The following is a 57410-nucleotide window of genomic DNA, read 5'->3' on the forward strand; positions in this document are numbered from 1 at the left end:
GCGGCCGGCCCGGAGCCGGCCGCGCGCCCCCGGGAGATCGTCAACGCAGGTCGAAAGCCCGGAGGGTGGTCTGCTTGACGGTGTTGCCCGCCTCGTCCCACGCCTCGACCTTGAGGGTCACGGCGCCCTTGGTGGCGCCGAGTTCCGGATAGCGGGTCCGCGCAGTGTAAGTGCCGTCCTTGCCGCGCTGCACGGCGACCGGCGTGTACGTGGCGCCGTCGTCGGTGCTGGCCCACAACTTCAGACCGGCGATGCCGGCCATCTTCGACGCGGACGGCGAGTGGTAGGCGGACACCGTGAAGGAGTGCGTACGCCCGGCGCGCACGCTGTTGGCGGCGTCCAGCGTGTCGCCCAGGTCGTAGCCGACGAACACGACCGGAGCCGGCCGGCAGGGCTGGGCCGTCCCGTACAGCGCTTCCAGCGAGCAGAACGAGCCGGGCAGGCGCTCGGTCCCGACCGGGACGGTGAAGGTCCACTCGGTGTCGTGCCGGTCGTTCCTGGCGGTCACCCGGTAGCTGCCCGACTGCTTCGGCAGGGTGAAGACCGGCAGGATGGTCGAGCCGCCGGCCTCGGCGCGCGGGATCTCCCGGCCGTCTCTGTAGAGACGGACGTCGAAGCCCGGTTTGGTCAGGTCGTTGACCGGCCAGTAGCCGCCGCTGTACTGCCTGGTGCCCGGGGAGCCGTAGCTGGGCTCGAACTCCGCCCACAGCTTGTCGCCCTGGACGCACATCATGCACCGGAAGAACGCACCCAGATTGGCGCCCGGCCGGGCCAGCCCGTAAACCTTGGCCGAGCCGGTCGCGGCGCCGGGAGTGAGCGGCGTGGCCATCCAGGTCCGCCGGACGCGTACCGGCTGGTCGAACACCTCCAGCGCCCACTGCGGGACGCGGAAGTCCGCCGGTGCGCCGCGCATCTCCTCCATGCCGTGCGACCAGAGGAGTCCGCCGTCAAGTGGCCCGACCCAGTCGCGGCGTTCCTGCCGGGTGAGCCTGGGGCCACCCCACCCGGCGAGGCTCGCCGACAGCGGCAGGACGTCGTCGGGCCTGGCCGCGTACCGCCAGTCGTCGTAGCGGTGCGGGGACACGACGTGGGCGTCCAGATCGACCCTGGCCAGGTCGCGCTCCTTGAACGTGTAGTGCAGTGAGCGCGACACCCGGCCCTCCTCGTAGGGGGCGAAGGTGTAGGTGTAGGGCGACTCCTCGGTGCCGGTCACCCGTACGGTCACCTGCCTGCCGCGGGTGAGCCGGTCGCGCAGGGCGAGCCCTTCCCTGGAGGGCAGGGACACCGTCGGCACGCCGATGGGTCTGGCCTCCCCGGTGAACGGGATCTGCGTGAAGCCCAGCGGGATCGCGCAGCCGGTCCCGGCCTTCGGGAAGTGCGCGACCGCCGCCGCGCCGGCGTCACGGATCGGGCCGATGCGCTCGATCTGGACGCCGCAGGCGTCGCCGAACACGCCGCTCGACATCGGCGCCTCCAGCAGGACGAGCTTGCCGCGCAGGTCACGGCCCGCGAGGTCCTCGGGCATGCCCTCGCCGACGTCGGCGACCTCCAGGTCCCGCGTCCCGGTGAACGGCCGGAAGTCGGGGAATCCGTCACTCTGCTCGTGCACCCCGGACGTGTTGAAACCGTGCAGCGCGGGGACCGGGTGCAGAGTGAGCTTGTCGCGCCCGCGCCCGCGCACGCTCATGGCGACCTCGGCCTGTCCGAGGGTGAAGCGGGTGTGGAAGCGGAAGGCGCCCTTGGTGACCTTCTCGGTGGGCAGCGCCCACAGCCGGGCGAACCCTCCATAGGGCGCGCGCGGCCAGGTGAACCCCATGTAGGAGCCTCCGTTGACCACGGTCCGCTGATACGCCAGGTTGGGGAAGTTGCTCAGCGGCTCGGCGGGCTCCGGGGTGTCGAACCGCACCTCGCTCAGCTTCCGGCCGTCGAGCGTGATCTCGGTGTCCCCCGTGACGTTGAGCTCCGGCACGGAGAGCATCGCCAGGTTGAACCGGTCGTCGTCGCCGACCCACTCGACGAACTGCGCCACGCTGATGACGCCCTGCGGGACGCGGACGACCGTGGTGCCCTCGGCGGTCACGGAGACGCCGCCGATGACGCCCTTGTCGCCGGAGACGTCGATGGTGTCCTGGGCCCAGGGGGTCAGCGGCTTGCCGTCGCGGCCCAGGGTGTGGATGGTGAGCGTGGCCTTGGGCACCTCGCGGACGACGCCCACGGGGGTGCGCAGCCGGACGCCGTCGGCGGTCGCGGTGACGGCGCCGGTGTAGTTGTCCAGGCCGGTCAGGGTCTTGGGGTCGACGGTGACGGCGGCGGTGGCGGTGCCTCCGGCGGGCACGGTGAGCGTCGTCCCGCCGAGGCGCAGCCCGCCCTCGACCGCGCCGCCCGCCGACCCGCGCAGGTCCGCGGCGAGCGTCAGCGTGACGGGCGCGCCGCCCAGGTTGGTGTAGGTCACCTCCCGGGTGGTGGGCTCGGCGCCGCTCTCGACGGCGCCGAAGTCGATCCCGCCGGTGGTGGCGAAGACCTGCTGCGTGTACGCCCTGGCCAGGTCGACCCGGCCGGCGCCCTGCTTGTACACGCTGAGCGCGTCGTCCTTGGCGGTCGACATGAGCGCGGCCTTGAGCTGCGGTCCCGTCCACCCGGGGTGGCGCTGCGCCATGATCGCGGCGGCTCCGGCGACGTGCGGGGTGGCCATCGAGGTGCCGTTCGCGGTGGTGTAGTGCTCGTCGAGCGGGCTGCCCAGGCTCGTGCCGGCGGCGCGCGCCGCGGTGATGGCCACGCCGGGAGCGGCGATGTCCGGCTTCAGTCCGCCGCCGACACGCGGTCCCTGGCTGGAGAAGGGGGCCCACGCGTCGTTCTTGTCCACGGCGGCCACGGTGAGCGCGGCGTCGGCGGTGCCGGGGGTGGCGACGGTCCCGGCCCCTCCCCCGCCCTCGTTGCCCGCGGCGATCACGAACAGTGCCCCGGCCGACGCGCTGAGAGCGTCGACCGCCTGGCTCATCGGGTCGCTCCCGTCACTGGGACCTCCGCCCAGGCTCATGCTGATCACCTTGGCTCCGGAGGCGGCGGCCCACTCCATGCCCTCGATGATCTGGGAGTCCTGGCCCTGTCCCTCGTCGGACAGCACCTTGCCGACGACCAGCCGGGCGCCGGGCGCGACGCCCTTGTGCCTGCCGCCTCCGCCCGCGCCGGAACCGGCGATGGTGGAGGCGACGTGGGTGCCGTGGCCGTGGCCGTCCCGCACCTCCTCGCCGGGGATGAAGGACTTGCTGTCGGCGATCCGGTCGGCCAGGTCGGGGTGCGTGGCGTCGATCCCGGTGTCGAGGACCGCGACCTTCACGCCGGTGCCGTCATGGCCGCCGGCCCACGCTTGCGGCGCGCCGATCATCGGGACGCTCTCGGCGAGGTCGGCCTCGACCTTGCCGTCCAGCCACACCTTGGCGATCCCGCCGCGCAGCGCCGACCGCCCGGCGAGCCCGTTCCCGTCGGGTACGGCCCGCACCGCGGTCCAGAAGGCGCCCGCCTCGGCCTTGGTGACCTGGAGCGCCGAGGCGTTGAGGCTTTCCAGCGTGAGCACGGGCTCGCTGGCGGGGATGGCCTCGGCCGCCGAGGCGACGGCCCTGTCGGTGTACTGCCCGGGATACTGCACGATGACGGGCAACTGCTTGGTCTGGTCGTCGGTGTAGCCGTTCTCGGCCAGGTAGGTGACGTTGAACAGCTCCGGGTCCAGGCGGCCCGCGTTGATGGCGGGCACGGCGTCGCTCGGGGTGACGTACACCCCCTTCGGGGTGGCGAGCGTGGAGAGCTGGGCGGTGGTGCCATCGGGGCGCCCGCTCGACTCGGGCCGGACGGAGTACGTGCCGCCACCCGCGTCGCTGAGGCGCACCCGGTCGCCGGTGATCAGGGTGACCGTGCGGTCGCCCCTGCCGAGCCCGGTCAGCGCGATCGGGCCGGTGACCTGGCCGGTCGCCGGGGCGGCGGGCCCGGGTTCCTGGGCGGCCAGGGCGGGGACGCCGGGGACGGCGAGCGTGCCGAGGACGAGGGCCGAGGCCGCGAGGAGCGCGCCGGCGCGGCGGGGCCTGAGGGAGGGGGGATCATGCGGTGATCTGCGTGGGGACATGCGGAACTGCCCTTTCGGCTGCTGGGGGGTGATTCAGACGGGCTCGAACCCTTCGGGGGCGTCCTCAAGGGGTTCGACGGCCGGCTTCTCCGGCGGGGCCGCCGGTCCTTCCGGCGCTGGGTCGGCGCCGGCCGGTTCGCCATCGGGGGAATCGGTTTCGGACATGCCACAAGCCTCGTTCGCGTCCCCCGGCGGGGACTATGGGTAGGCCACCCCATTCGCGGTGCCCGTACCGGGTGGGTCACTACGGGGGTCCCCGAGACGCGCGCCGAGCGCGGTACGGGAGCGCAGGCCGAGCTTGCGCAGCGCGGCGCCGAGGTGCTTCTCCACCGTCCTGGGCGAGACGAACAGCCGTCGGCCGATCTCCCGGTTGGTCAGCCCGGCGGCGGCCATTTCGGCTATCTCCCGCTCCCGAGGCGACAGGTCGTCGCCGTAGCCCTGCGGACCGCCGGGGTAGCGGCCCTTGACCGTCACGCCGTGCCTGCGGGCGAGCTGCGCGGCGCGGTCGAGGTCCCATCGGGCGGCCAGGTCGCGGAACGCCGCCATCGCCTCCACCAGCAGCTCCTCCGCCTCGGCGGCCCCGGCCGCGAACAGCCGTCCGGCCGCCAGCTCGCGGGCCTGGGCCGCCTCGTACGGCGCCCCCAGCAGGTCGTAGCCGGTCGCCGCCGCGCGGAACTCCGCCGCGGCCTCCGTGTCGTCCCCGATGAGATGGCCGCGCGCGTGCCCCAGCGCCGCCGGAGCCATCGGCGCGTCGAGGCCGCCGAGCTTCACCGACAGGCGTTCCACCAGCGCGACCGCGTCGTCCCGCCGTCCTGCCGCCGCCATCGCCTCGGCCAGTGCGGGCAGCGCGCGCACCGCCAGCGGCCAGAGGCCCTTGGTCTCCCACACCTCGACGGCCGCCTCGGTCGCCGCGAGTGCGGTCCCGGCCTCGCCGCTCGCCGTGGACAGCCGCAGGAACGCCGCCGCCGACAGCGTGAGCAACTCGTAGGCGCCATGGGCCAGAGCGTTCCCGGTGACCTCGGGCAGCTCGCGCCTGGCGGTGTCGACCTCGCCGCGCGCCAGCGCCAGGCAGGCCGCGACGATCTCGGCGCCCAGGCGGTCGTACGGCCGCCCGCCGTACTCGTCGAGCAGCAGCGCGGTCTCCTCCTCCAGGCCGTCCCAGCGGCCACGGCAGCAGGCCAGCAGCAGGGCGATCAGCCGGCAGCGCGACAGCGGCTCGCGTGACGACTCCTCGCCCGCGGCGCCCCGCATCGCCGCGTCCAGCAGCTCGGCGGCGACCTCGTAGCCGCCCGCGAGGCAGGCGTTCTCCGCGATGGACCGGTAGGCGCCCACCTCCTGCCGATGCCGTGGGCGGCCGCCGGTCCTGCGGCGCACCTCCTCGGTCAGCGCCAGCCAGCGCGGGTCGCCGTACCCGCTGAAGGAGGTCGCGACCTTGCCGAGGACGAACACCTCCTCGACCGGGTCGCCGATGCGCGGCGCGGTCTCCAGGGCCCGTTCCAGCCACACGACGTGCTCGGCCAGCGGCACGCCCGGGTCCATCGGCCTGCCGAGCGTCGCCATCGCCCACGCTGCGAGGTCGGGCCGGTCGGCGAGGTCGCCGACGGCGGCGGCGATCGTGCGGCGCTGCACGTCCGGGTCCACCCCGAGCCTCTCCTGAAGGGTGCCGACGAGGAAGTTCAGCTCTCCGCGCAGCGGGCCCGGCTGCTCCGTCTCCAGCGCCTGCGACAGCAGGTCGATGATCTGCGGAGGGCGCAGCACCTGGGCGGCGGCCCAGCCCAGGCGGGCGGCCAGGCGGCCCCTGCGGTCCGGGGCGTGCGGCGCGTGGCGCAGCACGTCCTCCAGTATCCGCACCGCCTCGGCGTCGTCGCCGAGCCGGGAGGCCAGCTCGGCCGCCCGCTCGGCGGCCCCGACCCAGTCGGCCAGCCGCCCGGCCTGGCGCAGATGGTGGGCCTCCTGGCCGAGCGGCACCGGGCTCAGCATCCGTACGGCCGCCGCCGCCCGCGCGTGCAGCTCCTGCCGCCGTCCGAGCGGGATCGCGCCGTAGATCGCCTGCGCGGCCAGGACGTGCCGGAACGCCACCGCGCCCGCCTGCTCGGCCAGCAGCCCGGACATCAGCAGCTCGTCCACCCCGGCCACGGTCTCGGCCCTGGGCAGCCCGGACACCCGGGCCAGGTCCGCCGGACGCGCCGGCGCCTGTAACACCGCCGCCGCCTCCGCCACGGCACGCGCCGCCTCCGGCAGCCGCGCGACCCGCTCGCGCACCGAGTCCCGCACGCCCGGCGGCACGTCCAGCTCCGCCACCGCTTTGCGCGCCCACCGTCCGCTGCGCAGCCTGATCAGTGCGCCCCGCGCGCGCAGCAGCGCCATCAGCTCCTGCACGGCCAGCGGCAACCCCGACGACAGCTCGTGCAGATGCGCGCCGAAGTCGTCGGTGACGCCCGGCTCCCCGAGGATCGCCGCCGCCAGGTCGCCGGTCTGCGCGACGTCCAGCGCCTTCAGCAGGATGTGATCGTGGAACACCGCGTCGGCGGGCCGCCCGGTCACCTCCCTGACCTCCGTGCCGGCCTCCTCACCCCGGTAGGTGAGCACGACCGACAACCCCGGAGGCGGCGCCGCCAGCGCGTAGGCGAGGAACTCGACGGTCTGCTCGTCGGCCCAGTGCAGGTCCTCCACGACCAGCACCACCGGGCCGAGCGCCCGCAGCACGTCGGCGAGCCCGCGGAACAGCCGGTGCCGTTCGGCGGCGCGATCGTCCAGCGGCTCCAGCGCGGGCGGTAGCACCGGCGCCAGCTCGGGCAGCAGGCCGCGCAGCGCGCCCGCCACCGGCGACAGCTCGGCCCGCGCCAGCGGCTCCTCGGCCCCGCGCAGCGCCTCCACCAGCGGGCCCAGGGGGAACGGCTCCCGGATACGCCGGGCGCCCCCGCACAGCAGCAGCCGATCGGCCGTCCCGGGCCGCGTCGCCAGCTCCGCCAGCAGCCTGCTCTTGCCGATCCCGGCCTCGCCTTCGAGGACCACCACGGCGGGCGGCCGGCTCACCGCCGCGGCCAGGCGGCGAAGCTCCTCCTCGCGGCCGACCAGGACCGGGGAGATCACCCGTCCCTCGACCGTGTCGCCGTTGGCCATCGAGATCGCCTCCGCTCACCTGCCCCTTGCTGCGATCATTCATACAGCAACCGGCCCGGCGGACATCCTGGCGGGCCGCGCCTTCCGCACGAGGCCGCGGGGCAAGGCGTGAAAGGAATCTCGCGATCGGCTGAGAAGTACTGATCCACTTCTCGTCGATCAGGAGCATCCATGCGTTTGAGAAAGAGAGCCGGTGCGGCTGGGGCGTTACTGCTCAGCGCCGCTCTGCTCGCCCCCGGCCCGGCCGTCGCCGTGTCCCCGCCTGCCGGAACGCAGCCACCCGCCCCGGCCCCACGGACCGTCACGCTGATCAGCGGTGACCGTGTCACAGTCACCGGGCCGCGCGGCGCGGTGATCGAGGCCGGTGAGGGGAGGAAGGGGGTCACCTTCATCACCGACGAGAGCGGCGGGCGGTTGCGCGTCGTGCCGAGTGACGCGAGGCCGCTGCTGAACGCGGGGCGGCTGGACGCGCGGCTGTTCGATGTGACCACCCTGCTGGAGTACGGCTACGACGATCGGCGAAGGGATCTCCCACTCGTCGTCACCGGGGCCGCTCAGCCCCGGACGCCGGCCGGAGCCTCGAACGGAACGGCGCTGGCCGCGGTCGGCGGGTTCGCGGTGAGGGAGGAGCGGGCGCACGCCTCCCGTTTCTGGAAGGACCTCACCGGAGGGCAGGAGAAGGCCGGGGCAGCGGGGCTCCTGTGGGACGCCGGCGGGAAGGCCAAGGTATGGCTCGACGGGCTACGAGAGGTGTCGCTGGACACCAGCGTCCTGCAGATCGGGGCGCCCGCGGCCTGGGCGAAGGGCTTCACCGGGGAAGGGGTCAAGGTCGCGGTACTGGACACCGGGATCGACGCCACCCATCCTGACCTGGCGGGCAAGGTGAGCGGCCGGCAGGACTTCACGGATGAGCCCGACGAGCGTGACCTTGTCGGGCACGGCACTCACGTGGCCTCCACCATCGCCGGGAGCGGTGCGGCGTCCGGTGGGCGCTACCGTGGCGTCGCCGCGGGCGTCACGCTGCTGGACGGCAGGGTGTGCGCGTCGCGCTTCTGCACCGACTCGGCGATCCTGGCCGGCATGCAGTGGGCGGCGGAGCAGGGCGCCCGGGTGGTGAACATGAGCCTCGGCATGCCGGGCACACCCGAGCAGGACCCCCTGGAGCAGGCGGTCGAAGCCCTCAGCGACCAGTACGGCACCCTCTTCGTGATCGCCGCGGGCAACGATGGGCTGGAGCGCGGGGTCAGCACCCCGGCCACGGCGGACGCCGCACTGGCCGTCGGCGCGGTCGACAGGTCCGACAGGCTTGCCGCTTTCTCCAACACGGGGCCCAGGCCGGGCGACGGCGGGCTCAAACCGGATGTCACCGCTCCCGGGGTGGACATCACGGCCGCGCGCGGGAAGGACAGCCCCGGGACCGGCTCCTACGTCGCCAAATCCGGTACCTCGATGGCGACGCCGCACGTGACGGGAGCGGCCGCTCTGCTGGCGGGGCAGCACCCCGATTGGAGGGGCGACCGGCTGAAGGCCGCGCTGATGGCCTCGGCCGAGCCGCGACCGGAGATCGGCGTCTTCGCACAGGGAGCGGGCCGGGTGAACGCGGACCGTGCCACGGCGCAGACGGTGACGGTGCGGCCGCCCGGGCTGGGGTTCGGCGTGCAGGCGTGGCCGCACGACGACGACCGGCCGGTCGTCAAGAAGCTGGCCTACCACAACGATTCCACGACACCGGTCACGCTCACCTTGCGGGCGAGGGGCAGTGCGGTCTTCACCGTGAGCCCGAGCACGCTCACCGTGCCTGCCGGCGGCCAGGCCGCGGCGACGGTCACCGCCGACACCCGCGCCGACGTGGCCGACGGGCTGGTGAGTGGATACGTCCTGGCCACAGGGCCTGGCGGTGTGAGCGTGAGCACGCCGGTCGGTGTGGAGAAGGAGGTCGAAAGTTACGACCTGACGGTGCGCCACACCAGCCGGGCCGGAGCCGCCACCGGTGACTTCGAGATGTCGATCAGGCGGCTGGACGTCTCGCAGCCGCCGATCGTGGTGTTCGGCGGGCAGAGCAGCTTCACCACGCGCCTGCCGAAGGGCACGTGGCAAGTGGACACCGTCGTCCTGGACGAGGCGGGCCTCACCCTGCTCGTCCAGCCCGAGCTGGTCCTGGACCGGGCGCGGACGGTCGAGGCCGACGCCCGGCTCGGCAGACCGCTCGCCGTGAAGCCGCCGAGCACCGACGCGATGCCGGCGTCGGCCCAGGTCGTCTATCAATGGCAGGCAGCCGGTGGCCCGTCGGCCAGGGGGTGGGTCGGCTACGGGTTCGACCGGCGTTTCACCGCCCAGCTCGGGCCCGCGCGCGACTACGACGGCCTGCTGACCGAGGTGGCCGGAGAATGGACGGCAGGCACGGACACCTACCGGGCGGCCTGGTTTCAGCCAGGGCGGATGGTGACCGGCTTCGAACGGTCGGTGGACCTGAAGAGCTTGGCGACCGTACGCATGGATTACGCCAGTCACCTGCCCGACGCGGAGGTCAGGGCGGCCGGCCGGGCCTGGCCGCGCAACGCCGCCATCCCCTCCTACGTGGTCCCGACCTCGTTCACCACTCCCTCGGTGCGGACGGTACACCTCAACACTGACGGAGGCGTCCGCTGGCAGAACCTGCTGCGGGAACACGGCCCCGACGGGCGGGTCAATCAGTTCGAGTCCGGGTTCACGCGCTACCAGGCCGGTCAGGTCACCACCGAGCGGTGGAACCGGGGTGTGTTCGGCCCTTCCCTGCCGTCCGGGGACCAGGTCGGTGACAGTGTCAGCCGCACCGGCGACGTCGTCTCGGCTGATCTGTGGATGTTCGGCGACGGGCGGGGTTCGCTCGGCTACTCCTCCAGGGCCGGCGAACACATCGCTCTCTACCGCGACGGCGTGCTCGTCGGCGAGGCGCCGTCCCTGATCGCGGGCTTCTCCGTGCCCGCCGGGCGGGCGGCGTACCGGCTGGTCGCCGAGGCGGAGCGGGGAGCTCCGGCGACGCTGTCCACGCGCGTTTCCGCGTCTTGGACGTTCCGGTCCGACACCACAGACGCCCTCACCCGGTTGCCCGTGTCCGTGGTGCGCTTCGCTCCCGAGCTCGACGCGCGGAACACCGCACCGGCCGGTCGTGCCTTCACCGTCCCGGTCAGCGTGCATGCGTTGCCCGGCAGCGCGGCGGGCCGCGCACGGGACCTGTCCGTGGAGGTCTCCTACGATGACGGGGCCACCTGGGCGAAGGCGCAGGTCCGGCACTCGGAGGTGGTGCTGCGCCACCCGGATGGTGACGGGTTCGTGTCGTTGCGAGCCAAGTCGATCGACGTGTCCGGCAACGTCGTCGAGCAGACCGTGATCCGCGCGTACCGGATCGCCTCGGCGACCAGCTGACGGCTCGCCTGGCCGGCTCCCTCATGTTCTGGACGGCGGCGTCCGAGCTCAGCCGGCCGCCGCCGTCCACGGTGCCGGTCAGGACCCGGGCAGCTCTGGGGCGGTCGTGGTGTTGTGGCGCTGGTAGTGGCGTGCGGCTCGGGCGCGGTTGCCGCATGACGGCTTGCACCACTCCTGCCGCCCGTGGCTCTTGACGAAGTAGCGTACGCAGCGCGGCGCGTTGCAGGCCCGCAACTGCTCACGCTGCGGACCGCTCAGGAAATCGATGGCGGCCCGCGCCAGGGCCGCGATCAGCTGGACGCTCGCATCGCGCTCGGTCGACAACACCGCCGTACGGGGTGTTCCGCTCGCGGGCCAGTCGAGTTGCGGGACGATCGCCTCACGGGCGGCAGCCGCGTTGAGGTGCGCCAGCGCCTGCTCGACCGGCATCAGCCGGTGGGCATCGGCCCGGCTCGGGGGCGCCGGGCTGACCGCTTGCGCGAACAGCGCCCGCACGGCCCGGCGGAGCCCGACGATCTCGCCCCTGAGCTCCTCCCCCGCCGTGAGCTCCGCGACGTCGACGCGGCCGGCCAGCAACTCGGCCTGCTGATGGATCCAGCGGGTCGTGCTCTGCGCCGTCGCCAGGTCGTCGGCGACACCGCCGTTGCCGTCGTGGCGGATCGTGCTCGCCAGTTCCAGTGCCGGCCAGCGCTCCACTCGAACCTCCCGGTTGCTCACGGCCTCTTTCGTACTCTATGGTCCCTAACGCTAAATCCCATTTAACCATTAGAAAGCTTGGGGATCGCACGATGACGTTGCTCCTGGCTCAGATCAGCGACCTGCACCTGGACGGCACCGACAGGGCGACCCGGCGCGCCACCCAGGTCATGGACCACCTGAGGGCGCTGCCCCGCCCGGTCGACGCCCTGCTGGTCACCGGTGACATCGCCGACCACGGCGAGGAGGCCGAGTACGAGCAGGCCGCCCAGATCCTGGCCGCCCCCTTCCCGGTGCTCACCTGCCCCGGCAACCACGACGTCCGCCCGGCCTACCGCAAGGCGCTGCTGCGACAGCCGTCCGCGCCCGGCCCCGTCAACCGGGTGCACCACGTCGCCGGCACCGCCATCCTGATGTGCGACTCCACCATTCCCGGGCGCGACGAGGGCCGGCTCGACGCCGAAACGCTCGCCTGGATGCACGCCACCCTCGACGGACTCGCCCCGGGCACGCCCGCGCTGATCGCCTTCCATCAGCCGCCCGTCGTACTCCACCACCCGCTGCCCGACTCAGGGCGGCTGGAGGCGCCCGGCGACCTGGCCGCGCTGCTCGACGCCCATCCGCAGGTCGTCGCCGTGCTCACCGGCCACGCTCACACCGCGGCCGCCTCCACCTTCGCCGGTCGTCCTTTGATCGTCGCACCGGCCGTCACCTGGACCCTGCGCCTGCCGTGGGAGGGCGACCAGCCCGCCGACCGCGACCAGCCGCCCGGCCTCGCCTTCCACATCCTGGACGACGACCACCGCCTCACCACCCACTTCCGCGTCGTGCTCCAGGCATGACCCACACGTACGCGGTCACTGCGTTCCTCCTGGCGATCCTGCCCGTCATCGCCACGCCGGGCGCCAGCCTGACTCTGCTCATCCAGCACGTCACGGCCGGTGGTCACCGGCAGGCCCTCCCGATCATCCTCGGTACGGTCAGCGGCCTGTACACCCACGCGACCCTGGCCATCGCCGGACTGTCGGCCCTGGTCATGCACTCCAGCCAGGCCTTCACCATCGTCAAACTCCTCGGGGCCGCCTACCTCGTCGGCCTCGGCCTGTGGACCTGGCGCTCCACCACCCGGCCCCCGCCTCCCCCGCTGACGGAACGGCCGAGGCGTACCGGCTCCGTCTACACCCAGGCCCTGCTCGCGAACGTGCTCAACCCCAAGGCGGCCTCCATCTACCTGACCCTGGTCCCGCAGTTCATCGTGCCCGATCGTCCCCTCAACGGGCAGATCTTCACCCTGGCCACCGCCCATGCCCTGCTGATGGCGGTGTGGCTGCTGACCTGGACGGCCCTGGTTCGCCAAGGGGCGTCCATGCTGCACAAGGCCCGCTTCAGGCGTGCGGTCGGCAAGGTGACGGCGGTGGTGCTGGTCGTCCTCGGTGTCCGGGCCGCCACGACGTAGGCGATGTCGCGGTTGGCGGCGCCTTCCTGCTGCGCCGCCGGGGCTCTCTCACCTGGGAGGACGCTTGCTGATCCGCGGCGCTCGGCTGTAGGAAGGCGATATGTCCGTCGAAGGCGAGCGCCCGGCCGCCGGCCACAGGGTGGAGGACGCCCTGTGGGCGGCCCGCAAGTACTACCTGCACGGTGTCACCATGGACACGATCGCCCGGGAGCTCGGCGCCTCCCGGTCGACGGTGTCCCGGCTGCTCGCGTACGCGCGGGACGTGGGCCTGGTCGAGATCCGCGTGATGCCGCCGCGCTCGCGCTCCACGCGCAGCGAGGCGGATCTCGCCGGCCGCTACGGCGTGCACGCGCACGTGGTGCCGGTGCCCGCCACGGCCTCGACGGTCGAGCGGCTGGAACGTCGTGCCGTCTACACGGCACGGCTGCTCACGTCGGTGTTCGACTCCGACATGATCATCGGCCTGTCGTGGGGCACGATGGTCAACGCGATCAGCCGCTGCCTGGTCCCCAAGCAGACCGCCAACTGCCAGATCGTGCAGCTCAACGGCCTCGGCAACGCCCGCACGACGGGCATGCACTACGCGGGCGCCGTGCTGACCGCGTTCGGGGCGGCGTTCGGCGCGTACGTCCAGCAGTTCCCGCTGCCGCTGTTCTTCGACTCAGCCCGTACCAAGGAGCTGCTGCTGGCGGAGCGGAGCGTGCGGCGGGTCGTCGAGCTGCAGCAGAGCGCCGACGCCGTGCTGTTCAGCGTCGGCACCGTGACGGACGGCGTGCCCAGCAGCCCCTACCTGAGCGGCTACTTCCTCGACGAGGCCGACTTCGCCTCACTCAGGCGGGACGGCGCCGTGGGCGACATCGCCACCTCGTTCTACCGCCTGGACGGATCGCACGAGGGCGTCGGCTTCAACGCCCGGACGAGTGGACCCGACCTCGACCAGCTCCGGCAGGTGAAGCACCGGATCTGCGCGGTGTCGGGCGACCACAAGGTCGACGCCCTGCACGCGGCCCTCACCGGCGGTTACGTCACCGACCTCGTCATCGACGAGATCACCGCGCACGTTCTGCTGGAGCGCCATCCGTGAGCGCGGACGACGCCTCGCCGCCCTCGGCGTCCCCGCCGCCGAGGGGGACGTCGCGGCCGTCCTTGACGCCCAGCGCGCCGACGATCGCGATGGCGCACATCACCACCATCAGCGACGAGATCGCCCAGGTGCCCTGAGTGCGCGCGGTCAGGAAGGCCGCGATGAACGGCAGCGTGCCGCCCGCCGCCGCCGCGGCCAGTTCCCGGCTGGCCGCCACGCCCGTGAAGCGCATCCTGGTCGGGAACTGCTCCGGCAACATGGACGCCTGCGCCCCCAGCATCAGGTCGTTCGCGAACGTCAGCACGAGGACCATGGCCAGCCACACCAGCATCGGGTTCCCGGTGTCGAGCAGCCAGAAGAACGGGAACGCCGCGGCGGCGCACAGCGTGGCCCCGGCGACGAACACCGGTCTGCGGCCGAACCGGTCGGACAACGCGCCGGACAGGGGCAGCGTGACGAGCTTGACGGTGTTGGCCACGAGCAGGCCGCCGGTGGCGACCGCCGCCGCCAGCCCGACGTTCCCGGTCACGTAGGAGAGGGCGTAGACGCTCGGGATGTACGTCGCGACGTTCGGCCCGACGCTGACCAGGAAACCCTTCAGCAGCGACCCCGGAGCCTCCCGCAGGACCGCGACGACGGGCGCCGCGCTGCGCTCACCCGCCTCGACCGACTCGGTGAACGCCGGCGTCTCGTCGACCCGCGACCTGATGTAGAGGCCGATCGGCAGGATCAGGATGCTGAGCAGGAACGGCACCCGCCACCCCCAGCTCAGGAACGCGTCCTGCGCCAGCCAGGTGAACGGGGTGAACACCAGGGTGGCGAGGATGACGCCGAGCGCGTTGCCCGTGGGCGGGATGGCGGCGAACAGCCCGCGACGGCCCGGAGGGGCGTGCTCGGCGGCCATCAGCGCGCCGCCCGCGTACTCGGCGCCGGCCCCGAGCCCCTGGGCCACGCGGAGCACGACCAGCAGCACCGGGGCGGCGACGCCGATCGACTGGTAACTGGGGATCAGGCCGATCGCCGTCGAGGAGATCGCCATCACGGTCAGCGTCACGACCAGCACGAACCTGCGGCCGTACCGGTCGCCGAGGTGGCCGAACAGCAGGCCGCCGACCGGGCGGGCGAAAAAGCCGACCGCGAACGTGCCGAGCGAGGCCAGCGTCGCCGCGAGCGGGTCGCCCTTGGGGAAGAACACGCCGCCGAAGACGAGCGCGGCCGCGGTGCCGTACAACATGAAGTCGTACCATTCCAGCGCGGTCCCGATCGTGCTCGCGGAGACCACGCGGCGGATCATCGGGCCGCTCCTGACCGGTCGCCCGCGACGGCGAGCCGCTCGGCCTGCGGGCCGAGGTAGGCGCCCTGCTCCAGCAGCCGCCGCTGGAGGTCGGGCACGTCCACGAGCCGCGGCGCGGTGCCGGCGGCGACGGCCATCGCCGCGCCGAGCCCGGCGGCCTCGCCCATCGCGAACGACGGCGGCATCACCCGTACGGCGGCCAGCGCCTCGTGCGTCGCCGAGACGCAGCGCCCGGCCACGAGCACGCCGTCGAGCTCCGCCGGGACCAGGCTGCGGAACGGGATCTCGTAGATGTTGGCGGTGGGCGGGATGCCGTCCTCGAACGGCCCGTCGCCGCCGACCGGGCTGTGGATGTCGACGGGGTAGCCGGCCACCGCGATGACGTCCTCGAAGTGTCTGCCGTCGATGAGATCCTCCAAGGTCAGGACGTACTCGCCGACGATACGCCGGCTCTCGCGCACCCCGACGGTGGCGGCGGTGTCGAGCAGCTTGGCCTCCTCAAGGCCCGGCAGGTTCTCGTGGAAGAAGGTCATGAGCCGGCTCACCTGCCGCCGGCCGAGCACCTCGGCGCGGGTCAGGTCGCCGGCGTCGGTGCCGTTCATGCCGAGCACGCGCGTCGTGTTGATCCGCCAGACTCCGGGCTCCAGCGTCCTGAACAGCTGGACGCCGCGGCGCGGGATCGGGAACCGGCCCTCCTGCCGGGCCCGCTCGACGATGCCCTGGTAGGGGAACAGCTCGTCGGGGTGGGCGTCCTGGTAGGCCCGTACCTTGGCGTCGTCGACGTTCGAGACCCGGAAGAACACCGTCATCGGCTGCACCTCGCCGTCGGCCGCGCGGCCGTACTCGAAGGCGGCGCCGCCGCGGGCGGCCACGTCTCCGTCGCCCGAGCAGTCGACGGTGACGGTGGCGGGCAGGAGCGCGAGGCCGCTCTTGTTCGCGACGACGACGCCGGTGACCCGGCCGTCGGCCACGACGGTGTCGGCGACGAAGCTGTGCAGCAGCAGCTCGACCCCCGCCTCCAGGCACATCTCCATCGCGGCCTGCTTGGCCGCCTCGGGATCGAACGGCGTGACCGCCTCGTGCCCGAACACCATGAACCCGGAGTACTCGCTCCCGGACTTCGTCCGCGAGGGGTGGACCGCGCCGCCGGCGTCCTCCATCCTGCGGACGAACTCGTCGAAGATCCCGCGGACCAGTTGCGTGCCGCCGTCCAGGGAGAACGACGTCATGCACGGGCCGACGAGCCCTGCTGTCAGGTTGCCGCCGAGGAAGCCGAACCGCTCGACGAGCCGTACGGAGGCGCCGGCGCGCGCGGCGGCGACGGCCGCGGCGATCCCGGCGGGGCCGCCGCCCACGACGAGCACGTCGGTGGCATCACTGATCGGGATGTCGCGCGTAAAGCGGAGGGTAGTCACAGGCACTCCTTCAGTCAGTGCTGGGGTGTCGCGCCACTGTGACGTGCCTGTGAACGGATGGTCAACAGACCTGCACGAACGTGCACGATGCACGTTTCGCACCTTTTGTCGGGGCCGAGTCGCCGGTCCAGATTCCGCGTGGCGACCACCGACATCGCGGGCGTGCGTGACGTGAGCGGGCGTGCGTGACGTGAGCGGGCGTGCGTGACGCCGAGGCTGTCGGAGTCGTCGCCGGCGAAGGTGCTTCATCTCGTGATCGGCGTCGACGGCTGTCCGCCGGGTTCTCGGATCCGATCCTCTGCCCGCGGACCTCCTGTCGGCCACGTCGACGCCGATGGCGCGCCCGTCGGGTTCTCGCCCGTGAAGGGCGTCGATGACGACCTCGGCCCGAACGGGCGGCATCACCCCAGGTCACGGCGTGTCCGTCAGGGGACGCCGACCTCGACTTCCAGGGTGTTCGCGCGCACATCTCCGTGGCCTCGACCTGGTTCGAGCCGCTCTGAGCTGAACCAGTGCACGTCCGGGGCGCCGTTCCCGCTTCGCAGGTCGAAGGTGAATGGTGATTCGCGCGTAGCGGCGGCGTGCGAGCCTGTGCCCGCTACTGCGCGAGCTCCCTTCGGTCGAATCTCGCCGACGACCGGCCGGCCGGCCGATCGTCGGACAACGTGTCGGCTATGTCAATCGGTCGTGCCGGCGTGCACGGCGATGATTCGCCAGCCGTGCGTGTCGTCGTACAGCCAAGTACGGGTGTAGCGCATCCTGGCCGCGAACGGCGCCCCGGAAACGGTGCCTTCGATGGTGCCGAGAAACCACGTCACCCCGGTGCGCCCATCGACGAGCACGGTCAACTCCTCCTCGGCCACCCTCGTCACCACCTGCGTCCGAGTGCGGTGCAGCTCCAGATCGTCCGCCTTGGTGGCAACGTTCGCACCGAAGGTGAAGATCAGCCGATCATCCAGCAGCCGATCCAGCGCCTCGACATCTCCAGCGAGCTGCGCGGCCTGGAGCCGGCGCTCGGCGTCCCTCAAGTCCTCCATCATGAGGCCCACCCTCCCAGCCGGCGCCGCATCCGCGCCAGGACGTTCACGCTCGGCTGATCTTCGCAGCAGTCCGCTCCGGGGACTCCGATCGCCGACGAGGGGGTGTCAGTTCAGAAGGCTTCCCGACAGCGCATTCACGCTCGGCCAGGACACCGCCTGGCCCAGGGCGGCGAGGACCGCGGCCAGTCGGCCATCCAGCGACCCGCTGAGCTCCAGCACCGGGATGGACTCCCAGGCGCTCAGCGGGTCGTCATAGACCAGGTCCAGCAGCGCGTCATTCACCCGCGAGCGGAGCACGTGCATCTCCGCAGCCGGCAACACCCGCTCCGTCTCCGCTGTGACCGGCGTGACGATCAGCAGGTCAAGGCCCGCAAAGGCGGCCCGGAGCCCTGCGGTTCCGGCCTCGCCCGAGGGGTCGGCGCCGATCGCGGCCAGGTACGCGAGAAAGTCCAGTGGTGTCCGGTCAAAGACGACCCCGGCCGCCGACAGCGGCGAGGTCATGCTCTGCACCGAGCGCGCGAGCATGGCCCGGTAGTCCTCCAAGGACGGCGGGAACCCGAACTCGTACCCCTCCTCCTCAAGCAGGTAGTACGGCTCGTCGACCACCACGTGGCCCGGCAGGTGCTCACACAGCGCCTCGGCCAGCGTCGTCTTCCCGGTCCCGTGCGCGCCGGAGATTCCGACTCTCATCCGCGGCTCCCCGCTTCCCGTGAAGGCTGCCGCGGCGATTCTACGGCCACCGAAGATCCGGCTTGGTTCAACGTACGAGCGCTCGGGTCGAGTTCGCGCAGCAAGGTCACGCAGTAGATCTCGCCGAGGGAGTTGCCTCGGTCGCCGTACGGCGACAGCTGCCACCGGAACGGCGTCAGCCCTTCGATCGTCATGTCGCGATCTTGGCAGGCCCGGCCGACATGGTCAGGCCCACTTCACCCTTCCGCGCCCCTGGTGGCGGCTCTGCCCGTGTGACGGGACGATCACATGTCGGAACATGGCCCGATCCAATCGGATTTACAGCGCAAACGGCTATTTATGGAGCTGACAAAAAGGTGGATTTTATCGCCGGAGGTTTGTAAGGCGCGGCTAAGGTGATCCACATTCACCCCAGGGAACCCCCCCGACTGGAGGCCCTTTGTCAACCTATCGACGGGCGGTGCCCGCCGTCCTCGTCGCCGTGGCCTGCGCGCTGAGCGCGGGCGCGGCGGACGCGTCGGCTTCGGCGGCGCCGGTGAGCGTCGTGGTGCCCTCGACCAACGACGTGTTCATCAGTCAGGCCGCGCCGGAAACCGTTTACGGCAGCGCCGAGTGGATGTCGGTCTGCGTCAAGACCTGCAACGACGCCACCAACGCCGAGCGCCGAGCTCTCATGCAGTTCAAGGTCTCCGGCGTCCCGGCCGACGCCCGGAACGTCAAGCTGACGCTCCAGGTGCGTTCGACCCGCACCACGGACACCACCGTCAGCGCGCACAAGGTCACCGGCACGTGGTCGCAGACCACCACGTCCTGGACCAGCAGACCGACGTTCGGCACGGCGCTGACCAGCCACACCGGCTTCACCGCCGACACGTCGGCGGAACTGGACGTCAGCGAGGCCTACGCCGGCAACGGCAGCTACTCCTTCGGGCTGACCGCGTCCAAGGGCCCGGTGGCGGTGCTGTACTCCTCGCGCACGACCGGCAAGGGACCGAACCTCAAGGTCACCTACACGCCTGCCGCCACCCCGACGGCTACCCCGACCACCGGCCCCACCCCCACGGCGTCCCCGACCACATCTCCGACCACATCTCCGACGGCCTCCCCCACGGCCTCCCCGACGGCGACGGGCAGCGTGCCCTGCCTGCCGTTCGACAAGCCGGCCGCCTCGACGCTGCGCTCCTACGACAAGAAGGTGTTCGCCTTCTACTTCCCGCCCTATCCGCTGTCCATCGACAACAAGGACCCGGCCAAGGACCAGTACGCCTCCTGGCTGGACCCCGCCGGCTCCAACGGCATGTACGCCGGGCAGGGCGGCCACTCCCGCGACCGGCCGCTTACCCGTCCGGTGCGCTCCGGCGACTGGCGGCAGGCGGACTTCGAGGTCGAGGTGCGTCAGGCCATCGCCATGGGCCTGGACGGCTTCGTCTACGAGCACCACACCTCGACCAGCGACCAGCGCTTCAACCAGTTCCCCAAGATGCTGGCGGCCGCCAAGGCGGTGGACCCCGGCTTCCGGATCATGCTCAGCCCGGACTTCCCGACCACCAAGGGCGCCGCGCCCGACAAGGTGATCTCCGACGTCCTGATGGCCAAGGGGCACCCGTCGCTGTACAAGCTGCCCGACGGGACGATCCCGCTGGCGCCGTTCTACCCCGAGCGTCAGAGCCCGGCCTGGTGGGACACCGTGCGCGAGAAGCTGGCCGCCCAGGGCATGAAGACGGTGCTGGTGCCGATCTTCCTGGACTGGAGCGGCTCGGGCAAGACCGAGTGGAACGACTCCGTCGCCGGCTACTCCTCCTGGGGCGTCCGCTGGCAGAGCTCCACGGACGGCTACCGCAAGTCCGGCATCGAGGCGGCCAAGCGCGGCAAGTTCTACATGGCCCCGGCCGCCCTGGAGGACGTCCGCCCGCGTGACAAGCGCTACTGGGAACCGTCCAACAGCGGCACCCTGCGGCAGTCGTTCGTCAAGGCCATGGAGGGCGACGCCGACATCGTCAACCTGCTCACCTGGAACGACTACGCCGAGTCGTGGCTGGCGCCGTCGGTCGAGCGTGGCTACGCGCCCGCCGACGTCGTCGCCTACTACACGACCTGGTTCAAGACCGGCAAGGAGCCCAGCGTCAAGCGCGACGCCCTGTACTACTTCCACCGCAGCCACCGCACCGACGCGCCGTTCGACGCCTCCAGGCAGACCATCGGCGCCATCTCCATCCCCTACGGTGACGCGGCCACCAACAACGTCGAACTGCTCGCCTTCGTCAAGGAGGCCGGCACCCTGACCATCAAGCAGGGCACGGACGTCCAGACCAAGGAGGTGACCGGGCCGGGCATGGTGTCCTTCAAGGCGCCGATGGTGCCCGGGACGACCCCCGTCTTCGAGCTGAAGCGCAACGGCAAGGTCGTCCAGACGGTCAAGAGTGACACCCCGATCGTCAAGAGCGTCGTCTACCAGGATCTGATCAACCACGCAGGCGGCGGCGTCCCCTGCTCGCGCCCGCTGTAGCGCGCCGCCTCCCGGCCCGTCCCGGGGCCGGGAGGCGGCATGTCGCCGCTCCGGGGAGCGGATTCACGGCGAGCGGCGACCCGCAGCCGCGGGAAATGGCGGAGGTGGCGCCTCGCAGACCGCGTCCTTGAGGCGCCCAAGTGGACCCTCGCCACCGACGGCGATCGAGAACTCGTTCGACACGGTCGGTCATCCGGCCCCGGCGACGGCCCGCGCGATCACCTCTCCATGCCTGGACAAGCGGATCGATCGCCCCACCGACAGGAGATCTCCGCCTTCAGGGCGGCCGCCCACTCCTGCTTGTCCAGCGGCGGCACGCTGATCCACGGCGCCCTTCTTCGCGTGATCGCCACCCGCCGGTCCAGGGCGGCGTTGCAGGTCGGTAGCCGGTGGGGCGGGTGACGCCGAACTCGTCGGTGATCTGCTGAACGATGCAACGGCGTTCGCCGTCCTCGTACTTCGTGACCTCCGCAGTTGCGTCGCGATTGTCGCGCTCCTTCCGGAAATACCCCGTCAGTGAGCGAACTCTTCGCGCAAGAACGTCAGTGCTTGTTCGCAATGTGCGACGACGGTGCTGCGCTGGCCGGACTGGATCCAGGCGACAACCGCCACGCGGATCGTCCCGGTGACGGCGTGGGTGATGACACGCGCGCGGAACTCGGCCTCGGGAGTCCGGGGCACTCCGGTCAGCAGGGCTTCGACGACGTGCTCCTGGTCGCGCCACACCAACTGGTGGATGCGAGCTTGAAGTGCCGGTGTGGCGTCGAACAGGTGATATGCGCCGCGTGCGCGCTCGGGGCGGCGGGCGGCCAGTGCAGTGATCATCGACCGGCCAGTGTGGTCGATGCTCTTCGCCAAGGTCACCCCTGACATCCACGAGGAGGTGGTCAGGACCGTGGTCGAGGGCGAAACGGTCGCCTGCGTGGGACACCGGGGCATTCGCCGAGCAGATCGGCCTCGACGTCGCCGTCATTCGCTCCATGCAGTCTCGCGCTCGAACGCTTGCGTGAGTCTCCGGAGCGAATCGGAACACCGCCGCCGGGAATCATCCGTGGTCCCTTGCACACACCTGGATGTCGCCGGTGGTGGCCACGGCTGAACCTCGTCAATCCGGCGTGAGCGGTCGGATCTTGTCGCCCGTCACCGACCGGACTCGGCTATACGCGGGTCGCGGTGCGGACGAGGTCGGCGACGGCTCTGGATCTGCTGTGCGGCGGCCAGGCGATGACGGTCGTGACGGCCGGGGCGTCCGGCACCGGCACGACGGCGTGGTCGTCGCGTAGCTGGTCGCGGAGCGACTCGGGCACGACGGCGCAGGCCAGCCCGAGGGCGATCAGCTGGAACAGTTGGGTATGGTCGCGCACCTGCGGGCCGGGGCCGTCCGGATGACCGCCACCCGGTCCAGGCCAGCGCGGCAGGGGCAGGTCCGTCTGGGCCTTGACCTCGTCCAACGACAGATACGCCCGGTTGGCGAGGGGATGCCCCTTGGGCAGGACCACGACCTGCTGTTCGGTGTGCAGATCCTCGGTGTCGAATCCGGCTGTCGTGTCGTAGGGCCGGTGGAGCAGAGCCACGTCGGCACGCCCGGTGCGCAGCAGCGGTTCCGGCTCGCCCGGCCCGCACAGCATCACCTCGACGGCCACGGCGCCCGGTTCAGCGGCGTAGGCGTGCAGCAGCTTCGACAACAGTTCCCTGGACGCCCCGGCCTTGGTGGCCAGGACCACACCGGGCCGGTCGGCCGCGGCGCGGCGGGTGCGGCGCTCGGCGGCTTCGACCGCGTCGAGCGCGAGCCGGGCCTCCCGGAGCAGCACCGACCCGGCCTCGGTCAAGGCGACGGCGCGAGCGGTGCGGTGCAGCAGCACGACTCCGAGCCGCCGTTCCAGCTGCTGGATCGCCCGCGACAGGGGCGGCTGCGCCATCGCGAGCCGTCGTGCCGCCCGCCCGAAGTGCAACTCCTCGGCTACCGCGACGAAGTATCGCAACTCCCGCGTCTCCACCGGCTCATCGTATCCGGCGCTGACCTTGACCAATACCCGTGCGGTATCGTCGCCCACCTGACCGGTCTTGGACGCCCACCCGAGTCCGCAACATGATCGACGGCATGAGTGAACGGACGATCGCGCTGGTGACCGGCGCGAACAAGGGGATCGGATACGAGATCGCCGCGGGCCTGGGCGCCCTTGGCTGGCGAGTCGGTGTGGGCGCGAGGGATCGACATCGCCGCGACACCGCGGTCGAGAAGCTGCGTGCGGCCGGAACCGATGCGTTCGCCGTGCCGCTCGACGTCACCGACGACGAAAGTGTCGCCGCCGCGGCCGAGCTCATCGCCGGCCATGCCGGAGGGCTCGACGTCCTGGTCAACAATGCCGCGATCACCGGCGGGATGCCACAGACACCGACCACGGTCGAGCCCGCGACCGTGCGAGCTGTCGTGGAAACCAATGTGATCGGCGTCATCCGGGTCACCAACGCGATGCTGCCGATGCTGCGCGACTCGGCGTCACCGCGGATCGTCAACATGTCCAGCAGCGTCGGCTCGCTCACCCTGCACACCACACCGGGCATCGACATGGGCCAGGTTCCCGCCGCCTACTTGGCCTCGAAGACCTTCCTCAACGCGCTCACCATCCAGTACGTCAAGGAACTGAGCGGCACCAACATCCTGATCAACTCCGGCTGTCCCGGCTTCACCGCCACCGACCTCAACGGCTTCCAAGGCGTCCGCACACCGCAACAGGGCGCGGCCATCGCGATCCGCCTCGCAACCCTGCCTGACGACGGACCGACCGGCCAGTTCTTCGACGACGCCGGAACGGTGCCCTGGTGACAGCCACACCAGCACGAACCATGCATCGCGCGCCGTGCCGGAGCCACGGTCGTCGGCCTTCGAGGAGCTGAGTGCCGGAATCAGCGGTAGCGACCTGGGGCTTCCTCGCCAGTTGGTGATCCGTGACGTGATGGCCCGGACTCCTACAGCTCCAGCCAGCCGCCCGTCATGATCAGTGGGTACGGCGGCGGGGTGCCAGGACCTCGGTGACCTTGGCGATGGCCTCGGCGCCGGGTTTGACGTGGCGCATGGCGGTGCGAGGGTTCTTGTGCCGGGTCTTGTCCATGATGAGCTGCAGCGGGATCTCGGCGTCGCCGAGGTGGGTGGCTGCAGACCGGCGCAGCCGGTGCAGATTCGAGCCCGGCGTACTTCTCCAGCAGGACGCGAGCGCGGCCGGTGTGCGGGCAGCTGTCGCCGGCCGCCGGCGGCGGGCCGGGACCGGGCGCCGTCCGGACACCCCCGCAAGGCCGGCCCGTCATCCAGCCGCCTGCGCCCTGGATGACGGAAACGCCGCTGACAATGGGGTAACAGCGGCTCATCACAGCCCACAGCTCGTCACTGACCTCCCACGGCTTCGGCTCGGCAGCCCGTGCTCCTCTCTCGGCTACAGCGAGAGAGCAAGGCACGACAAAGATCATTCTGTTGGGACCTCTCAACCGCGAGCGGGGCGGCGGCGCAGGTGGTAGGAGCAGGCCAGGGCGAGCACTGTCGGGCCCCACAGCGCCGTCGGGGTGATGGACATCATCGCCAGCGCCCGCCACCAGCCATTCTCGTACGCGATGCTGTCGGAGACGCCGACCCAGGAGAGCACCATCCAGACCGCGACCGCAGTCAAGAGCAGCCCACCGGCCACGGCAGGGACGACCGCCGCCATGGGCGGCACACGTCTGCCGCCGATGACCGGGATCCAGCTCGGGACCACCTCTCCCCAGTGTTGTGCGGTGTCGCTGGTGGCCGGGGCCGCATGCACGAGTTTCATCGCCATGCCTGCACCTTCTCCTGGCCTCCAGGACGATTGATCGCCTGTGCGGGTGACTCGCCTCCCCCACGCGAGCTGGTTACGGCTTCCGCACATGGCCGGATGGACGGGGTCAGGTGACGGATTGCGCCACCAAAGCCATGGCCTGCCGCATGGCGTTCCGTACCTCGCCGGGTCCGTCGCCGCGCTGCAGCGCGGTCAGTGCGGCTGCGCTGATCGCGCCCACCATCGCGCCGACCAGGGCGGAGGCGGTGATCGTGTCGAGCCTGTCGGGGAATGCCCGCTGCAGAGCCTGGGCCAGTTCGGCCTGCGCAGTGAGGTATCGCTGAAGCAGCCGGGCCTGTAGCGCCGGCACCGAGGCCGCGAGCCGTGCCCGCAGTGCCGCGAGCCCGCTGGGGAGGTCGCTGTCCCAGGTATCGGCGATCATCTGGTCCATCGCCCGCACCAGCACCTCGGACAGCTGTTCCCCGGCGCGGCGCTCGGCGATCGCCTGCAGCGCCAGATCGACGCGCACGTCGGCATTGGCCAGAAGCACATCCTCCCTGGTCTGGAAGTGGAGGAAGAAGGTGCGGGGGGACACCTCCGCGGCGTCGGCGATCTCGGCCACCGTCACGTGGTCGTAGCCCTTGGCCTCGAACAGGCGCACCGCCGCCTCGATGAGTGCCTGCCGGGTGCGCTGCTTCTTGCGCTCTCGCAGTCCGTGCTTCTCCATCACGCAGGGCAGTTTATTGCATCTTCTGAATTAATGCATACTGTGAATCACTACATAGACTGCAGTCAGTGAAGGAGATCGTTCATGGGAAGTCTGGACGGACGCGTCGTCCTCATCACCGGAGCAGGGCGCGGCATCGGGCGGGAAGAGGCGCTGTTCTTCGCCGCCGAAGGGGCCAAGGTCGTTGTCAACGACCCCGGCGTCGCCATCGACGGCACGGGCGGCGACGTCGGCGTAGCCGCGAAGGTCGTCGAAGAGATCACCGCCCACGGCGGACAGGCCGTGGCCAACACCGACAGCGTCACCGACTGGGACGGCGCCCGCCGCATGGTGGAGACGGCTCTGGAGTCCTTCGGCGACCTGCACGTCGTGGTCAACAACGCGACCATCGAACGGAACATGGGCCTGACCGACCTGTCGGCGGAGGACTTCGACGACGTCGTGGCCGTCAAGTTGAAGGGCACCTTCGCGGTGACGCACTGGGCGGCCCGCCACTGGCGCGACCGGCATCAGGCAGGGGTCCACGCCGACCGCGCCGTGGTCAACACCTCCTCCGGCTCCGGGCTGCTCAACCCGCTGCCCGCGCAGGTCTCCTATGCGGCAGGCAACGCCGGGGTCGCGGCGCTGACCACCGTGGCCGCCCTCGAACTCGGCCGATACGGCGTGCGGGTCAACTGCATCTCGCCCTCGATGGCCCGGACCCGCCTCACTCTCGCCGTTCCAGGTATGAGCGAGGAACCGCCGGCGGGCCGGTTCGACCCACTGCACCCGGCCGCCTGCGCACCTGTTGCCGCCTACCTGGCCGGCGCAGCCTGCCCGCTCACCGGCCAGGTGTTGTCGGTACGAGGCGGAACGGTCACGGTCAATCATGGCTGGTCCCTCGGCGGCCACATCCACAAAGACGGGCTGTGGGGCGTGGAGGAACTGGCCGAGAAGGTGAAGGAGCTGCCGATGGACGACCCGTTCGACAAGCTCGCCCAGGCCCTGTCCGGTGCACTCGGCACCGTCGGACGCGACCGACTCCAGGAGATGATCAACGCCCTGCTTGACCAGGGAGTCCACTCCGACGCGGCCTCCGCATGACGCGATGAACCACGTCCCGGACCGCGTGCTCAGTCACGCGGTCCGGAGACGGATGGGGGTCTGTTTCATGCCGACGCAGTCGATCCGCCGGCGGACGGTGCGAGTATCGATCCCGACGCGAGCGCGGAGTGATGAGCTCCCCCACGCGCGTCGCTACGGCAGGGCGGGCACGGCCGGCGCGGTGTTGGTCCAGCCGGCCGCGAGCACGGTGTGGGTGCTGGTCTCGTCGAGGGACAGCTTGCCCCTGATCGCGCTCGTCTGGCTCTCGGACAGCAGAAGCATCGTGCCGGTGTCCACGATCAGGTCGGTCTTGTCCTTGATCGTCAGTCCGTTCCGCTGAACGACCTTCGGGTGGTCGATCGACAGGGCCGCGCCCGCTCTGCCCATGCTGTCCTTGGACTCTCCCCGCGAACGGACAGCGGGTATCGTCAGCAAGCTCTGATAGGCCGCGGCGCGGACGTTCTTGGGCGTCGGAAGCCGATAGAGCATCTCCAGCAGCGCCCCGGCGATGAACTCGTCCATGCTGTTCTGACTGACCCGTGAGACCCGCGCGGCCTTGGAGAGCCAGGACTTCAACGCGTTCGGGTCCGCGGGCAGTCGCTGGACCTCGTCGTACGTCAGCCGCTGACCGGCCAGAAAGAACGTGTCGTCCTTGCCCCGTACGGGCCCGACGCGGCCCTTGTCCGGCTCGGTCGACAGCTTCACGACTTGCCCGTCGGCCGTGCGGGTCCACCTGGCCGGCGAGCCGTCACGACGCCACGCCTTCCGGTCCGCCGCGCTCTTCGGGTACGCCCCCGCCGTCCGGTACCCGAACCAGGCCTTGCCGTCGGGCGCGGTCCATTCCTCGTTGAGCGTCTGCTCCACCACCCAGTAGCGATTCGCGCCGCTGCCCATCTGGCGGGGACCGGTGCGCCGGGTCAGCACCCTCGTATGCCAGTAGGCGCCTTCCGCCGGAGCCGACGCGGCGGCCGCGAGCCGTGTCTCCGGTGCCTTCACGACGCCTGGCAGGCCCAGCAGGGCGGCGGCGCCCACGGCGGCCAGGCCGGTGCCGAGGGCGATCAGCGGCCGGACCGGGGCGGTCGCGAGCTTCATGGGTTTCCTCCAGAGATGCGAAGTGACGTCCCCCACCCATACGCCTGAGCGCCTCAGGAGGTTGCCTGCGCCACTCGGGCAAGTTTCGCCCGCGGGAACGAGGCGTAGGCAGAGGATTGGAACCCACGACAGCCATCGGTCCCGGTGCGCGAGGGGCGGCCACTCAGGCTCCGGGGAGCGCGGGACCGGCCCGGCGTCGGCGTGTGGCCCCTCCTCCGCTCGCGTGACGGCGGCCCTGACCGCCGGCCGCCGTCCGCAGTTTCCTGTCCCGACGTACCGGCAGAAGGACGCGAGACGGACACACCGACTGCTCTCGCTCGCACACGTCGGTGTCGTGCACGCGGATTCACCGATCTCGCAGGTCAGAGCGATGACTCAGGGGTGTGAGCCCTCCACAACGACTGATAGACCCCGCCGGCCGCGACCAGCTCGTCGTGCGCGCCGACCTCCACGACGCGTCCGGCCTCCATCACCACCACCCGGTCCGCGTCCCGCGCCGTGTGCAGCCGGTGCGCGATCGCGATCACCGTGCGTCCGTCCAGCACCGCCGCCAGCGACCGTTCGGCGCGACGGGCCGTACGCGGGTCGAGCATGGCGGTGGCCTCGTCGAGGATGACGGTGTGCGGGTCGGCCAGGACGACCCGGGCCAGGGCGAGCTGCTGCACCCGGTCGGGGCCGAGTTCGGTGCCGGAGGACTGCGAACCGAGCTCGTCGTCCAGTGAGGTGACCCAGTCCGCGCCGACGACCGCCAGGGCCTTCTCCATCTGGTTGTCGTCGGCATTGGGGTCGGCCGGCTGCAGGTTGTCGCGGACGGTGCCGAGAAACAGGTGCTGCTCCTGGGTGACCAGCACGACGTGCTTGCGGAGCTGGGCGGGAGACAGGTCGGCGACGGGGACCGAGCCGACGGTGACCGTGCCGAGGCGGGGGCGGTCGATGCCGGCCAGCAGCTTGCCGAGCGTGGACTTGCCGGCTCCCGAAGGGCCGACGACGGCCAGGTGCTCGCCGGGCCGCACGGTCAGGTCCACGCCGGTGACGACGTCGTCGGTGGATTCGTAGGCGAAGTGCACGCCGGTCGCCACGATGTGGTCGTCCTGGGGGTCAGGGGCGGTCACGTCGGCCCGCGCCGCCGGGGTCCGGAGTCCTTCGAGCCGGGCGAAGGAGGCGCCGCTGCTCTGCAGCTGTTCCATCCAGATGAGGATGGTCTCGACGGGCTGCTGGAGCTGGCGAAGGTAGAGCACGGAGGAGACCACGGCGCCGAGGGTGACCTGGCCGCTGTCCAGCAGGACTCCGCCGAGCAGCAGGACCAGGACCGGAGGGAGCAGAGCGGAGACCTCCACCGACGGCCAGAGGACGCCGCGCAGGAAGAGGGTTCTGAGCTGGGCGACCCGCCCGCGCTCGATCACCCGCTCGGCGGCGCTGGTCCGCCGGTCCTGGAGGCCGAGTGCTTCGATGGTGCGGGCGCCGGCGGCGTTGGCGGCCAGGTGTTCGGCCAGTTCCGAGCGGGCGGCGCCCTCCTCCAGGTAGGCGTCGCGGGCACGGCGCAGGTACCAGCGGGAGGCGGCCGCGACGCCGGCGAGCGCGACCAGACCGCAGGCTCCCATCAGCGGGTCGACCAGGAAGACGGCCACGACGAGGAAGAGTGCCTGCAGGGAGGAGATCAGCACGGCCGGGGCGGCGTCGCGCAGGGTGCGCCCGACCACGCCGACGTCCGTGGTGCCACGGGCGGTCAGGTCTCCGGTGCGGATGTGCTCGACCGTGGCGGCGGGCAGGGCGAGCACCCGGTCGAGGAACTCCTGGCGGATGTGCTCCTGGGTGCGCTCGCTGAAGCGGGTGCCGACCTTCTCGGCATACCGGGACAGGATGAGCTGCAGCAGCGCCCCGCCCACGGCGACCGCGGCCAGGACGTCGATGGCGCCGCCGGCGGAGATGGTGTCGATGATGCGGCCCAGCAGCCACGGGCTGACCAGGGCCGCGGACGCCGCCAGGCCGTTGAGGAGGAGGGTGGCGGTGAACCCGGGGACGTCGCGGCGGATCAGTCGCAGGGCCGCCTGCCGCACGTGCTTGCGGTCGGCGACGGGGAGGTCGCGGATCATGACACCACCGTCCGGTACTCGTCGCTGGATTCCAGCAGGTCGCGGTGGGTGCCGGTCGCGGACACCCGGCCGTCCTCGATCAGGACGACCTGGTCGGTATGGGCGAGCAGCAGCGGCGACGTGGTGGCGACGACCGTCGTACGGCCGGCGCGCGCCGCACGAAGGCGCTGCGCGAGCAGGGATTCGGTGTGCGCGTCCAGCGCGGAGGTGGGCTCCACCGCCAGCAGCACCTCGGGATCGGCCACCAGTGCCCTGGCCAGGCGCACCCGCTGCCGCTGGCCGCCCGACAGGTTGCGCCCGGCCGGTTCGATCATGGAGTCCAGCCCGTGGCGCAGTCCGGCGACCACGTCCTGGGCGGCGGCGACGGTGACGGCGCGACGGATGGTCTCGTCGTCGGCCGCGCCCCGGCCCTGCAGCACCTCGCGCAGCGTGCCGGCGAACAGCGCGGCGTCGTGGTCGGCGATCAAAGAGGTGCCGTCGAAGCCGCCGAGGCTCTCCAGCAGCGCCACGCTCTCCTCGGGGCGGGCGCTGACCAGCCCCACAAGGCTTCCCGGCGTGATCTCCATCGTCCCGAGGGATCGGGGGCGGTCGCCGGGCCGTAGCGCGAGGAAGCGGGTGACCTGCCGGGCGGCGACCAGGCCGTGGCTGATCTGAAAGCTGCCCTCGATGAAGAACGAAACGGGGACCACCAGCATGGCGATGTATCCGTAGACGCCGACCAGCTCGCCCACCGTGATCGCGCCGTCTGCGGCCAGCCTGGCGCCCAGCCACGTCACTGCTGCCAGGAACAGCGCGGGCAGCCCGACGCCCAGCGCGCCGATCCAGCTCGTCAGCGACGCCACTCGGTAACCCTGCTCGCGCAGGCGCGCCGAGTCGGCGAGGTAACGCTCGGCGTAGGCGTCCTTGCCGCCGAACGCGTTGAGCACCCGCAGCCCCTCGATCAGGTCCACCAGCCGGGTGGTCAGTCTGCCCTGGCTCTCGCGGTAGCCGTTCTGCACCTTCATCAGCCGCCCGAGCAGCGGCCCGAGCACGATCGCCAGCACCGGCACGCCGAGCAGCACCACCACGGCCAGCACCACGGAGACCTGGAGCAGCAGCGCCGCCACCACCCCGTAGCTGATCACCGCGCCCACCCCGGGACCGGTCACCGTCAGCGTGGCGGCGATCGTGATGACGTCGCCGATGCCGATCGTCACGACCTCGCCTGCCGAGGTGCGCTTGGTCAGGTCCGCGCCGAGAGTGTTGATCTGCTCCACCAGGGCGCGCACCGTGCGGAAGTTGGCGTCCATCCGGATCTTGGTCATCGTGCGGTGCCGCATCATCGCCAGCCAGGCGTTGGCGAGGCCGGAGCCGAGCAGCGCCAGGACCCAGCCGGGCGCCAGGTTGTCGTCGATCGCCCTGGACAGCAGGTACGGCGGGAGCGTGAGGCCGACCGTCCACAGGGTGCCCAGTGTCGCACCCAGCGCGACCCGGCCCTTCTGCGCCCACGCCAACCAGTACAGATACCGAGCTGCCGCCTTCATGGCGATCACGCTAGACCATGCTTTCACCGTCCTGCCGAACGGGGTCTCGGGGCGGCCGGGTGGCCGAAGCAGACCCTAGGTGGAAGCCGTGAGGCGCTGCGCCTGCGCGCGGCCCACCGAAGCGGCCCGGTGGAGGTAGTCGGCGATCAGGGCCAGCGCGTCGTCGTCGTAGTGGTCGAGCATCTCGACGAACGCCCTGCCCGGGACGTCCCAGGCCGAACCGATCCGGGCGCGGGCCTCCGGGGACAGGGCGACCAGGGCGCGCCTGCGGTCGGCCGGGTCGGCGTGCCGTACGACGAGACCTGCTTTGTCCAGGCGGTCGACCAGGCGGGTGGCCGATCCCGGGGTGAGACCGGCCAGGCGGGCGATCTCACCGGTGCTGATCGGCCCGTCCTCCAGATCCAGCAGGGCCACGCATTGCAGGTCGGTGGGATGGAGGCCGAGCCGGTCGGCCATGGCCTGGTTGAACAGCGTGTAGGCCGCGTAGTGGCGCTGACTCTCGTCGCTGATGCGCTTGAGTGTCTCGGCTCGGTTTGACACGGGCGGCTCCATCCTCCTCATAATGTGCGTCACGCAATACTTGCGCGACACAACTTCTGTGTCACGCCTTCATTCTATCGACAGGCGCCGCGCTCAAGGTGGCGAGCGCCTGTGAGGGGATCTGTACTGACATGACCACTCTTGTCACGGGCGCTCGCGGCGCTGTCGCGACCGCGCTCATCGGCCTCCTGCGCGAGCAGGGCCTGCCCGTACGACCGGCCTCCAAGGCCCCCGCCGACCCGTCCGTCGTCAGGTGCGACCTGGGCGACCCGACCACCTTCGCTCCCGCGCTCGCAGGCGTGACCTCGGTCTTCCTCTACGCCGAACCGTCACACGCGCAGGAGTTCGCCGCGGCGGCCGAGGCCGCCGGGGTCGAGCACGTCGTGCTGCTGTCCTCTGCTGCCGTGCTCACGCCCGACCCCGACAGCAGCCCCTTGGCCGCCTCGCATCTCGTCTCCGAACGCGCCCTGGCCGCCTCACCCGTGCCGAGCACCGTTCTGCGGCCCGGCACCTTCTGCGGCAACGCGATGGCATGGTCCTGGGCGATCAAGTCGGGGAGGCCGATCACCCTGCCCTACCCGCACGCGCACGTCGACGCCATCCACGAGGCGGACATCGCGGCGGTGGCGGCTGCCGTCCTGGCCGACCCCGCCCTCGGCGGCAGGACGTACAGGCTGACCGGACCGCAGTCGCTCACGTTCACCGACCAGGTCGAGACCCTCTCGCGCGTCACCGGGCGGGACATCGCGATCACACCCGTCACCAGGCAGGAGTGGAAGGCCGAAATGGCGCAGTACATGGACGCGACCCTCGCGGACGCCCTGCTGGACTACTGGAAGGGCTGCGACGGCCGGCCGATCGAGCTCACCTCGCTCGTGGAGGAACTGACCGGGACGCCCGCGCGGACGTTCGCCTCCTGGGCCGAGGAGAACCGGACGGCGTTCCTCGGCTAGCCACCCGCGCACGCCGTTCCCCGGACGCCATCGGCCACCCCGCCGTCCAGGGCGGTCCGGCGGGTCTGCGGACGTTCACCGGCCGGTCCGAAGTTGCAGCGCCCCGGCCTGGAGTGTTAGCGTCGCCGCCGTCCGGTTGATCAACTCCGGACTTTCCGCATCCTGGCGATCAATCGGGAGCCTCGAGAACAGACGAACACATGAAGGACCTTGATCGACAAGCCCGCGAGCGGGTGGATCAGGGTTGAGAGGGCCGAGCAGGCCGGTTCGCGTCAGGTTCACGCCTGACCGATCCCATCTCCGTCGCCCGTTCAGGGCCGATGTTCTTCCGTTCGTTCGCAGGCTCCGCCGGAGCTTGCTTCTCTGATCGCCAGGATCTTCGTGACTTCCCGTTCTTCCGCACCTGCCGTGACCGCGCCCGCCGGCGCCACCATCCCCTCGCGAGCATGGTCCTGTTCGCGCCGATCGGGCTGCTGCGCGCGGTGATCGACGCCGGCCCGGTGCTCCATCGCGATCGCGTCGATCGGGCTGGCCCTGTCCCTGTTCCTCCCCGACGTCAAGCTCTCCCGTTCCTGAACTCCGAGAAAGGACCTCTCATGTTCCTCGTCACCGGCGCCACCGGCACGGTCGGCTCCGAACTCCTCGCCCTGCTCGCCGGCCGGAACGTCCCCGTCCGGGCCATGACCCGCGATCCCGCCAAGGCCACGTTCCCCGCCGGCGTCGAGGTCGCCACCGGTGACTTCGACCGGCCCGACACCCTCGACGCCGCACTCGACGGCGTCGACAAGGTCTTCGTCCTGCCGCCCGGCTACGGCCCCGACGGTCCCGTCCAGGAACGCAACCTGGTCGCCGCGGCGGCCCGGGCCGGGGCGTCCCATCTGGTCAAGCTGTCCACCAGCGGCGTCACCTTCGACGCCACCGACCCCATCAGCACCGGCCACCGGCTCGGCGAACAGGTCATCATGGACTCCGGCCTGCCGTGGACGATCCTGCGCCCCGGCACCTTCATGGTCTACCTGTACGGCTACGCCCCGGCCATCGCCGCCGAGCACACCATGTACGTCACCCAAGGCGACCCCGTCTCCGCGATGATCCATCCCCGCGACATCGCGGCCGTCGCCGCGCACGTCCTCACCACGCCCGGCCACGACGGCCAGGCGTACACCCTCACCGGCGGCCGGGCCCTCTCGCCCCGGGACCAGGCCGACATCGTCGGCCAGGTGCTCGGCCACCCGATCAAGCTCGTCGAACGCACGCCGTCCGAAACCCGGGCGGAATTCGACCGCCTCGGCTGGTCGGGGCCTCGGCTGGAGGCGCTGCTGGAGCTCAAGCGCCAATCGACCGCCTGGGACCGGCAGATCTTCGACACCGTCCAAAGGCTCACCGGCCGGCCGCCGCTGACCCTTGACGACTGGGTCCGGGAGAACATCCACATCTTCCGGTGAGCAGAGATCAGCCCACAGTCGCAGACGGGGCGCGAAGGGTCATACCGGGGTCGCAGGCGACTCTCGGTACTGGGCCCGATGTCCGGTCGGGGTCGTTCCGCCACGGTGATCACATGAACGTGACCGTGTTCGGGCTCTCCCCCGTAGAGCTCGTGGCCTTGGCATCCGCAGTCGCACTGGTGCCGGCTCGCTGGCTGCCGCCCAGGGCGCGCCACCTCTCGACACTGGCCGGCGCGGCGCTCCTCGCGGTGTCCGCGACCGTGCTGGCCGTGCTCGGGATCCGCTGGCAACTCCTCCCCGTCCTCGCGGGAGGGGCCATCGCGCTGGCGTTCGCTGCTCCTTCACTGCTGCGACGGCGGGCCGGACGGCCCGTACGGCGGGCTCGATGGTGGCTGGCCCTGCCGGGATCGGCGGCCTGCCTGGCCCTGATCCTCGCGGGCGCGGTGGCGGCGTGGGCGCTGCCCGTGCCCGTGTTCCCCGAGCCGTCGGGCGCCTACGCCGTCGGCACCACCGTCGTGCAATGGAGCGACCCTGATCGCGCGGAGAACGCCACGTCCCGGACCGATGACAAGCGGACGGTCGTCGTCCAGCTCTGGTATCCCGCGCAGGACGCTCCCCCGGCCGCCCAGCGGGCCCGGTACCTCGGCCGCACCATGCGAGAAGCACAGCTCGTCGCCCGTGGTGAGGCCGACTATCTGGGCCTTCCGGGCTTCATCCTCGACGAGCCGCCACGCGCCCGCACGAACTCGGTGCCCGATGCGCCGGTGGCCGGCGGCGGCGGCCGGTTCCCCGTGGTGCTGTTCTCGCCCGGGCTCGGCGGCGTGCGTACCCAGAACACCGCCTGGGCCGAGGAACTGGCCGGCCGCGGGTACGTCGTGGCGGCCCTCGACCACCCGTACGACTCGGCCGTCGTCACCCTCACCGACGGCCGGACGATCCGCACCCGGGTCGCGGCCACCGGCGACCAGACGGAGGACGACAGGCGCGCGGCCGGGTGGACGGCGGTCCGGGCCGCCGATCTCAGCTTCGTGCTCACCCAGCTCGGCCGCCTGGACCGTGGAGAGATCCCCGGCCTCCTGACCGGGCGGCTCGACACCCGCCGCGCCGCGGCGACCGGCCACTCCCTCGGAGGCGCCGCCGCCCTGCAGGCCGCCCGCCAGGACCCTCGGTTCGCAGCCGTCATCGACCTGGACGGCTTCCCCCGCGACCCCGTGACGCGACCGTTCCACCAGCCCGTGCTCGCGCTCACCCACGACGTCGAACCGGGCGAGACGCCGGAATACATCCCGCGCCTCACGCGGGTGCTTCAGCTCAGCACGGCGACGAGCTACCGGCTCACCGTCCCCGGCACGGCGCACCTCACCTTCACCGACGCCCCGCTCTTCCTGCCGCCCCTGCCCGCGCTCGTCGGCTCGCTCGGCCGGACCGCCGGGCCGCGCATCACCGCGGAGGCCACCGTCGCCTTCCTGGACGCGGTCCTCCGTGGCGAATCCGGCGACCTGGCCACGGCCCTGTCCAGATACGGCCACCTGACCTCGGTGTCCTGATCAGATCCCCGGTCGTGACAGGGCGCCTCCCGTCCGTGGGAAGATCGTGCGGGTTCAGCCCGCCAAAGGCTGCTGATCCGGCATCCTGTGCGGGGCGGCGATGCGGAGTCCGGCGAGTGCGACGAGCAGCATCGCGACCGAGGACCAGGCGGCCCAGTCGCCCAGGCTGGTGTAGACGGTCGAGGCGCCCTGCTGCGGCAGCGCCGCGAACACCGTCTCCACGCCGGATTCGCCGCTGCGGCCTTCGGCCAGCACCCGTCCCCGGGTGTCGCTCACCGTGAGGAAGCCCTGGCGGGCCACGCGGACCACCGACAACCCGCTCTCCACCCCGCGGACCATCGCCATGCGGCTGTGCAGCCAGGCGTCGTCGTCGAAGTCCCAGGCGGGGGCGAGCAGCGCCGTCGCGCCGGCCTGGCGGTACTGCCGGACCAGCCAGGGGAAGTCGAGGTCCTTGCAGATGATCAGGCCCGTCGTCGGGCCGAGCATGGTCAGCGTGCTGCCGGACGTGAACTCCGACTCCAAGCCGGGAATCATGTGGTGCTTGTCGTAGCGGGCGCCGGACGGGTAGACCAGCGCGCTGTTGGTCCGCGTCGCGCCGGTGCGGAGCGCGACGCCGGCGACGACCGTCACTCCCGGCCTGGCCAGCGGCAGGCGGGCGGTGGCCGCCCCGAACGTCGCCTCCGGCAGCACCGCGATCCCGGCACCGCGGGCGGCGGCCGCCTCGACGGCCCGGCCGTAGCGCCGGAGCAGGTCGCGCCCCTGCGGGGTGTCCGGTTCCGCGGTGCCGAGCGGGTTGTCGGTGGAGATCAGCGCGACTTCGCGGTGCTGCCCGCCGTCCTGGCCGGTGCCGAGCCGCACGAGGCCGTACGCCAGGGCCGGCGCCACCAGCGCGCCCGCGGTCACCGCGACAGGGAGCCGGCGGGTCGCGCCCGGTGCGAGAAGCGCGGCCACGGCGGCGGGCACGAGCAGGAGCAGGAAGGTGATCCCCCAGACGCCGGCGACGGAGGCCGTCTGCACGACGGGCAGCACGTCGGCCTGCGTGTATGCCAGGCTCCACCAGGCGCCGTGCGGTCCGGCCAGCGCCATCAGGTATTCGACGCCGACCCACAGCGCCGGTACGGCGAGCACGGCCGACAGCGGCCGCCGCCTGGCCAGCAGCGAACGGTGAAGCAGCACGCCGAGGCCGTACAGCAGCGCCGGTCCGGCGAGAAGACCGGCCGCCACCGGGACGGGCGTCTCGATCGTCCCGGTGAAGTACGGCCACCACTGCAGTTGCCCGCCGAGCCAGGCGAGGGCGCCCGCGGCGAAGGCCGAGCCGCCCCTGACCCGGGGGGCGGCGAGCAGCACGGGCAAGGGAGCGAGCCACGTCAGCCAGGCCACGGGGTGCAGCCCGGTGCCGAAGTGCAGCAGGACAGCCGAGGCGAGGGCCGCGGCGAGCGCGATCGGGACACGTTTCATGCCGACGATGCTGCTCGCGGCCACCCTGGTGGCGCGTCAGTCGTGAGTGTGATCTCCGATGTCACTCTCACCGGCGACCACGAGGCCGCATTCGTAGGCGAACACCGCCGCCTGCACCCGGTCCCGCAGGTCCAGCTTGGTCAGGATGCGGCTGACGTGCGTCTTGACCGTGTGCTCGGTGACCACGAGCGCGGCGGCGATCTCGGCGTTGGACAGTCCGCGGGCGACCAGCCTGAGCGTTTCGCGTTCCCGCTCGGTGAGCGCCTCCAGCCGTCCGGCCAGCCGTGGCATCGGGTCGTGAGCCGGCCGTCTGACCAGGTTCTCCAGCAGCCTGCGGGTGGCGGCGGGCGCCAGCAACGCCTCACCGGCGGCCACGGTGCGCACCGCGTGCGCCAGCTCGTCGCGGCGGATGTCCTTGAGCAGGAAGCCGCTGGCGCCTGCGCGGACGGCGTCGTAGACGTATTCGTCCAGGTCGAACATGGTCAGGACGAGCACCTTGGCGGAGGTGGTCGCGCAGATCTCCCTGGTGGCCTCGATGCCGTTCCTGTTCGGCATCCGCACGTCCATCAGGACCACGTCCGGACGCAGCCGCCCAGCCAGCGCGATCGCCTCGTCACCGTCGGACGCCTCGCCCACCACCAGCATGTCCGGCTGAGCACCCAGGATCAGGCCGAACCCGGCGCGGAAGAGATCCTGGTCGTCGGCGATGAGCACGCGCAGCATGCGCGCTATTCAAGCGGAAAGACGGCCCTGACAAGGAATCCGCCGTCCTGTCCCGGTCCCGTGGTGAGTGTCCCGCCGTAGGTGGTCGCTCGTTCCCGCATGCCTGTCAGGCCGTAGCCGCCGCCGTCGCGACGTGGTCCGCCGCCGTCGTCGGCGATCTCGACGAGCAGTTCCCGCGCGGTCCAGCGCAGTCGCAGCCGTACGTTGCGCGCCCCGGCGTGTTTGCGCACGTTGGTGAGGGCTTCCTGGACGATCCGGTACACGGCGGCTTCCAGGCTGCCGGAGATCCGCCGCCGCTCGCCGTCCACGGTCATGACCACGTCCAGGCCGCTGCGTTCGGCCAGTGAGGCGAGTCCGTCCAGGGTCGGCTGGGCGGGCCCGAGGTCCTCCCCGGCCGGAACGGCCGACGTGCGCAGCGCCGTGAGCAGGCCGCGCAGCTCGGTGAGCGCTTCCCTGCCGGTGTCGGCGATCGCGTCGAAGACGGCCTCGGCCCTGGGCGCGTCGCTCCGTACGACCACGGGCCCGGCCTCGGCCTGGACGACCATCAGCCCGACGGCGTGCGTGATGATGTCGTGCATGTCACGAGCGATCCGCGCCCGTTCCTCCGCCACCGCGGCGATGTGCTCCTGTTCACGGCGACGGGCCCGTTCGGCCAGTTCCGCGGTACGTGACCGGTTCGCCCGGGCGCTGGTGCCCAGCGCGTAGGCGGCCACGAAGGCGGTGCCGATCAGGCGGAAGGTCTCGCTGTCCTCCCCCGGCAGCGCCAGGGAGACGCCGACGATGGCGGCGATCGCCGGGATCGCTGCCAGGCGCTTCCACGTGGGGCTGACGTCGGCGATGGTGTGGACGGCGACCAGGGGGCCGAACGGGAGGAACGGCTTCTCCCACAAGACCATGGCGGTCATCGCGGCGCCGACGACCAGCGCCACGGCCATGGGCGCGCGCCTGCGCCAGTAGACGGGTGCGGAGGCGAGCGCGCCCAGGGCGACGATCCACCACGCCTTGGGACCGTCCACCAGCAGCGGACCGAGGGTGGCCGCGGTGGTGACCGCCGCGATCGCGCCGTCGACGCTCCGACCGGAGAACCTGGCAGCCCGGACCATCGCAACCCCGCCGGCGCGACCCACGTTGATCATTCGCTCATTATCGGCCGCCACCCGACGGGCTCCACTCCCTGACGAAAGTAAGGGGCCGAAGTTGTCTTTCGGGCATGTGGGGGGTGGTGGCGTCGTTTCTACAGTTCCGTGCATGATCAGAACTCGCCGTAACCCCGCACCTTTCCTCCTCGCCCTGGCGCTGGCCCTCCCGGCGGCGGCCGCATCGCCCGCCGCCGCCTCCACCGCGGACACCTCCGACGTACGCGTCGCGATCCCGCGGCCCACCGGCCAGTACGAAGTGGGGCGCGACACCCTGCATCTCGTCGACGCCGGCCGCCGCGACCCGTGGATGCCCGCGGCCGCACGCGAGCTGATGGTGTCGGTGTACTTCCCGGCGCGCACCGGCGGGAGCGCCGCGCCGTACATGACCGTCGACGAGGCTCGGCTGCTTCTCAAGGGGCAGAGGCTCGACACCGTCTTCAAGGCCGAGCAGCTCGCCGACGTCAGCACGAACGCGCACCTGAACGCTCGTCCCGTCGGCGGCAGGCACCCCTTGGTGGTGCTCTCCCCGGGGTTCACCCTCAACCGGGCCACCCTGACCACCCTCGCCGAGGACCTCGCCTCCAAGGGCTACGTCGTCGCCCTTGTGGATCACGCCTACGAGTCGTTCGGCACGACCTTCCCCGGCGGTCGTACCCTGACCTGCGTCGCATGCGAGACGGTGGAGAGCGCCCCCACCGACGAGGCGGAGAAGGAGCTGATGGCCAAGGCCGCGGTCAGCCGGGCAGCCGACCTGTCCTTCGTGATCGACCGGCTGACCCGCCCCGTACGGTCCGCGCCCGCCTGGAGGCACTGGCAGATGATCGACCCGCGCCGGATCGGCGCCGCGGGCCACTCGCTCGGCGGCAACGCCGCGGCGAGCGTCATGGCCGCCGACCAGCGGGTCCGCGCCGGGGCGAACTTGGACGGCTCGTTCTTCGCCCCGGTCCCGGTCGCCGGGCTCGACGGGCGGCCGTTCCTCATGCTCGGCACCAAGGTCCAGCACTCACCCGGCTCCGCCGACACCACCTGGGGACGGGACTGGCCACGCCTGGACGGCTGGAAGCGCTGGCTGACCGTGGCCGACTCCGGCCACTTCACCTTCATCGACCTGCCCATCCTGGGCGCCCAGGTCGGGATCGTGGACCCTTCCGCGCCCCTGTCGGGCAAGCGATCGGGCGAGATCACCACGGCGTACGTCGGCGCCTTCTTCGACCAGCACCTCCGCGGCAAGAACCAGCCCCTGCTGAACGGCCCGTCACCCGCCAACCCGGAAGTGACCTTCCAGAACCCCTGAGGCCGGGTCGGCGGGCGGGGACGTCACGGTGCCGGAGGGAAGACGCCCTGGCCCGGGGTGAGGATTCCGTCGGGGTCGTAGCGTTCATGGGCCGCCTCGAAGGCGGCCCATGCGGGGCCGTAGTGGGTGCGCCACTCCTCGGGCGTGGTGGGTATGGAGCCGACCGGGTACTGGTAACCCCCGGCGGCTCGGGCGCGCAGGTAGAGGGAACGGTTGGCCTCCACCATGTCCTCCGGGCTCCCGGCTCCGTGCGAGGCGGTTCTGAGCAGGGTGAAGAGGAAGACCGTCTCCTCGTCGGGCACGCGCAGCAGGGGCAGGCACAGGCGGGCGCGGGGGAAGGGATAGAGCAGGACCACGCCGCTGGCGCCGACCTCGGTCTCGGTCAGGTCCTTGATGACGGCCTCCACGAAGGCGTCGGTGCGGCTCGCCGGCAGGAACATGTTCCACCAGGGGTGCGGGCGGTACCACTCGCCTGCGGACTTCAGATCGGCGACGCCCGCGGCGAGCCGGTTGAGGAAGTCGAAGTAGGACATGTCCTGGATCTGCCGGTCGCCGGGCTGGTCGCCCAGGCCGTCGAGCAGTTTGGCGTCGTCGGGCGGGGTCGAACCGTCGAAGAAGGCGACCGCTTCAAGCTGGTGACTCCAGCCGGCGGAGCCGGTGGGCAGCCCGAGCTCTCCCTCCACGTAGGCGAAGCGGCCGTCGTGGACCACGCGCCGCTGGTCGGCGGTCAGCGCGGCCACGCTCGGGTAGGAGAGCAGGTAGTGGCGGACCGTCGCGGGGGCGGGCCGCAGGCGCATGGTGACCCTGGTGATGATGCCGCACTGTCCTCTGCCGGCCAGCACCGCATGAAAGAGATCGCGGCGCAGTTGCGCGGAACATCTCCTCAGGGCGGCGTCCCCCGTGACGACCTCCAGTTCCACGACGTTGTCCGCCTGGGATCCGTGGTGGTGGGTCTGGCCGCCGAGACCGCCCACCGAGAGCGTGCCGCCGACCGAGAGCTCCAGGTAGTCGGTGAAGACCGGAGGGGTCAGGCCATGGGCCAGGGTTGCCTGCGCCAAGCTGCTCCAGAGCGCGCCCGCCTCCACGACGGCCGTGTCCTCCCGCACCTCGACCGCGTTGAGCGGGGTCATGTCGACGATCAGACCGCCCTCTACCTGGCCCTGGCCGAAGGTGGCGTGTCCCTGACCGCGCGCGGCCACTTGGAGGCCGTGCGTCCGGCAGTACCTCATCATCAGCATGATGTCCGTGACGTCGCCGGGCTCCAGCACGGCCCTGGGGGTCCGATGGATCAGGTGCCCGAAGTCGTCGGCCGCCTGGCCGCGGGAGGCCGGATCGGTCATCACCTTGCCCTTCAGCAGCGGCAGGTCGACCATCCCCTGAGACTGTGCGGCGTCGGTGACCCACGTGCGCGTGGACGGGTCGAAGCCGACCACGGCCGCCCCCGTCGCGAGGAACGTCCGTCTCCACGGGTGCCACGTCATGTCCGACCCCTTCGCAGCGCGGTCACGTCGCGTCGATAATCGCCGACGGCAACCGGCGACGCCACCCGAACGAAACCGGATGACAGCCACAAAAGGCTTACTCCGGCGCCGCGGGCCTCGACGAGCAAGCCGGGCGGCAGGCGAGCACATCAAGGCAGGACGGACCGGGCGATCTCCGCGCTTGCGGGCCAGGGCCGGGTCACTGTTCCCCATTCGCGTCGGTCCAGTCGAAGCAGAGTGCTCCGGCCGGTGCGCCGCCGTCCCGCAGGCGTGCGTAGGTGGCTGCCGCGTCCATGGGGGACACCCGCTCGGAGATCATCCCGGCGGTGCGGAACGTGCCGGAGGCGAGGCGGCGGAAGTACAACCCGGTCACCGCGTCGCGGTTGAGCGGGCCGGCTGACGGGTCGTCGGAGACGAGGTCGGCGTGCGCCCCGAGGATGGTCAGCGAGTTGCTGACCACGCCGGGGCCGAGCGTCTGCCGGGACGGCGTGGGCGTGTCGCCGAGAAGGACGACCCGGCCCAGCGTCCGGGCCAGCCGTACCGCCTGGGAGAGCACGGCGGGGTTGCCGGTGACGTCGAAGACCACCTCGGCGAGCCGGCCGCCGGTCAGGTCGGCGACGGCGGCGCGGGCGTCGGCCGCGGTGGCCGTGAGCAGGTCGCTCGCGCCGCTCGCCCGCGCCAGGTCCAGCCGCCTGGCATCGGTGTCGACGGCGACGACGCGGGAGGCTCCGTGCGCGACCGCGTACTGGACGACCAGCTGACCCACCGGGCCGAGTCCGAGGACCACGACCGTCTCGCCCAGGGTGATCGCGGCTCTGGCGATGCCCGCCGCCGCGGTGACGACGAGGGGGACCCACACCGCTTCCTCGGCCGTCACGCCGCCGGGCAGCAGCCGGGCCTCGCGCTCGGTGAGTGTGACCAGTTCCTGGTGGGGCGCGTAGCTCTGCACGCGGTCACCGGGACGTAACGTCGTGACGCCTTCGCCGACCGCCTCCACGATCCCGGCCATGCTGTACCCGGGCCGGAACGGGTAACGCACCCACTCCTCCCAGTTGGTGCCGGGGTCGAACTCGCCGCGCAGACAGGCCAGCTCGGTGCCGGGGCTGATCAGCGACAGCGTGGTGCGGCACAGCACTTCGCCGAAGCCCGGAGGAGCGACGTCCTCGTGCGCCACTCGCACCCGGCCCGGCTTCGGGAACTCCACGAACAACGACCTCATCGGCCCCTCCCACGGTGGGCGGTTCATGCGAGTTCGTCCATGCGAACAAACCGGGCACCGGCCGCGCGCAGACCGTCGATGACCAGTGGCAGGGCACGGCCGGTGGCCTTGGTCCATGGATGGAACAGCACCACGGCGCCGTCGCCGTGCGCGGTGGCCTCCTCGATGACCAGGCGGGCGACGCCCGGCCCGGTGGCCTTGCCGCGCCAGTCCAACGGGTCCACGTGCCAGCTCGTCTCCCGGTAGCCGAGCCGGTCCAGTGCGGACCGGATCGCCGGGTCCTCGCTGCCGTCGCCGAACGGGCAGCGGAACCAGGGACGCGGGTCGTGGCCGGTGGCGCGGCGGATGGCGCGTTCGGCGCGCTGTACGTCCAGCCTGAAGGCCTTGGGCGACAGCCAGGTCATCGGCGCGTGGTGATGGGAGTGGTTGCCGATCAGGTGACCGCGGGCGGCCAGCTCTTCGGCCAGCGAGGGGTTGGCCTGGGCCCAGCGTCCTTGGATGAACATGGTCCCCACGGTCTTGCGCTCGGTGAGCGTTTCGAGCACGTGCCGGGTGCCGTCCGGGTGAGCGGGCTGGTCGCCGTGCTCGACGTCGAAGGTCAGCGCCACTCGCCAGGGCGCCGGTCGGGTTAGGGGTGACTTCGTCACGCCTTGCACCTGCCTCTGAGTCGGGGCCGCCTTGACAGAGGTAGCGGCTGTGATCAGTGTCGGTGTTGCTGACAACATTGTCATCAAACAACCGCTTGGCAGATTCCGGAAGGAAGCGAACGCCCGATGGCCCGCTATCGGCTCGAAGCCGGTCCGATCCCCCTCCACCACCAGGTCTACCTGGACCTGAGCACCGCGCTCGACGAGGGGGAATGGCAGGCCGGAGACCGCCTGCCACCGGAAAGAGAGCTGGCCCGCCGCTACGGATGCAGCCTCATCCCGGTCCGGCGGGCCCTGGCCGAGCTGGCCCGCGAGGGCCGCTTGGAGCGCACCCGCGGACGCGGCACGTTCGTCCTGCACTCCCGGCTGGAGGTCGACATGGGCACCAGCCAGAGCTTCGCCGACCTCATGCACATGCACGGCATGGACCCGGACACCAGGCTGATCGAGTCCGGGATCGAGAGGCCGGGAGAGATGGTCGCCACTGCACTGGCCCTGGCCGCCGGCGCGCAGGTCGTCTACCTTGAGCGCCTGCGCCTCGCCAACGGCGAGCCGCTGATCCTGGAGCAGGTCTACCTGCCGGCCGACCGCTTCGCCGGGCTGCTCGACCACGACCTCGAACGCAACTCCCTCTACAGCCTGCTGGGCGAGCACTACGGGGCCAGGATCGTGCGCGCCCGCGAGGTCATCGAGCCGGTACGGCTGCGCGCCCACGAGGCCCGCCTGCTCGACCAGCCGGTGGAACGCCCCGCCATGCTCGTCGAGGGGATCGCCTTCGGCCCCGGCGACGAGCCCGTCGAGTTCACCCGCAGTTACGTGAGAGGCGACCGCGCCCGCCTCTCCTTCGAGCTCTCCATCGCCCGCCCCCCGAACCCCAGCCTCGGGAGAGACACGTGAATCGGTTATCGAACGCCCTGGTCGCGATCGCATCAGCCGTGGCACTGGCCGCCTGCGGCTCCGCCTCCCCGCCGAGCGGTGACGCCGCGACGGTGGAGCTGCGCTGGTACTGCTGCCTGGGCACCGGCGAGCAGGCCGAGCAGGTCAAGGTGCAGCAGAAGGTGATCGAGAAGTTCCACGCCACCCAGCGCAGGATCAGGGTGAAGCTCGAGGTCGTCACCTACGACTCCGCCCGCGACACGCTCGCCACCCAGATCGCCTCCGGCAACGGGCCCGACCTCGCCGGTCCCGTCGGTGTCGGCGGCGCCGCCGCCTTCCACGGCCAGTGGCTCGATCTGGCTCCCCTCATCAAGTCCAGCGGCTTCGACCTCAGCCCGTACGCCAAGGGCAGCGCCGACCTCTACCGGATCGGCTCCGTGCAGGAGGGAATCCCCTTCGCGATCTACCCGTCGACCCTGTACTACAAGGCCGACATGTTCGAGGAGGCCGGTCTGGCCGAGCCGCCGCACAAGTACGGCGAGAAGTACACCTGGCCCGACGGCCGCCAGAGCGAGTGGAACTACGACACGCTCAGGGAACTGGCCCTCCGGCTCACCGTCGACAAGAACGGCAAGGACGCCACCCAGGCGGGATTCGACCCCGGCGAGATCGTGCAGTACGGCTTCGAACCGGCCCGCGACGACCTGCGCTACCAGGGCGCCGCCTTCGCCTCCGGATCGCTGGACACGGGCGACGGCAAGACCGTGAAGATCCCCGACGCCTGGGCCGACGCCTGGCGCTTCTTCTACGACGGCATGTGGAAGGACCGGTTCATCATGACCGGCCCCGTCTTCGAGAGCGAGCAGTTCAACGGGGACGGCGCCTCCTTCTTCTCCGGGCACGTCGCGATGAGCGTCAACTTCCTGTGGTCCACCTACGGCGTGGCCGGCGCCGGCGACGACTGGGACCTGGCCGCGATGCCCTCGTACAAGGGCAGGACCACCTCGCCCACCAGCGCGGACACCTTCCGGATCCTGTCCGGCAGCAAACACCCCGCCGAGGCCTTCGAGTTCCTGGCCTACCTGGTCGGCCCGGCCTCCCAGGAACTGCTCTCCGCGTACGGCGCGATGCCCGCCCGTACCGCCGACCAGGAGGCCTTCTTCGCCAAGCTGGCCGGGCAGTTCACCCACAAGGTCGACTGGCAGGTCGCCAAGGACAGCGTGGCGTTCGCCGACAACCCGCACTCGGAGTCGTACACGCCCAAGTACAACCAGACGCTCACCATCCTCGGCACCTACCGCAGCCGCTGGATGACCAAGGGCGGGCTCGACATGAACGCCCAGCTCAAGGAGATGCGCGAGGAGATCCAGGCGGCGTGGAACCGCTCATGAGGGGCGAGACGATGTCCCGGCCGGCCCGCCGGGAGGCCCGGTACGGATTCCTGTTCGTCCTTCCGTGGATCATCGGGTTCCTCGCGTTCACGGCGCTGCCGATGGCGGCCACGTTCGTCTTCACCTTCCTCAACATCTCGCTGGCCGAGCAGGAGCCGCTCATGTTCGTCGGCCTGGCGAACTACCGGCGGCTCTTCGCCGACCAGCAGGCGTGGGCCTCGCTGTGGGTGACCGCCCGCTTCGCCCTGCTCTGGCTGCCGCTGGTCGTCGCCCTGCCGTTCCTGCTCGCGGTCGCGGTCAACAGCAGGTACCTGCGCGGCGCCGGGCTGGTGCGGGTGCTGCTGTTCATGCCGTACGTGGTGCCGTTCGTGGCCGGCGCGCTGATCTGGCAGAACATGCTGGTCGACGACGGCTGGATCAACACCGCGCTGCACTGGCTGGGCGTGGGCGGTGCGCCGAGCTGGCTGAGCGACCCCGCCTGGGTGATCCCCGGGCTCGCCATGATCGGCCTGTGGGGGCTCGGCTCGGGCATCATCATCAACCTGGCGGGGCTGCGCGGCATCCCCACCGAGTTGTACGACGCCGCCCGGCTGGACGGCGCCGGATGGTGGCGCCGGCTGTGGCACGTGACGATCCCGATGATGTCGCCGGTGATCTTCTACACGCTGGTCCTCGCGGTCGTCGAGGTCATGCAGTACTTCCTCATCCCGCTGGTGCTCTTCAACGGCACCGGCGACCCCGGCGGCGCGACCCGCTTCTTCAACCTCTACCTGTACCAGACCTTCTTCACCTATCAGGAGATGTCCTACGGCTCGACGCTGGCGTGGTTGTTGTTCGTCATCACCCTCGTCGTGACCCTGGTGCTGTTCCGGCTGTCCAGGCGGTGGGTCCACTACACGAGCGAGAGGTGACCCGGTGACCCCGACCCCGGCCCGCCGCATCCGGACGGCGCTGATGACGATCGTGATGTTCGGCGTCGTCGTGGCGTTCCTGTCGCCGCTCGTCCAGATGACGCTGTCGTCGCTGAAGAGCGAGCGGCAGGTCAGCCAGGCGCACGCGCCGCTGCTGCCGTCCGACCCGCGCACCTTCACCCATGAGGGCCGGCGGTACGACGTCTACCGGGTGCCGGTCGACGGCGCGGTCCGCGAACTCGCCCTGGTGAAGAAGGGGCGCGCCGAGAGCGAGTTCGTCGACCCGGCGGCGCCGGAGAAGGGGACCGTTACCTGGCGGGGTTCCTGGCGCACCCTCGAACCCAGTTGGACCCTGGCGCCGCATTGGTCGAACTACGCCGCGGTCTGGAAACTCATCGACTTCCCCCGGCTGCTGCTCAACACCATCGCCCTCGCGGTGATCAGCACGATCGGGACCGTTCTGTCGTGCACGCTGGTCGCCTACGGCTTCGCCCGCTTCCGCTTCCCCGGCCGCGGACCGCTGTTCACCCTGCTCATCGCCACGATCTTCCTGCCGACCGCGGTGACACTGATCCCGACCTATGCGATCTTCGCCCACATCGGATGGGTGGGCACCTGGCTGCCGCTGCTCGTGCCTGCCTTCTTCGGCAACGCCTACAGCGTCTTCCTGCTACGGCAGTACTTCCTGACCATCCCCCGCGAGATGGACGAAGCGGCCTCGATCGACGGCGCCGGACCGCTGCGCACGTTGCGTTCGGTGATCGTGCCGCAGGCGTGGCCGGCGATCGCCGCCGTCACCCTGTTCAACTTCGTCTACACCTGGAACGACTACTTCACCCCGCTCATCTACCTCTCCGGCCGGCCCGAGCTCCAGCCGCTGCAGGTGGGCCTGGCCGCCTTCAACGGCCTGTACTCGACGAAACCCGCCTACATCCAGGCCGGCGCCATGATGACGATCGCCGTCCCAGTGATCCTCTTCATCTGTTTCCAGCGCACGTTCGTGCGCGGCATCATGAGCACCGGGGTGGAGAAATAGGCGGCCGTCGGCGTGCGGGTCAGCACCCGTCGATCCGCGCTCCGGGCACGGCGGTGGCGGGGGCCGCGGGCAGGCCCGGTTGGGCCCAGAGCAGGTAGGAGACGGCACCGGCGTCCTCGGCGGGGCCGATCCAGAAGGCTTCGGTCTGCTTCGGGACGGCGAGGCCGTAGTGCCCGGCGTTGGTCCTGACGCACCAGGAGCGGTCCGGGGTTCCCGGCTGCCAGTCCTGGAACTCGCTCGTCCAGGCCGTCGCGGGCATGGACATGCAGGCGTGCAGCGTCGGCCGGCCGGTCCCGGCGAACCGCGCGGCCGTCGCCCCGTTGACCAGTTTCGGACCCACGTCGAACCCGAACGTCTCGATCTGGATGTCCGCCGCGCGAGCCTCGGGCGAGTCGACCGGCGAGGTGCGGCCGGTGTCGAGGTCGAGGGAGCCGTCCAGGTCGCCGGGGACGTTGCCGCGCACCGCGACCTCGTCGCCGTTCCCGGCGTCGGTGACGGTGACCTCCGCCGTGGTGCCACGCGGGATGACCACCTTGATCTGCCGCTCCTTGACGTAGAGGTCCACGTGCCTGAGCTGCGCGCCGTTCACGCCGACCTTGAGCTCGTGATCGGTGCCGAGCTCGAACACGCTCGTCCGCTGCTGCCCGTGGAGGGTCTGCTCGATCAGCAGCCACGTCCTGTCCTTCGGGACCGCGTGCTCGATGAGGTAGCGCGCCAGGGCGTCCGCCGCGAACAGGCCGAGACTGACCGCGATCCCCGGGATCGCCTTGGGCACCACCTCGGGCAGGACGGCGAGGACGATGGGCGAATAGGACTCGTAGACGCCGGCGATCGCCTTCGCGGCGCAGTCGCTCTGGTCGCAGCCCGAGATCAGGCCGCCGATCAGGACGCAGGTGACGGCCATGGATGCTGTGTGTCGAGACATGGTTCGTCCCCCGCCGGTCGGGTCGCCCGGCTCCAGGATCGGCCTGCGTCCGCGCCCTGGCAAGGGCAGGGCTCGCCATGGGCGCCGGCCCTGGCCTCGTCCGGGTTCAGATGCGGGGCCGAAGGGTGCGCCGGACGGCGACGCCGCCCAAAGCGAGAGCGGGGATGAGCAGGATTCCCGCTTCGGTCAACTGGAACCGCCAGAACCGGCCCGCCGGGTGAAACTCGGCCACCTGCCGAAAGCCGTGACGGAATGAGCATTTGGCGTACTTCTTCGTCGTCTCGTCCGTCCCACAGAGGCCGGCGAGCGCGAGCGTCCTGTCCTGAGAGGTGTACTGCCTGCCGCTCCGGTCGATCCAGTAGTCGTCCACGGACAGGGAGCCCTCCGGCGTGAGTGCGTCGATGACCTCGGCCTGCACGGCTCGTACCGGCGCCGCGTACGAGGACGGCGCCCTGAGGAGCCCGAAGAAGGCCAGCGCGCACACCGCCAGGGTCACCGCCATCGCCGGCAGAGTCCGCCGGAACAGCGCGCCGGCGGCCATGCCGAGCAGGAACGCGGACAACCACCAGGCCGCCGGCACGATGCCGACCAGGCGGAACCAGCGCGGGTCGAAGCGGTCGACGTTGAAGGGTGCGACATCGAAGGCCGCCAGCCACGGACTCACGGCGCAGGCCAGCACCAGCCCGCCGAGCGTGACCGCCGCACCGAGCCCGACGATCTTGGCCGCCAGCCAGCGCCGCCGTGTCACCGACTGCGTCCAGGCCAGCTGGTGCGTGCCCTGCTCGAACTCCCGGGCCAGCAGCGGAGCACCCCAGAAGGCGCCGATCATGGCCGGGGCCAGCAGCGGAAGCCAGCTGAGGAGTTCGCCCACCGGCCGGATGCGCTCGTTCATCTCCACGAGGTAGGCGCTGCACTCGGGCGTGTCGGCCACGCAGTCGGCTGCCGGGGCGTGCTGGGCGGCGAAGCCGGCCGCGCCCAGACCATTGATGAGCAGAACCGCGCCGAGGACGGCCAGCGCCGCCACGGTGACCAGCAGCTGCGTGCGGTGCTGCCGCCAGGTGAGCCACAACACTTCCAGTTCTCCTCAGGTCAGGAAACGGTCAAAGCCGGACGGGGTAGCGAGGTGGCGTCGGGGCGGCGCAGGTAGGCCAGCACCAGCTCCTCCAGGCTCACACCGGACGATCTCCATCGCGGGTCGAGCAACGGCGATTCCGGGCCGGTGCGGGCCAGCAGGTCGGCCTGCCGTTCGCTGCGGCTGTCGCTGATCACCGGCATCCGGGCCGCCACCCCGTCGGCGAGCTCGGCCGGGCCGGACAACATCCGGTGGGTGGCGAGCAGTTCGTCGACCTCGCCGCTGATCTGGACCTGGCCGCGGTTGAGCACCACCAGCCAGTCGCAGGCGTTGGTGAGGTCGGAGACCACGTGAGAGGACAGCACGACCGTCATCCGGGTCTCGGCTACCGCCGTCATCAGGGAGCGCATCACGTCGTGCCGGGCCACGGGGTCGAGGTTGGCGAGCGGCTCGTCCATGACCAGCAGATCCGGCCGTTTGGCCACGGCGATGGTCAGCGCGACCTGCGCCTGCTGGCCGCCGGAGAGCTTGCCCACCTTGCGGTTCAGCGGGAGGTCCAGTTCCGCCAGCCGTTGCCGGGCCAGGGCGTCGTCCCATCCCGGATTGAGATGGTGTCCGAACCGGAGCATCTCGGCGACGGTGAAGCCGCCGTAGAGGGGTTTGTCCTGGGCCAGGAACGCCACCCGCGCCAAAGCCGCCGCCCGCTGCCCGACCGGTTCGCCGAAGACGCGCACGCTGCCCCGGGTGGGGGTGATCAGCCCGGCGACCAGATGCAGGAACGTGGACTTGCCCGCGCCGTTCGGTCCGACGAGCGCGATGACCCGGCCGGCGGGGACGGACAGCGTGCAGTCGCGTAACGCCCATGTGCCCCGATACCGCTTGGCGAGCCCCATGGCCTCCAGAGCGGTCGGGCCCTGCGCGAGGGCGGTGAACTCACCGGAGCCGCCGCCGAACATCCTGACTGTCCGATCCGCTGTCATGCGATCCCCTCCTGGGCGGGGTCGGCGAGCGCCGAGGCGAACAGCGCCTCCATGTCTCCTTGGTCGAGCCCGGCTTCGCGGCAGTCGTGCACCCACCGGGCGAGGTCGTGGAAGAGCCGGGTGTGATCGGCCGTGGATCCGCTGCCCAGGGACCGCCGGACGAACGTGCCCAGCCCGGGCCGGCCGACGACGAGGCCCTCGTGTTCGAGTTCGCGGTAGGCCTTGGCCACGGTGTTCGGGTTGATCGCGAGGTCGCCGACGACCTCCTTGATCGTCGGCAGCCGATCACCCGGCTTGAGCACACCGAGCCGCAGGGCGTGTTTGACCTGATGCACCAGTTGGAGATAGGTCGCCACACCAGAGCTCGGGTCGAGGCGAAACTTGATCACCGCAATACCCTTTTCCTATTAGATTAGTAAAAGGGTATTGACGTCCGCGATCTTCGTCAACCGGGAGCAGCCGCGCAGGAGATGATCGTCGTGATGAGGTCGCGCATCGGGGTCAGGAGGTCCGGGTAGGCCGTGGCGTTGAGGTCGTACAGGCGCAGGGTGCCCTTGCGCCGCACCGTCAGCAGATCCGCGTCGCGCAGGATCTTGAGATGGTGGGAGGTGGCGGGCTGGGACAGCTCCAGGTGCGCGGCGATGTCGCCGACGCTGCGCGGGGCCGCCGACTCCAGCAGGAAGACGACGATCTCCTGCCTGCGCTCGTCCCCCAGGGCGGTGAACAGCGGCCGGGTCCGCGCGAACAGCGCGAGGACGTCCCGGGCGTCGATGGAGCCGCTCATGCGGGCAGCGAGTCACGCAGGGCGGACAGCCGGCCGACCGGCAGCGACCTGGCGGCGCCTTCGGCGATCCAGCCGTCCAGCATCAGCCGCGTCTGCGCGCTCACCTTCGTGAAATGCGTCTCCAGGTAGCGTCGCAGGTCGAAGGGGAGCAGCCAGGGCAGCACGCGCAACGCCAGCCCCACCGCCCAGGACGGGACGGAGAGGGAAGCGCGCAGTCCGTGCTGGGCGGAGACGACGCCGGCGGCCTCCCGGACGGCCGCGGCGGCGCGCCGCAACCCGGTGCTCGACGCGGGCAACCGCCAGCCGGAGGACTCCAGCTCGGCGATGTAGGGGATCATCCGGGCGGCGGTGAGCTCCCCCGTGCCGGCCCGCGTCACCTGCCTGGCCCGTACGCCGCCGGCCCGGAGCGCGGCGACGACCTGCGGGGCACGCGCTCCGGTGACGCCCGTCGCCGAACCCGGCGGCACCCAGTACGCGACCCCCGGCCCCGGGACCTCCCGCTCCAGCGGCGCCTGGTAGGCGAGCAGCATCGGGGTCACCTGGACGATCTGCTCCTGCGGCCAGACTCGGGCGAGGGTGTGCAGATCGCCCGGATCCTGGCCGATGGTGACCACCGTGGCCGTGCCGGTCACCTCGCGCAGCGCACTCGTCCACTCGCCGCGCAGCGCGGGCGAGTCCACGCAGAGCCACACCATGTCCCACCGTTCGCGGGGCGGTTCGCTGCTCACCTCGTACGGCACGATCCGCTCGCCCACCGGGGCCCGCCCCCACCTGAGCCGGTACAGCGAAGCCCCTTCCCAGCCCTCCCGGCCCGGCCTCACGAGATAGCTGACCCGGGCCCCGGCCGCGGCCAGCCACGCCCCGAACACCTGCCCCAACGCCCCGGCCCCGACGATCAGCACCTTCGACATCTATCGCTCCATAGATCTAAATATTTGGATGTATAGAGCAATATCATCGCAGAAGCTGCGGGTGTCCGCGTACGGCCCCTTCGATCAGGCTTCCGCCCGCTCGGCCAGCAGCCTGACGGCGACGGCGTCGCCCAGGTGGGCGTGGGCGCGGAGCACGGTGACGGCCTCCTCCTCCCGCCCTGCCATCGTCAGAAGACGGCTGAGCAACGGCAGGACGGCATGCGTCTCGACCGATCGCTCCGCCGGGACGGCGTACGGCAGGAGCAGGGCGACCGCGTCCTCCGGCCGTCCCTGCCGGGCGAGCAGCCGGGCGAGGCGGTGGGCCGCGTGCGGATCGCCCGCCGTGGCGCGCGCCCGCAGCTCCTCCACCCGCCCCTGTTCGGCCAGCAGCCGGGCCAGCCGGTCACTTGCGGTGCGCTCGCCTCGGTCGGCGTGCGGACGCAGCAGGGTGAGGGCGTCCTCCACGCTGCTCTGCCCGGCGAGCCGGACGGCGGCGTCGGGGTCGCCCGCCGTGGCGCGCGCCCGCAGCTCCTCCACCCGCCCCTGTTCGGCCAGCAGCCGGGCCAGCCGGTCCCCGGCGGCGCGGTCGCCCCGGTCGGCTCGGTCGCGCAGTTCCTCGGTCCGGCCCTGCCGGGCCAGCAGCTCGGCCAGTGTGCCGGCCCAGTGGGGGTCCTGGTCGGGGTGGGCGTGGAGGAGGTCGATGGCCTCCTGGGCACCGTCCTGGCGGGCGAGGAGCCGAGCCAGTTGCGGCGCCGCGCCCCGCTCCGCGTGCGGACGCAGCACGGTGACGGCCTCCTCGATCCGGCCCTGCCGTTCCAGCAGGTAGGCCAGGATCGCCCAGGCGTGCCCGTCGCCCGCGTCGGCCCGGGCGCGCAGCTCCTCGACGCGGCCGTGCTCGGCCAGCAAGCGGGCCAGTTTGAGGCCGGCCGACGCGGCGGTGCCCGAGGCGCCGTGGTCGGCCCACGCGCCGAGCATGACGACGGCCTCCTCAAGCCTGCCCTCTTCGACCAGCCGGTCGGCGACGAGTGCGAGGGCGCCCGCGTCGCCCTGGCGGGCGCAGGCGTACAGATGCTCGGTATACGGGGTGGCGGTGAGGTGGTGTTGCAGCAGGGCGTGGCGGAACTGCCAGGCGGTCCCCGACTGACGCAGGGTTTGGCGCTGGTGCTGGTCTTCCAGGAACGCCCACAATCTCCAGGGAAGCCGCCCTTTCACGGCGAGACGAACATGGGTGATCTTGTAGTCGATCCAGGTCGACAGTCCCGCGCCGCAGGCCGCGAACCACCCGTAGACGGCTGCGGCGGTGACGGCGGTCCAGGGAGTCGCCGCCGGGGCCAGCGCCGCGGCGGAGGCGGCGAAGACCAGTGCGGCGGTGCCACCGTGCTGGGCGGCGGCGACGGCGGTGGCGCGGTGGTTGGCGTTCAGCGTGGCGCGTGGCGTGGTGCTCCGCGGCCCGGTCCGCGACGGCAGGAACGGCACGACCAGGGTGAGCAGCCCGACGACCAGGGCGCCGGCCGCTCCCGCCTCCGGCTCGCCGGTCATGATCCCGGTCAGCAGCCCGGGCACGACGCCGAATCCGGCTCGCGACGTCATGACCCGGGAGCGGCGAACCGGTGTGTAGGAGGTGGGCGCGTACGGCGGGTAGGCGTGCGGCCAGAGTGGCCGCAGCAGGCCCGCCCCGGCGGCGGCCAGGGCGGCTGCCACGGTGAGCGCCGCCACACCCCCCGGTATCGCGCCGGCCGCCGCCGTGACGCCGGCGCCCACGACGGCGGCGAAGACCGTCACGACCCGTACCCTGATCGTCTCCGCGTCGAAGGTGTACAGGTCGGGGGACAACTGCCACCAGACCAGTTCCGTCCTGCCCGCCAGCCGCAGGTGCAGGGCCAGCGACCCGAGCCAGCGCCTGGCCGCGGCGGAGGTGTGCCGTCGTGGCGGCCGCCCGTCGGGCGGCACCGGCCGGTCGGGGTCGTGGACACTCGTCACGAACGTGTCCATGAGCGCCGCGGTGACGGCGTCCCGGCCGCCGAGGCGAGTCAGGGCCGTGGGGTCGGTTTCCGCGGAGGTGTAGGCGGTACGGGCCAGCGACACCGTCAAGGCCGTGGACAGCACCCGTGCCAGCGGCCCGTCGGGGGCGTCACGCAGGTGGGTGAAGACCGGTTCCCAGCGATGCCGGAACGGCTCGGGGTGGGACAGGAACGCGATCACCTGTTCCACGTCGACCGGCATGATCTCCACGACCGCGGCCCGGGAGACGATCCGGCGGCCGGCGTCCACGGCTCGCTGGAATTCGCGGGGGCGGCAGGTGACCACCAGCGGTCGTCCCGTCGCGGCGAACTCGTCCAGTTCGCGCAGCGCCCGCTCCTGGGACTCGGCCGGAAGCTCGTCCAGGCCGTCCAGCACCGGCAGCAGCCGCCCCTCGCTCATCAGCAGGTCCATCAGGTGGCGGCCCTCCGGCAGGCCGGGCGGCATGGGGTAGTCCTCGGCCAGCCGCCGGGCCGTGAACCGGCGTACCGACTCCTCCCGCGGATCCCAGGACGTGGCCGGCAGCAGCACCGGGACCGGATCGTCCGCCGCCGACTGCTCGATCAGTCCGAGCGTGAGCAGCATCGCCAGGACGCTCTTGCCCGCGCCCGCCTCTCCAAGCACCACCAACTGCCGATGGGGCAGCCCGCGGAACTTCTCGACGATCTGCGTGACGTCGCCTTCCAGCGGCAGGTCCTGCCACGTGCTCTGCGGTTCGTCCAGCACCACCGGGCGCGCCTCCGCGACCGGTCGGCCGGTCGAGGACCACCGCACCCGCAACGGCACCGGCTGACGGACGCCCCGCAACACCGCCTCGTGCTCCCACTGCTCCCGCACCCGCCGCCGCAACTCCCCCACGGCGCCGCGCATCGCCGCCTCCTGGCTCGGCGGCACGGCGCGCGACCGCACGACCTGCGCCGCGACGGCGACCACGACCAGCACACCGGTCAACAGCCAGGTGGCCGGGGCCCACCACCAGGCCTTCAGCTCGACGGTGCCGGTCGCCAGGTTCCCCACCAGCCCGATCCCGACCGGCACCACCGCGAGCGCGACCGGCGACACCACCCAGCGGCCCCGACCTCCACTGCTCATGCACATCAGCATCCCGACCGAACGTCACCGGGACAACACTCTCCGGAACATCCGCGCGGCCCCCAAGGGTGCCGATCAGGTCCCGGCCGCGGCGGAAGGTCCGATATGCGCTCCCCTTGCGTTTTCTCCCTTTGGGACGGATCATTTCGATCACCGGCTGAGCCGCTCATGAAGCCGAGGGACCGTTACTCCTTCTAGGAATGGGGCGTGCGCACCGTACGCCAGGACTGGCCCGAAATTCCGTAGCTGATTCCCCCCCGTTTCCATGCGAATCAGGAAGGACGATCCATGATCCGTCGCGTACTGGCCGTCGCGGTCCTGGCCGCCGCCACGCTCGCCGTCATCCCGGCCGCCGCGCAGGCCGTCCCTGCCTGCCCGGTCGGCTACCTGTGCAACACCCAGTACTTCTCCGACTCCGCGCGCACCAACCTGGTGGGCGTCAGGACGGAGTTCTGCGATCGTTCGGTCTCGACCTGGGGCAGGCTCAGCGGCTACATCACCTGGTCGTCGAGCCGCTGCAACGACTGAAAGCCTCCGGGGGCGGCTTCGGTCACTGGGAGACCCGTCCCGTGCGCGGGCCCGGTTCGCGGCCGGGCGGCTGGTGGATCTGCTGCTCCGGCGCCGGCCGCGACGGGTTGGGCCGGGTGACCTCCGTCCGGTCCAGGAGGATGTCCTCGCCGTGGTGGGTCACCGTGATCGACGGCCCCCGCAGCAGCCGGTAGACCGTCGCCTCCGGCGCGATGCCGACGCTGAGCAGGCTGCCGCGGTAGCGCAGCCGGAAGGCGAGCCGGGTGATGCCGGGCGGGAGCGACGGGGCGAAGCAGATCCGTCCCTGACCCGCGCGCATCCCGCCGAGGCCCGAGACGAGCGCGATCCACGCTCCGGCCAGCGAGGCCATGTGCACGCCGTCCATGGTGTTCTTCTCCAGATCCGCCAGGTCCATCAGCGCCGCCTCGCCGAGATAGCGATAGGCCAGCTCCAGATGGCCCACCTCGGCGGCGATCACCGCCTGGGTGCAGGCCGACAGGGACGAGTCCCGCACGGTCAGAGGCTCGTAGTAGGCGAAGTTGCGGGACTTCTGCTCCGGCGTGAAGGCGTCTCCGCGCAGATGCATGGCGAGCACCAGGTCGGCCTGCTTGACCACCTGCTTGCGGTAGAGATCGAAGTACGGGAAGTGCAGCAGCAACGGGTACTGGTCGGGCCCGGTGGCCGCGAAGTCCCAGGGCGCGTGCCGGGTGAAGCCCTCGCACTGCGGATGGACCCCCAGCCGCTCGTCGTAGGGCACGGACATCGCCTCCGCCGCGTCCCGCCAGCGGCGGATCTCCTCGGCGGTGACCTGGAGCCGCTGCGCCGGGCCCGGATGGCGGGACGCGGCCTCGGCCGCGGCGCGAAGGTTCTGCTGGGCCATCAGGTTCGTGTACACGTTGTCGTCGACCACGGCGGTGTACTCGTCGGGGCCGGTCACACCGTCGATGCGGTAGCGCCCGGCCGCGTCGTGGTGGCCGAGGGCGCACCACAGCCGGGCCGTCTCGACCAGCAGCGGCAGGCCGGTCTGCTGTTCGAACGACATGTCCTGGCTCGCGTCCACGTACTGGGCCGCCGCGTGCGCGATGTCGGCGTTGACGTGGAAGGCCGCGGCTCCGGCGGGCCAGTAGCCGGAGCACTCCTCGCCGTGGATGGTCCGCCAGGGGAAGGCGGAGCCGTGCAGGCCGAGCTGTCTGGCGCGCTCGCGGGCCGGCGGGATCGTGGTGCGCCGCCACGACAGCGCGTCCGCGACGGCTGCCGGATGGGTGTAGGTGAGCACCGGCAGCACGAAGATCTCGGTGTCCCAG

General features: G+C 71.5%; 48 protein-coding genes (1 of these 48 running past the window's edge). 16 read left to right on the forward strand and 32 right to left on the reverse strand.

Features of this window, described 5'->3' with window-relative positions; genetic code table 11:
* Positions 1-40: 40 nt before the first annotated feature.
* The 3 genes from ACWCSU_RS48860 to ACWCSU_RS48870 are packed head-to-tail and all read right to left on the reverse strand — an operon-like array spanning position 41 to position 7240.
* Positions 41-4117: a S8 family serine peptidase gene (locus tag ACWCSU_RS48860; RefSeq protein WP_449943586.1), complete on the reverse strand. Its 4077-nt coding sequence runs from the start codon at positions 4115-4117 to the stop codon at positions 41-43.
* Between the two features lie 33 nt (positions 4118-4150).
* Positions 4151-4282 (reverse strand): hypothetical protein, encoded by a 132-nt coding sequence (locus ACWCSU_RS48865; RefSeq protein WP_357703855.1) that lies wholly within the window; start codon positions 4280-4282, stop codon positions 4151-4153.
* Between the two features lie 33 nt (positions 4283-4315).
* Positions 4316-7240: a helix-turn-helix transcriptional regulator gene (locus ACWCSU_RS48870; protein WP_449943590.1), complete on the reverse strand. Its 2925-nt coding sequence runs from the start codon at positions 7238-7240 to the stop codon at positions 4316-4318.
* Positions 7241-7411: 171 nt separating this feature from the next.
* On the opposite strand from ACWCSU_RS48870, the gene ACWCSU_RS48875 reads away from it, so the two are divergent.
* Entirely contained in the window at positions 7412-10645 is a 3234-nt protein-coding gene (locus ACWCSU_RS48875) for a S8 family serine peptidase (protein ID WP_449943593.1), read from the forward strand.
* Between the two features lie 78 nt (positions 10646-10723).
* Here the strand turns inward: ACWCSU_RS48875 and ACWCSU_RS48880 are convergent, their stop codons facing one another.
* The gene (locus ACWCSU_RS48880) at positions 10724-11362 is read right to left on the reverse strand and encodes a CGNR zinc finger domain-containing protein (RefSeq protein WP_357703860.1); all 639 of its coding nucleotides are present in this window, start codon (positions 11360-11362) and stop codon (positions 10724-10726) included.
* Between the two features lie 71 nt (positions 11363-11433).
* Here ACWCSU_RS48880 and ACWCSU_RS48885 point away from each other — a divergent pair, with 71 nt between their 5' ends.
* The 3 genes from ACWCSU_RS48885 to ACWCSU_RS48895 all read left to right on the forward strand — a co-directional run bounded on the left by ACWCSU_RS48885 (position 11434) and on the right by ACWCSU_RS48895 (position 13881).
* The gene (locus ACWCSU_RS48885) at positions 11434-12183 is read left to right on the forward strand and encodes a metallophosphoesterase (protein ID WP_449943596.1); all 750 of its coding nucleotides are present in this window, start codon (positions 11434-11436) and stop codon (positions 12181-12183) included.
* Positions 12180-12797 (forward strand): LysE family translocator, encoded by a 618-nt coding sequence (locus ACWCSU_RS48890; RefSeq protein WP_449943598.1) that lies wholly within the window; start codon positions 12180-12182, stop codon positions 12795-12797. Before ACWCSU_RS48885 ends, ACWCSU_RS48890 begins: the two co-directional genes overlap by 4 nt.
* Before the next feature lie 100 nt (positions 12798-12897).
* The gene (locus ACWCSU_RS48895; RefSeq protein WP_449943601.1) at positions 12898-13881 is read left to right on the forward strand and encodes a sugar-binding transcriptional regulator; all 984 of its coding nucleotides are present in this window, start codon (positions 12898-12900) and stop codon (positions 13879-13881) included.
* On the opposite strand, the gene ACWCSU_RS48900 is transcribed toward ACWCSU_RS48895, so the two are convergent.
* The 5 genes from ACWCSU_RS48900 to ACWCSU_RS48920 form a co-directional block, all read right to left on the reverse strand.
* Entirely contained in the window at positions 13847-15175 is a 1329-nt protein-coding gene (locus ACWCSU_RS48900; protein ID WP_449943604.1) for an MFS transporter, read from the reverse strand. The two genes, ACWCSU_RS48895 and ACWCSU_RS48900, sit on opposite strands and share 35 nt — an antisense overlap.
* Entirely contained in the window at positions 15172-16590 is a 1419-nt protein-coding gene (locus tag ACWCSU_RS48905) for an FAD-dependent oxidoreductase (RefSeq protein ID WP_449943606.1), read from the reverse strand. The genes ACWCSU_RS48900 and ACWCSU_RS48905 overlap by 4 nt, the downstream gene beginning before the upstream one ends.
* Before the next feature lie 677 nt (positions 16591-17267).
* On the reverse strand, positions 17268-17630 hold the full coding sequence (locus tag ACWCSU_RS48910) for a nuclear transport factor 2 family protein (protein WP_357703870.1): 363 nt from the start codon (positions 17628-17630) through the stop codon (positions 17268-17270).
* 105 nt (positions 17631-17735) lie between these two features.
* Positions 17736-18320, reverse strand: a complete 585-nt coding sequence (locus ACWCSU_RS48915; RefSeq protein WP_449943609.1) for an ATP/GTP-binding protein — start codon at positions 18318-18320, stop codon at positions 17736-17738.
* The gene (locus ACWCSU_RS48920; RefSeq protein WP_449943612.1) at positions 18317-18514 is read right to left on the reverse strand and encodes a hypothetical protein; all 198 of its coding nucleotides are present in this window, start codon (positions 18512-18514) and stop codon (positions 18317-18319) included. Before ACWCSU_RS48920 ends, ACWCSU_RS48915 begins: the two co-directional genes overlap by 4 nt.
* Positions 18515-18759: 245 nt before the next feature.
* Here ACWCSU_RS48920 and ACWCSU_RS48925 point away from each other — a divergent pair, with 245 nt between their 5' ends.
* The gene (locus ACWCSU_RS48925; protein WP_449943614.1) at positions 18760-20826 is read left to right on the forward strand and encodes an endo-1,3-alpha-glucanase family glycosylhydrolase; all 2067 of its coding nucleotides are present in this window, start codon (positions 18760-18762) and stop codon (positions 20824-20826) included.
* A 513-nt stretch (positions 20827-21339) separates the two neighbouring features.
* Here ACWCSU_RS48925 and ACWCSU_RS48930 read toward each other — a convergent pair.
* Both ACWCSU_RS48930 and ACWCSU_RS48935 read right to left on the reverse strand, forming a co-directional pair.
* Positions 21340-21684: a hypothetical protein gene (locus ACWCSU_RS48930; RefSeq protein ID WP_449943617.1), complete on the reverse strand. Its 345-nt coding sequence runs from the start codon at positions 21682-21684 to the stop codon at positions 21340-21342.
* Between the two features lie 299 nt (positions 21685-21983).
* Positions 21984-22823 carry a LysR family transcriptional regulator gene (locus tag ACWCSU_RS48935; protein WP_449943620.1) on the reverse strand — a complete coding sequence of 280 codons (840 nt, stop codon included), beginning with the start codon at positions 22821-22823 and terminating at the stop codon, positions 21984-21986.
* 92 nt (positions 22824-22915) lie between these two features.
* On the opposite strand from ACWCSU_RS48935, the gene ACWCSU_RS48940 reads away from it, so the two are divergent.
* Positions 22916-23653 carry an SDR family oxidoreductase gene (locus ACWCSU_RS48940; protein WP_449943623.1) on the forward strand — a complete coding sequence of 246 codons (738 nt, stop codon included), beginning with the start codon at positions 22916-22918 and terminating at the stop codon, positions 23651-23653.
* A 172-nt stretch (positions 23654-23825) separates the two neighbouring features.
* Here the strand turns inward: ACWCSU_RS48940 and ACWCSU_RS48945 are convergent, their stop codons facing one another.
* The 3 genes from ACWCSU_RS48945 to ACWCSU_RS48955 form a co-directional block, all read right to left on the reverse strand.
* On the reverse strand, positions 23826-24110 hold the full coding sequence (locus tag ACWCSU_RS48945) for a hypothetical protein (protein ID WP_449943626.1): 285 nt from the start codon (positions 24108-24110) through the stop codon (positions 23826-23828).
* A 195-nt stretch (positions 24111-24305) separates the two neighbouring features.
* Entirely contained in the window at positions 24306-24638 is a 333-nt protein-coding gene (locus ACWCSU_RS48950; RefSeq protein WP_449943629.1) for a hypothetical protein, read from the reverse strand.
* A 106-nt stretch (positions 24639-24744) separates the two neighbouring features.
* Entirely contained in the window at positions 24745-25344 is a 600-nt protein-coding gene (locus tag ACWCSU_RS48955; RefSeq protein ID WP_449943718.1) for a TetR/AcrR family transcriptional regulator, read from the reverse strand.
* An 84-nt stretch (positions 25345-25428) separates the two neighbouring features.
* Between ACWCSU_RS48955 and ACWCSU_RS48960 the strand changes: the two genes are divergently transcribed.
* On the forward strand, positions 25429-26427 hold the full coding sequence (locus ACWCSU_RS48960) for an SDR family NAD(P)-dependent oxidoreductase (protein ID WP_449943632.1): 999 nt from the start codon (positions 25429-25431) through the stop codon (positions 26425-26427).
* Positions 26428-26580: 153 nt separating this feature from the next.
* Here the strand turns inward: ACWCSU_RS48960 and ACWCSU_RS48965 are convergent, their stop codons facing one another.
* The 4 genes from ACWCSU_RS48965 to ACWCSU_RS48980 all read right to left on the reverse strand — a co-directional run bounded on the left by ACWCSU_RS48965 (position 26581) and on the right by ACWCSU_RS48980 (position 31675).
* Positions 26581-27519 (reverse strand): hypothetical protein, encoded by a 939-nt coding sequence (locus tag ACWCSU_RS48965; RefSeq protein WP_449943635.1) that lies wholly within the window; start codon positions 27517-27519, stop codon positions 26581-26583.
* Positions 27520-27881: 362 nt separating this feature from the next.
* Positions 27882-29612, reverse strand: a complete 1731-nt coding sequence (locus ACWCSU_RS48970) for an ABC transporter ATP-binding protein (protein ID WP_449943638.1) — start codon at positions 29610-29612, stop codon at positions 27882-27884.
* Complete coding sequence (locus ACWCSU_RS48975; RefSeq protein WP_449943640.1) at positions 29609-31135, reverse strand: ABC transporter transmembrane domain-containing protein; 1527 nt, start codon at positions 31133-31135, stop codon at positions 29609-29611. The genes ACWCSU_RS48970 and ACWCSU_RS48975 overlap by 4 nt, the downstream gene beginning before the upstream one ends.
* A 75-nt stretch (positions 31136-31210) precedes the next feature.
* On the reverse strand, positions 31211-31675 hold the full coding sequence (locus ACWCSU_RS48980) for a MarR family winged helix-turn-helix transcriptional regulator (protein ID WP_449943643.1): 465 nt from the start codon (positions 31673-31675) through the stop codon (positions 31211-31213).
* Between the two features lie 131 nt (positions 31676-31806).
* Here ACWCSU_RS48980 and ACWCSU_RS48985 point away from each other — a divergent pair, with 131 nt between their 5' ends.
* The 3 genes from ACWCSU_RS48985 (at position 31807) to ACWCSU_RS48995 (ending at position 35620) form a co-directional block, all read left to right on the forward strand.
* A complete protein-coding gene (locus ACWCSU_RS48985; protein ID WP_449943646.1) occupies positions 31807-32628 on the forward strand; it encodes an NAD(P)H-binding protein in 822 nt (273 codons plus the stop codon).
* Positions 32629-33224: 596 nt separating this feature from the next.
* Positions 33225-34073 carry an SDR family oxidoreductase gene (locus ACWCSU_RS48990; RefSeq protein ID WP_449943649.1) on the forward strand — a complete coding sequence of 283 codons (849 nt, stop codon included), beginning with the start codon at positions 33225-33227 and terminating at the stop codon, positions 34071-34073.
* A 113-nt stretch (positions 34074-34186) separates the two neighbouring features.
* A complete protein-coding gene (locus ACWCSU_RS48995) occupies positions 34187-35620 on the forward strand; it encodes an alpha/beta hydrolase (protein ID WP_449943652.1) in 1434 nt (477 codons plus the stop codon).
* 54 nt (positions 35621-35674) lie between these two features.
* On the opposite strand, the gene ACWCSU_RS49000 is transcribed toward ACWCSU_RS48995, so the two are convergent.
* The 3 genes from ACWCSU_RS49000 to ACWCSU_RS49010 are packed head-to-tail and all read right to left on the reverse strand — an operon-like array spanning position 35675 to position 38937.
* On the reverse strand, positions 35675-37078 hold the full coding sequence (locus tag ACWCSU_RS49000) for a hypothetical protein (protein ID WP_449943655.1): 1404 nt from the start codon (positions 37076-37078) through the stop codon (positions 35675-35677).
* A gap of 36 nt (positions 37079-37114) precedes the next feature.
* Complete coding sequence (locus tag ACWCSU_RS49005; RefSeq protein ID WP_449943658.1) at positions 37115-37801, reverse strand: response regulator; 687 nt, start codon at positions 37799-37801, stop codon at positions 37115-37117.
* A gap of 5 nt (positions 37802-37806) precedes the next feature.
* Positions 37807-38937 carry a sensor histidine kinase gene (locus ACWCSU_RS49010; RefSeq protein ID WP_449943660.1) on the reverse strand — a complete coding sequence of 377 codons (1131 nt, stop codon included), beginning with the start codon at positions 38935-38937 and terminating at the stop codon, positions 37807-37809.
* Positions 38938-39049: 112 nt separating this feature from the next.
* Here ACWCSU_RS49010 and ACWCSU_RS49015 point away from each other — a divergent pair, with 112 nt between their 5' ends.
* A complete protein-coding gene (locus ACWCSU_RS49015; RefSeq protein WP_449943663.1) occupies positions 39050-40234 on the forward strand; it encodes an alpha/beta hydrolase family protein in 1185 nt (394 codons plus the stop codon).
* A gap of 23 nt (positions 40235-40257) precedes the next feature.
* On the opposite strand, the gene ACWCSU_RS49020 is transcribed toward ACWCSU_RS49015, so the two are convergent.
* The 3 genes from ACWCSU_RS49020 to ACWCSU_RS49030 all read right to left on the reverse strand — a co-directional run bounded on the left by ACWCSU_RS49020 (position 40258) and on the right by ACWCSU_RS49030 (position 43581).
* Positions 40258-41715, reverse strand: a complete 1458-nt coding sequence (locus ACWCSU_RS49020) for an FAD-binding protein (protein ID WP_449943666.1) — start codon at positions 41713-41715, stop codon at positions 40258-40260.
* Between the two features lie 199 nt (positions 41716-41914).
* Entirely contained in the window at positions 41915-42934 is a 1020-nt protein-coding gene (locus ACWCSU_RS49025) for a zinc-binding dehydrogenase (RefSeq protein ID WP_449943668.1), read from the reverse strand.
* 23 nt (positions 42935-42957) lie between these two features.
* Positions 42958-43581, reverse strand: coding sequence for a polysaccharide deacetylase family protein (locus ACWCSU_RS49030; RefSeq protein ID WP_449943671.1), 624 nt, complete (start codon positions 43579-43581; stop codon positions 42958-42960).
* A 126-nt stretch (positions 43582-43707) separates the two neighbouring features.
* Here ACWCSU_RS49030 and ACWCSU_RS49035 point away from each other — a divergent pair, with 126 nt between their 5' ends.
* From ACWCSU_RS49035 to ACWCSU_RS49050, 4 genes are read left to right on the forward strand one after another with little or no spacing between them, the layout of a single operon-like run.
* Complete coding sequence (locus ACWCSU_RS49035) at positions 43708-44478, forward strand: GntR family transcriptional regulator (RefSeq protein ID WP_449943674.1); 771 nt, start codon at positions 43708-43710, stop codon at positions 44476-44478.
* On the forward strand, positions 44475-45848 hold the full coding sequence (locus ACWCSU_RS49040; protein WP_449943677.1) for an ABC transporter substrate-binding protein: 1374 nt from the start codon (positions 44475-44477) through the stop codon (positions 45846-45848). Before ACWCSU_RS49035 ends, ACWCSU_RS49040 begins: the two co-directional genes overlap by 4 nt.
* Entirely contained in the window at positions 45833-46759 is a 927-nt protein-coding gene (locus ACWCSU_RS49045) for a carbohydrate ABC transporter permease (protein WP_357703916.1), read from the forward strand. Before ACWCSU_RS49040 ends, ACWCSU_RS49045 begins: the two co-directional genes overlap by 16 nt.
* A gap of 4 nt (positions 46760-46763) precedes the next feature.
* Entirely contained in the window at positions 46764-47795 is a 1032-nt protein-coding gene (locus tag ACWCSU_RS49050; RefSeq protein WP_357703917.1) for a carbohydrate ABC transporter permease, read from the forward strand.
* A 19-nt stretch (positions 47796-47814) separates the two neighbouring features.
* Here the strand turns inward: ACWCSU_RS49050 and ACWCSU_RS49055 are convergent, their stop codons facing one another.
* The 7 genes from ACWCSU_RS49055 to ACWCSU_RS49085 all read right to left on the reverse strand — a co-directional run bounded on the left by ACWCSU_RS49055 (position 47815) and on the right by ACWCSU_RS49085 (position 55578).
* Entirely contained in the window at positions 47815-48699 is an 885-nt protein-coding gene (locus tag ACWCSU_RS49055; RefSeq protein WP_449943680.1) for a hypothetical protein, read from the reverse strand.
* Between the two features lie 127 nt (positions 48700-48826).
* On the reverse strand, positions 48827-49792 hold the full coding sequence (locus tag ACWCSU_RS49060) for an ABC transporter permease (protein ID WP_449943683.1): 966 nt from the start codon (positions 49790-49792) through the stop codon (positions 48827-48829).
* Positions 49793-49809: 17 nt separating this feature from the next.
* Positions 49810-50772 (reverse strand): ABC transporter ATP-binding protein, encoded by a 963-nt coding sequence (locus tag ACWCSU_RS49065; protein ID WP_449943686.1) that lies wholly within the window; start codon positions 50770-50772, stop codon positions 49810-49812.
* Positions 50769-51161 carry a GntR family transcriptional regulator gene (locus ACWCSU_RS49070; protein ID WP_357703925.1) on the reverse strand — a complete coding sequence of 131 codons (393 nt, stop codon included), beginning with the start codon at positions 51159-51161 and terminating at the stop codon, positions 50769-50771. Before ACWCSU_RS49070 ends, ACWCSU_RS49065 begins: the two co-directional genes overlap by 4 nt.
* A gap of 56 nt (positions 51162-51217) precedes the next feature.
* A complete protein-coding gene (locus ACWCSU_RS49075; protein ID WP_449943690.1) occupies positions 51218-51556 on the reverse strand; it encodes an ArsR/SmtB family transcription factor in 339 nt (112 codons plus the stop codon).
* Entirely contained in the window at positions 51553-52467 is a 915-nt protein-coding gene (locus ACWCSU_RS49080; RefSeq protein ID WP_449943693.1) for a ketopantoate reductase family protein, read from the reverse strand. Before ACWCSU_RS49080 ends, ACWCSU_RS49075 begins: the two co-directional genes overlap by 4 nt.
* Before the next feature lie 84 nt (positions 52468-52551).
* Positions 52552-55578 (reverse strand): NACHT domain-containing protein, encoded by a 3027-nt coding sequence (locus ACWCSU_RS49085; RefSeq protein WP_449943696.1) that lies wholly within the window; start codon positions 55576-55578, stop codon positions 52552-52554.
* Between the two features lie 288 nt (positions 55579-55866).
* Between ACWCSU_RS49085 and ACWCSU_RS49090 the strand changes: the two genes are divergently transcribed.
* Positions 55867-56106, forward strand: a complete 240-nt coding sequence (locus tag ACWCSU_RS49090; protein WP_357703933.1) for a DUF6289 family protein — start codon at positions 55867-55869, stop codon at positions 56104-56106.
* A 22-nt stretch (positions 56107-56128) separates the two neighbouring features.
* Here ACWCSU_RS49090 and ACWCSU_RS49095 read toward each other — a convergent pair whose 3' ends face one another.
* On the reverse strand, positions 56129-57410 hold the 3' portion of the coding sequence (locus tag ACWCSU_RS49095; RefSeq protein ID WP_449943699.1) for a glycoside hydrolase family 65 protein. 1082 nt of this gene lie beyond the right edge of the window; only the last 1282 of its 2364 coding nucleotides appear in the window; its start codon lies beyond the right edge, outside the window; the stop codon is at positions 56129-56131.

It is taken from the genome of Nonomuraea sp. NPDC001699, assembly GCF_053596455.1.

Excerpts from the sequence above, each read along its gene's own strand:
- ACWCSU_RS48890 (WP_449943598.1), top strand. The coding sequence starts at position 12,180 with ATGACCCACACGTACGCGGTCACTGCGTTCCTCCTGGCGATCCTGCCC.
- ACWCSU_RS49065 (WP_449943686.1), bottom strand. The coding sequence starts at position 50,772 with ATGACAGCGGATCGGACAGTCAGGATGTTCGGCGGCGGCTCCGGTGAG.
- ACWCSU_RS48965 (WP_449943635.1), bottom strand. The coding sequence starts at position 27,519 with ATGAAGCTCGCGACCGCCCCGGTCCGGCCGCTGATCGCCCTCGGCACC.
- ACWCSU_RS48960 (WP_449943632.1), top strand. The coding sequence starts at position 25,429 with ATGGGAAGTCTGGACGGACGCGTCGTCCTCATCACCGGAGCAGGGCGC.
- ACWCSU_RS48865 (WP_357703855.1), bottom strand. The coding sequence starts at position 4,282 with ATGTCCGAAACCGATTCCCCCGATGGCGAACCGGCCGGCGCCGACCCA.
- ACWCSU_RS49075 (WP_449943690.1), bottom strand. The coding sequence starts at position 51,556 with ATGAGCGGCTCCATCGACGCCCGGGACGTCCTCGCGCTGTTCGCGCGG.
- ACWCSU_RS48995 (WP_449943652.1), top strand. The coding sequence starts at position 34,187 with ATGAACGTGACCGTGTTCGGGCTCTCCCCCGTAGAGCTCGTGGCCTTG.
- ACWCSU_RS48920 (WP_449943612.1), bottom strand. The coding sequence starts at position 18,514 with ATGACGATCGAAGGGCTGACGCCGTTCCGGTGGCAGCTGTCGCCGTAC.
- ACWCSU_RS49015 (WP_449943663.1), top strand. The coding sequence starts at position 39,050 with ATGATCAGAACTCGCCGTAACCCCGCACCTTTCCTCCTCGCCCTGGCG.
- ACWCSU_RS49020 (WP_449943666.1), bottom strand. The coding sequence starts at position 41,715 with ATGACGTGGCACCCGTGGAGACGGACGTTCCTCGCGACGGGGGCGGCC.
- ACWCSU_RS49035 (WP_449943674.1), top strand. The coding sequence starts at position 43,708 with ATGGCCCGCTATCGGCTCGAAGCCGGTCCGATCCCCCTCCACCACCAG.
- ACWCSU_RS49025 (WP_449943668.1), bottom strand. The coding sequence starts at position 42,934 with ATGAGGTCGTTGTTCGTGGAGTTCCCGAAGCCGGGCCGGGTGCGAGTG.
- ACWCSU_RS49090 (WP_357703933.1), top strand. The coding sequence starts at position 55,867 with ATGATCCGTCGCGTACTGGCCGTCGCGGTCCTGGCCGCCGCCACGCTC.
- ACWCSU_RS48985 (WP_449943646.1), top strand. The coding sequence starts at position 31,807 with ATGACCACTCTTGTCACGGGCGCTCGCGGCGCTGTCGCGACCGCGCTC.
- ACWCSU_RS49055 (WP_449943680.1), bottom strand. The coding sequence starts at position 48,699 with ATGGCCGTCACCTGCGTCCTGATCGGCGGCCTGATCTCGGGCTGCGAC.
- ACWCSU_RS48915 (WP_449943609.1), bottom strand. The coding sequence starts at position 18,320 with ATGAGAGTCGGAATCTCCGGCGCGCACGGGACCGGGAAGACGACGCTG.
- ACWCSU_RS49005 (WP_449943658.1), bottom strand. The coding sequence starts at position 37,801 with ATGCTGCGCGTGCTCATCGCCGACGACCAGGATCTCTTCCGCGCCGGG.
- ACWCSU_RS48990 (WP_449943649.1), top strand. The coding sequence starts at position 33,225 with ATGTTCCTCGTCACCGGCGCCACCGGCACGGTCGGCTCCGAACTCCTC.
- ACWCSU_RS48970 (WP_449943638.1), bottom strand. The coding sequence starts at position 29,612 with ATGATCCGCGACCTCCCCGTCGCCGACCGCAAGCACGTGCGGCAGGCG.
- ACWCSU_RS49085 (WP_449943696.1), bottom strand. The coding sequence starts at position 55,578 with ATGAGCAGTGGAGGTCGGGGCCGCTGGGTGGTGTCGCCGGTCGCGCTC.
- ACWCSU_RS48975 (WP_449943640.1), bottom strand. The coding sequence starts at position 31,135 with ATGAAGGCGGCAGCTCGGTATCTGTACTGGTTGGCGTGGGCGCAGAAG.
- ACWCSU_RS48895 (WP_449943601.1), top strand. The coding sequence starts at position 12,898 with ATGTCCGTCGAAGGCGAGCGCCCGGCCGCCGGCCACAGGGTGGAGGAC.
- ACWCSU_RS48900 (WP_449943604.1), bottom strand. The coding sequence starts at position 15,175 with ATGATCCGCCGCGTGGTCTCCGCGAGCACGATCGGGACCGCGCTGGAA.
- ACWCSU_RS48870 (WP_449943590.1), bottom strand. The coding sequence starts at position 7,240 with ATGGCCAACGGCGACACGGTCGAGGGACGGGTGATCTCCCCGGTCCTG.
- ACWCSU_RS48860 (WP_449943586.1), bottom strand. The coding sequence starts at position 4,117 with ATGTCCCCACGCAGATCACCGCATGATCCCCCCTCCCTCAGGCCCCGC.
- ACWCSU_RS48955 (WP_449943718.1), bottom strand. The coding sequence starts at position 25,344 with ATGGAGAAGCACGGACTGCGAGAGCGCAAGAAGCAGCGCACCCGGCAG.
- ACWCSU_RS48910 (WP_357703870.1), bottom strand. The coding sequence starts at position 17,630 with ATGATGGAGGACTTGAGGGACGCCGAGCGCCGGCTCCAGGCCGCGCAG.
- ACWCSU_RS49080 (WP_449943693.1), bottom strand. The coding sequence starts at position 52,467 with ATGTCGAAGGTGCTGATCGTCGGGGCCGGGGCGTTGGGGCAGGTGTTC.
- ACWCSU_RS49010 (WP_449943660.1), bottom strand. The coding sequence starts at position 38,937 with ATGATCAACGTGGGTCGCGCCGGCGGGGTTGCGATGGTCCGGGCTGCC.
- ACWCSU_RS49000 (WP_449943655.1), bottom strand. The coding sequence starts at position 37,078 with ATGAAACGTGTCCCGATCGCGCTCGCCGCGGCCCTCGCCTCGGCTGTC.
- ACWCSU_RS48950 (WP_449943629.1), bottom strand. The coding sequence starts at position 24,638 with ATGGCGATGAAACTCGTGCATGCGGCCCCGGCCACCAGCGACACCGCA.
- ACWCSU_RS48875 (WP_449943593.1), top strand. The coding sequence starts at position 7,412 with ATGCGTTTGAGAAAGAGAGCCGGTGCGGCTGGGGCGTTACTGCTCAGC.
- ACWCSU_RS48940 (WP_449943623.1), top strand. The coding sequence starts at position 22,916 with ATGATCGACGGCATGAGTGAACGGACGATCGCGCTGGTGACCGGCGCG.
- ACWCSU_RS48885 (WP_449943596.1), top strand. The coding sequence starts at position 11,434 with ATGACGTTGCTCCTGGCTCAGATCAGCGACCTGCACCTGGACGGCACC.